Origin of the sequence: Nocardia sp. NBC_01329 (assembly GCF_035956715.1) — a bacterium.
Lineage (GTDB): Bacteria > Actinomycetota > Actinomycetes > Mycobacteriales > Mycobacteriaceae > Nocardia.
In genome coordinates this window covers 3334426-3392096 of the sequence record NZ_CP108381.1, presented here as the reverse complement: position 1 = coordinate 3392096, position 57671 = coordinate 3334426, and the positions used below count along the sequence as shown (strand labels likewise).

The following is a 57671-nucleotide window of genomic DNA, read 5'->3' as shown; positions in this document are numbered from 1 at the left end:
GAAATGGTCGAGATCACCTCGCACACCGGCAGCCCGGCGGGCCGACGCGGCGACGTTGGGTTGTCCGCCGAGCCAGGCGAGGACCGCGGCCGCAGTCGGCTCGTCGCCGGCGAGTAATGCGCTGTGGTAGCCGCGAAGGGCGGCCGCGAACGAGGGCGCGTGCCGCGATACCTCGACCAGCCGGGCGTCCATCAGTTCGTCGACTGCCGCATCGAGACCGTCATCGGTTGCACCGGCAGCCAGCGCGTCCTCTTCGAGCGCGTAGAACCAGGCGTCGATCACCGATCGCAGCGCACTCGGCGGGAAGCTGGTGGTGGTGAGCCGTTCGGTGAGCCGCCGATACACGGTCTCCAGTTTGTGCAGGGGCGTTTCGGTTTCGGAGATCTGCACTTCGGCGACGGCGAGATTGCGCCGTTTCGCCTGTTCGCCGACCCATCGCGCGAAGAACGTTTTACCGGAACCGTATTCGCCGCGGACCGCCTTGAATACCGCGCCCCCGGATTCGATCACATCGAGTTCGGCATCGATGGCCGCCTCGAATCGTCCGAGGCCGGTGGCGAGCAGATCCAGGCCGCTGTCGGGGACAGCTCCGCGCCGGAGCGCATCGATGACGGCGCGCCGGCGGACCGCGCTGACCTCGCCGGTCTTCGGACTACTCACTGTGCCAGTCTCGCATGTCCGGCGACCCGCCCCGGGCTGCAGCGTGGCGGGGCTCCGGCCCGGAGATCGGTTCCGGATACATGGTCACAGCTCGAACTGCTCACGCAAGAGCTTGGTGTTCAACCGCAGGGTACGGCCGTCTTTCAACGGTTCCAGGACCTCGACACTGTCGACATTGAGCACCTGTTTGAGGATCGCCGCGAATCCGGCGGCCCGGGCGACCGGGTACCCGGCGCGTTGTGCGAGGGCAGTGATCGGCTGTGGCCCCTCGAGTAGAGCGCGGATCGCGGCCTCGAGTTTCGCGGCCGGTGGTTTCCGAGCGGGTTGTCCGAGTTGTACCTCGTAGACCTCGGAAGCCAGCAGCCGATCCACCAGGTCATCGGGAGCGGTTCCGGCGCTGACAATGTCGGGGGAGCCGGCCGGAATTTCGAAGCTCATCTGGTCGGTGTTGTTCTGGGCGATCTGGCGGTTCGTGGTGCGTCGTGTCTGCGCGGTCGGGACGGGCGGTGCGGGCAGATCCGGGACTTCGCCGGTCCACCAGTCCGGAGCGCGCTCGGCCAGGATCTGTTTCCCGTTGGGCGGTTTGGTGCCGAACGGGGCGTAGGCCAGGATCGGGATGGTGATCTCGGCGAGCGCGGCCCCGCCGTGGTATCCCGCTTTCTGCGCGGTGTAGCGCGAGTCGGTATCCCACAGGGCGACGATGCTCGCCCCGGATCTGCCGTCCCACACCACGCGGGGCCCGCTCAGCGTGACCTCCATTTCGCCGAGACGGTCCGGCGCGGCCGCGATGCGGTGCCGTGCGGACTCGACACCGGTGCCGTCCACTTTCACACCGTGCCGGTCGATGACGTGGCCGTGGTCGCTGGTGATCAGCACCGTCATCTCCTGGGCGGCGGCGATGGTGAGCAGCGCCTGCAGGTCGCCGATCTCTTCGATGCGCCAGTCTGCGTCGTCCGGTTTGTGTTCTTTGGCGAGCCGGTCGTCGACGGTGTTGAGCACCACCGCAACGTGCATACCGGGATCGCTCAGGGCGGTCAGCAATTCCGGTCCGAACCGGTCGCCGGAATCCACCGCGCGCAGATCATTCTTGTGGAACACCGCCGCCGTACCGGAGCCGCGGAACGGATGTTTCGGGAAGAGCCGCTTCTCGTCGTCCTGGTCACCCTGCATCAGCTTCCCTGCGAACAGTGAGGTCCGCGAGACGGCGGTCAGCGAGGGCAGCGCGGCAGCCATGGCCCTGCGGTGACCCGGCGGTGCGGGGGTGGGGTGCGGGTCGAACTCGCTGAAGTTCGCCGGCATCTGCTGAGCGATCCGGGTGGCGATGGCCGCGCTCATACCGTCGATCACGATGAGCAGCACCCGCCTGTCGGCGGCCACAGGTGCGACCACCCGATCCAGGAAATCTTCCACGGTCAGCAGCTCACCGGGAGCCGCACCCGAGGATGTCCAGCCCGCGAGGGTGCGGGAGAACTCGTAGTCGAATTCGCGCCGGAGTATGCGCACCCGATCGGCGAGCGCGGTGTACGCCATACGCAGGCCGGGATCGTCGTCGCCGCCGGCTTCGAGGTAGTCGAGCGCGCGATCGGCCCAGGCGGTATCGGTAATCTGATGGTGCAGGGCGGAAGCGACGGAATCCGCGGTCGGGTCGGGTTCGGTGGCCAGCCATCGGGTGAGGCGGGCAGCCATCACGACCCGCCGGAAGCGGGTCCGGTGATCCGGCGTGCAGGCATGCGCACGCAGCGCCCGGACCGCGGCGTCGATCTCCTCGGGTGCGTCCCGTACGAGTGCCGCCCCGGCCGCGGTGAACAGTGCGTCCAGGCCGGACCGCAGGGTGGGGCTCGCCGCCGCGGCGGATTGCGCCCCGAACTGGCGGACCAGTGTCTCGGCCTGCCGCAGTGCGGTATCGGTGATCCGGCGCGCCTCCTGCACGACGCGGTCCGGGCCGCCGTCGGGGTCATCGGTGGGGATGCGGGCCCGGGTGAGCTGGATGCGCAGATAGTTCTCGCAGGTGGTGCCGTAACCGGCGAGTACGGCGTCGAGGGCGGCGCCTGCCGTCGGTGGGGGTTCGCCGAGCCAGCGTTCCATGCGTCCGCGGGCCCGGTAGGTATCGTTGTCGGCGGATGCGTGCTGCCACAGCGCCGCGCACAGCAGTCCGTAAGCCAGGGATTCGGCGCCGTGCCCCGCCCGGATCAGCGCGGTGAGCACGCGGCCCGTCGCGCCACCCTGCTCCGCTTCGCCGAGGAACGCACTGAGCCCTTCGCATTCGGCCGGCCGCAGAGTGGTGAGCAGTTCCGGCATCCCCGGGCGCTGTGACCAGGCGAGCAGCGTTTCCGGGTCGATCCGTCCGGTCGTATCCAACCGCAGGCGGCGGATCGCGAGAGCAGCGAGCGCGTGTTCACGGCCGAGTACCGCGGTGGGAGCCGTGGCCCGCCAGCCAGTGGGACCGGCGGCGTCGAGAAGTGCTTCGCACGCCCACTCCTCCCTCTTCAGGCCGGCGTCCACTGTGGTCGCGCCGAATGCCTCTGCGACGATCTCCCACCGGTCCACCGCGTGGATCCGGCCACGGTAGGAGCGGACCAGGATCGCCGGATCGAGTTCCTGTTCCTCTGCATCGGTGAGCACCACCAGCAGGCCGCTCCGGGAGCCACTCGTATGAGTGAGGACCTGCTCGTGAACCGCGAGCGGTGAGGGGGCCACGATGATTCGGGCGCGACCTTCCCCCACAGGTAGTTCGGCATCGCCGTCCCACAAGGGTTCTCCCCGCAGTAAGAGAACCTGGGCGCCCGAGCCGTGCAGGGAGTTGGCGAGTCCGGCCCGCGTGCTCAGGTATTGGGCGATCGTGTTGCCGGCCAATCGCAGGGCGGTACCGCCGGCCGATACCGTCATTCCACCACCCGCCAGCTGATTTCGATCGTGGCACCTGGCTCCAGGGCAGCGAGTTCCGCGCTCAGTTCGGCGGCAGCGGTCCGTGCTGTCCCCCGGTGCGACCCACTGCGTCGCGGGGCTGCGGCGGGTGCGCCGGTATCGGCCGCTGGAACTTGCGGATGACTGGTGTCGGTATCGAGTGCGATATCGGTCGCCCGCGGCACTGGAGGTGCGGGCGCCGCAGCGGGTGGTTCGGCTCGTGCCGCGGCACGAGCGCGCACGGCCGCGAGTTCGGTGATCTGCGTGGTCACCGAACGCAGGGCCGCAACGAGATCGGCGGTGCGCTGATCGGTGCGTGCGGTGTTGCGCAGCGAATCGAGCAGCGCCGCACCTTCCGGACCCAGATACTCGCCCATTTTCAGCGTGTCCCAGCTCGCCTGGGCGAGGGCAGCCGCGACGGCATCGGCGGTGGCGAGGGAGGTGCCGTAACGGTCCACGCTCACCGCGGGCAGCTCTACCGCGGCGAATGTTTCGATGGTCTTCTTCGCCGCGGCCGCACCGCCGGCACCGCCCGCCACTGCCTGGAGCAGTTCTGTGCTGCGGCGGGCCAGTGCGAGCCGGCCGGTGGCGTCGGTATCGTCGAGGCCCAGGAATTCTGCGTGCTTCTCCAGTTGCTCCACCAGGCGCAGCGCCGGATCGCGGTGCCGCCCTGCCGCTTCGGTGATCTGGCGGGCAAGCTGATGTACGAGTCGTCCGCGGCGCAAGGTGGGAGTTTTGGCGCCGAACAGCACCTCGAAACGCTGCCGCGCGGTCTCCCAGACCGATTCCTCGGGGAGCGGCTGAGTACGCAGCGCGTCGGTGGCGGTGCGGATCTGATGGAGTTCGGGGGAATCCGGCAAGGGTGAGCCGCCGCGCACCCAGACCCGGTCGTCCATTTCCGCGAACGCGGCGATCACCAAGTTCTTGACGTGTGGTTCCAGACCGCGCGGGTTCGGCAGGTCGGTCCAATCGCCGAGCGAGATCACCGTCAGATCACCGGTGCTGCCGTGCGTTTGCGCCGATTGCTTGAAATGCTCGACCCATCGCCGAGACAGTTCGAAATACGCTTCCTTCTGCTGTCCGAGCCCCAGCGGCTGGGCCAGGCGCCGCATCAGCGCCCGGTCCTTCGCGGGCACCTCCACGCGCCCGTCCCGCGATTCGGCGGCTGAACGAATGTGAGTGAGAACGGTTTTCGTATCGGCCGCGCGGACCCCGGCACCGGTGCGGTCGGGATCCAGATCCGGGTGGTCGGGGAACTGGTGGGCCATCAGCTTCCCGGCGATATCGCGAATCCCCTCGCGCATGGACTGACCGATAGGCAGTGTCAGGTCGGCTACCTCGGGCAGCGGATGGAAGTGCTGTTCGATTTCGGTGGTGACATCGATCTTCTCGGCCAGTCCGTAGGCCTGTTTGAAGACGGCTTTCAGCTGGCCGCGCAGGGTTTCGCGCTGCGACTGCAGCAGTTGTTTCGCGGCGGCGCGGTTATCGGCGTTGAGATGCTGAGCGTACTGGGTGTCGAACCGGTGCTCGTCGGCCAGCGCTTTGTCGATCACCACGAGCCGGCCGAAGTCGGCGCGGCGTTTCTTGGACAGGTGGGTGGGCAGCCAGGCCACCGCGCGTGCCGGGTTGTCCTGCTGGCGTTCCCGCAGTGCCCGCATCCGGTTGGCGTCTTCGATCGGGGTGCGCGGGCCCTCGTCGTAGGGCAGGTCGATGACGATCCGCCAGCGGCCCTCGATGGTGGGTTGCAGATCGTGATCGGGGAGCGTGTCTTCGTCGGAGACGTTGCCGAAGATCACTTCGGCCACCCGCTCCGAACCGCGCCAGGTGAAGCGCAGTTCGTCACCGGCGTGCCCACCGACCTCGGTGATTCCGAGTTCTTCGATCAGCAGTTGTTTCGCCAGGCTTGCCCGGTTGTTCGCATTATCGTTCACCTGGGCGTTCGCGATCACGGAATCGACATCGACCCCTGAGAGCTCCAGCCGCACGGCCGGATTGGTCTCGGTGCCGACCTTTTTGATCTCCGGGAACCGGCCCGCCCATTCCTCCACCCGGCCCTGGATGATCCCGACCTCGGCGCCCGGGATCGGAGTCACCACGGAACCGTGGTTGAGTGCCGCGAGTCGCCGGATGGTGAGTTCGCGCAGCGCGGGCACGGTGGGGGCGAGTGCGGCGAGCAGGATGGTGCAGATCAGCCGGTTCTGCCCGATGAACTGACGACACCGCCCGGCTGTCTGCGCGTCGGCGTGGGCTCGGCCGGTCCGGTAGGCGCGGATATCGTCTTCCGTGAGTTCCTGCGAGTCGAGTAGATAGGGCCGCAGCCGGGTGCGATACAGCTTGTCGGCGGCATCGAACAGGACCTTCTTATCTGCTGTGAACGGCCGGTCGCCGCCGCGGGCGAGCTGCTCGTACAGGTCGCCCACCGGCACCAGATCGCCGAGGCGCAGATCGTCGCGGTGATCGGCGAGCAGCTGGCCCATGATCTTGAGGCCGGTACGAGACCGCTGCAGGGCCGCCGAGATATGCACCAGTGTGTCGAGGAACGCGGGGGAGAACGGGTAGCTGAGCCGGAACGACGACTCGTCGGCGCCTGTGGTGCCCTTATCCGACCCCAGCAGCGTGTCCCAGACCTGCGGGCCGAGCTTCTTGGTGCGCTCGAACGCGGCGTCGATCTGTGCCGCGGCTTCGTCGCCGCGCGGGCGCAGCAACCGTGTCCGGGCGATCTCGGGCAGGTTGCGGTCTTCGAGCCGGATCACATCGAACCGGCCGGAGGCGAGGTTCAGCGTGTCCTGGATGGAGGTTTCGGCCGCGCCGGACAATTCCTCGCCGACGAGTTCACGCAGGTCACGCTGGCGGGCGATGAAGGAGACGATCGGGATGGCCCGCCGGGTGTCACCGCCCTCTTTCAGATTGGTGATCTTCCCGGCTTCGTTCGAGACGAATTTCTGGTCGTGGATCAGTCCGGCGAGCCAGAGGATCAGTTCGTCGAGAAACAGGATCAACCCGTCGTAGCCGAGGGATTTCGCGTGCTGGGAGATCACCCCCAGCCCGGCGTCGAGCGAGACGAAGCCCTGTTCGTTCTCGGCGGCGTCCCGGATGAAACCGGGGAGCAGGGTAATGGTGGCGTCGTTGACGAGCTTGCCCCGGAAATCCTGGGGAGCGGCGGGCTCCACGAGATTGGGTTTCGGCGCGGACCGGTCTTCCCGGCCGTCGTCGTAGTACTCGGCGGCCGAGAGCGCCAGGTCGAGGTTGTCGGTGGTCCAGAACGCCGGTGAATCGGAATCCCCCCACTCGTCTTCCTCCCCACCTGCCGAATTCCGGTTGAGTGCGGCGAGAAAAGCGCTCTCGCCCATGGTTTCCCGAAGGTGACGCAGACTGGTGAACAGCGCGTCGGTGCGGTACACCAGCGGTACCGAAGCCTCCGGGTGTAGCCGTTGCACGTGGTCGACGTAGCCTCCGAGCACCCGCTGTTCCATCGTTTTGGCGCCGATCATGTGATACGGGACCATCAGGAACTTCTTGTCACCGTCGAGCAGCCAGGAGTGTTTGGTGAGCAGCTGATCGAACTCCGTCCGGCTGCGGGCGGCGGTGTCGCCGTGGACCAACGCGTAGAGCACCGCCATGAAATGCGATTTGCCGGCACCGAAGGAACCGTGCAGGTAGGCGGGTTTGGAGGTGTTCCCGTCGAGCGCCGATTTGATCAGCGAGAGCGCTTCGTCGAAGTTGCCGGCCAGCCGATCGGTCACGACGTAGTCGCGTAATGCCTGCGCCCGGTGGCCCTCGTCGGTGACCGCTTTCGCCAGCTCGAGCACGAAATCGGAGGTGCTGATCGACTCCCTGATATCGATCAACTCCCGCAACAGCGGCTGCTGAGCCATGCACTTCCCTCCCTGATCCGGCGGTACTCGGTGTGCGGAGCCGCCCCTGTGCGCGATCCCGAGCGCGTGGTGACTCGGCCTCCGTACCCGCACTGCATGGTACGTCGCGACCACCGGACGAACGTTACCGATCGTGACCCCGAAGCGTTTCGGCATCACCAACCGCCTCAGCGGGATGGCAGCAGCCGGGATATAACGCGTGATATCTTCGTGCCAGCTGCCAGAAGGGGGATTCATGCCGCTCGAAATCGACCCGGAGTCTCTGCGCGCCACCGCAGGATCTCTCGCGCTTCTTCCACTCGAGATCGACAGAGCACCACGCCTGGATGCGGATCCGGTGTCGAACAGCCTGAGAGCAACATCTGTCGGTGCTGCATTGTCGAAATCGAATGCCGCGAGCACCCGAGCGAAGGAGGTACTGAAGGCGAGGTACAACCAGTTTTCTGCTCTGCTCATGGTCTCTGCTGACACATTCAACGGCGCCGATGAAGATGTGGCCGGCCGGCTCGCGGCGGCGGGGGATATCAATGCGGGGATCCGATAATGCCAACCCCCAGCGAAGTGCGCGCACTCGATCTGTCAGGTCTTGCGGGCATCGCCGGCCGTGCCGAAAGTATCGCTGATGCGATTTTGAAGACATCGGACTCGATGTACAATGCCATTCATAATGATCTGCGGTGGGATGGTGACGCAGCAACGGCGGCCGGCGATCGAGCCGATAGGGATCAGGCGCAGATACGGTCAATCGCAACTGCCTACGACGACCTGGGATCGGCCTGCGCGGGTGCGGTTCGCGATATAGAATACCCGGTATCGGAGATAAAGTCGATCCTCAACAACTACGCTCACCCACCGGTAACCGTGGCCGACGACTGGACCATATCCGGTATCGAAGATCAGGACTCGGAAGCGGGAATTCAACTGTCTCGACTGGCAGGGCTGGTCGACTCGCTGAACTCAGCCGATCAGAAATGGGGTAAGGAGATCTCGGCGGCCAACGATCTTCTCTGTCAACTGGCACCGGAATCAACTCTCGCCGCATCGAACACGGCAATCCAAGACGCGAAGACGGATAATAGTCGCGCCGACCCGGAGCGGGTTCGCACCTCCGCTGCGGCATTTCAGCAGATGTTCGGCAGACCGCCCACGAGCCCTACGGACTGGGCAACAGCCGAAGTCCTGAACCCGAACAGCTATGGCCCGAAGTATCAAGGGGTGGGCCCTGAGATCCAGGTGGTACGGATAAATCCGGTCCCTGGGCAAGGTGTCGTCAGAGTCGGCCAATACATCGAACAGCGGGACGTGAGCAACCCTTTCCATGGGGGCGAATCCACAAACCCGTTTGCTCGGGATTTCGGTGACGATCGGTCCACCGACCCCGACTTCGATCCGGAGCACACCAGGGTTGCCACGTACATCGACTACGAGAACGGGATCGTAGTCATGCGCCAGAACCCCACAGTCGCTCAGGATGATGACGGCGGCTACGGGGACGTGAAGGTGGCCACCCCGGAGGGGCAGGTGTGGCAGAACGAGGACGGCTCGGTGAGAGTCAAGTACTCAGCGTCCAATCCCTTTGCCCCACCGGGCTCCGGAGATCTCGGTGACAATTCGGTGACCGTGAACGGTGATCTCGTTTTCACCCCGACAAATAACGGTGTCGAAGTCAATGGCACTCGGACCGATTACCCATCACTGGAAGCCTATCAGGACTTTCCCAACGGTGACTCCCGGACGGTCGTCACCGACCCTGCGGTGGTAGGAAATTCTCTGGGACCGGCAATGAACTTGCCGTTCCATCATGAGGTCGGTCCGCGCGGCGGTGAAGCATTCAGTGATTTCAACGAACCGGATGGCTGGAATCTTGAATACGATGTTCCTGCACCGGGTGGTGAAATGCCTTCTGTTTCCTTCGGCCCGGTGGAGTCGGCCCCGACCGTCCCCCCTGTGTCCTTGCCTCCGGGGGTAGCGTGAGGGGACCAATAGATCACGGCGGTGATCTCTGGCGTACGGCGACGTTGGCCACAGGTATTCTATTTATTGTGCAAGTTGTTCTGCTGCTGAGCCTGCGCGGTATTCGAGAGCGGGATTACGGGGCAATTCCGACAACCGCCTATTTCATCGTTGCAGCTATAAGCCTGACTGTTGCGGGAATAGTCCGGTGGCGGTGGGGGTCGAACCGCGGCCTGGATTGCGCGACAGCAGGTACTGCTGCACTGTGGGCGATCTCAGCTGTAACGATCTCGGTACTTTCGTGGGCAGCAGGTGGATGAGGTGATCTCACACGAGCAACGAGCTCTTCCGGAACGCTCACAATCCACTTTCGGAAAAGCTACCTGGATTACGGCACTGCTGTTCATGTTCATCAACATCGTGCCGATCACTGTTCTCCCGATCCTGGCTGTATTTTTTGCCGGAATGTACGGTATCGAAATTATTCTCGCAGCGGCGCTGTGCCTGTTTCGGGGAAGGCCCAGGCAGGTTGGGGTCGGTTTGATCGTAGCTATTGCCACGACAGCGGTTCTGTATTCGCTCATGATGGTCGTTACTTGGGCGTCATAGCTGATCAGCGGTCGAACCGCGAAACTGCCGAATGGTACTGGGCCGCAGCGACACTGTCGTTCCCGCGTTCCCGCCGGTATTCACGCTCGATTATTCGTTCGCGTTCGCGCTGGGCGCGCTGCTCTCGTCTGTGGGCGCGCCCGATGGGGTCGAATTCCTCCTGGCTGCTGAAGACCGACGAGTCCCTTGTTCCAGGACTGCTGTGGCCGGGACTCGGGGCACTATCGCTGGCGATGGTCGCGATCGGCAGAACTGCTCGACAGACCGGTATCGGACTCCTGGAGGCGGGCTTGGCGGTGCCCATCCAGCTGTGGATCTATCCGATCATGGCCGTCCTGCTGTTCGTAGCTCCCTTTGCTCTGTTGTGTGCTGTCGCGGGAGGCGCGCCCTATCCGCTGTGGCGACGGAGGCGGGAGGATAAGCGCTGACGGCTGCTGGTGCGGTCTCTCGCACCGTCCGGGCGCACAAGTGCAGCACAGAGAAACGTCAACGCTGAGATGAGATGGAGCAGCATCGTGTACAACGAGGGCGCGGTGGTGGAGTTGCTGCGTGCGTTGTCCCCGGACAGTGGGTCGTTCTGGCCGGAAGTCGGGGGACACGAGATCCTCGCAGGTGCTGTTGGCGCGGTAGTCGCCGTCTACGGAACTGCTCCGCTGGAGGTCTATTACGAGGTCGAATTCGTTGCCGAGGACGGAAGCACGCTCGGGATCCTGACATTGAGCGATTCGGATATAGCACCTTTGTCCGGGGAGGGCCGGGGCTGACGTCCTTCAGCGGGATGCTCTCACCGGAGAAGGCCCGGCGCAATCCCGGACTCGTCGCCGACCGGCTACTGCGTGGTGAATCCACGGTTCTGCTTGGGAAATTCGTGTATCACGGTCACCACAAGTGGTCGGGGCCTTCTTCTGCGCGGCTGATCATACGGGTGAAAGCGAATCCGAAGCGAATTATTCGGGAAAGTATTCGGAAACTGATCGGAGGGTCTCTGCCGCTTCGACGCGGGACGGCGCGGTCAAGCGTGGCGTCGGTGCGGCTGTGCAGGTGCTCCTCGTCGGAGTTTCGGGGCACGAACTGGTTTGTTCATTTAGGGATGCTGGAAGGGATGAGCATCCTACACCTGGTTGGTTCGGTCCGGTCGGCTTCGTGACCGTAGTCGTGATGTTCCCCGTGCTGTTCGTTGTGGTATCTGTGGTGGGCGGTTCCGACAGCCCAGGGTGGCCCTTGCCGGCCCTGGCGGGGATGGTTTTCGGTGCAATCCTGTCCGTGCCCCGTGGTGTCGTTCGGCAGATCGGAGTGGCGCTGGTTGTGGCAATATCGGCGGTTGCAGTGCCGTACTCGGTATATCCGATTCTCGCGGTCCTGTTGGTTACCGTCCCCGTCGTCGCGGTCTGCGCGGTTGCGGCCGGAATCCCCTATTTGATTTCACGTCGTCGACGATGACCGATCGCCCCGCGGGATGCTGCCGGATCGGCACGGCCGGTCGGTGGCGGGCCGGTGAGCCGACTTTCTCGCGCCATATCTGGACCGGCGTACCACGAATCCGATTCCTGGGTTGGGTGATTCGAGGATAATTGCGTAGGCTGTGGAAGCTCAGCGCCGAGTCCTCCTCCGATCTGTAGCCAAACGACGCACTACCGGAGTGCACTGGACAGATCGGAAAGGACAGGTATGAGCGAGAAGAAGCCCGGCGACCGCGAAGACGGTGGACGGGTAAGGCGGGATCTCGTGACAGCGGTTATCACTGCCGCGGCATCGGCAGCCGTTACGGTTGCGGTGACCACGGGGGTGTCCGTACTCGGGAATCTGCTGGTACCGCTGATGGTCGTGCTGGCTCCATGCCATAACGACCAGCAGCCCGTCGACCCGGGTCTCCGAGTCGACGGTTGCCAGGCGGTTCTGACCTAGCGTTCTTTTGCCAGACCAAGGTCAGATACAGCCCCGGCCACTCCCAGTGGCCGGGGCTTTCCTTATTGCGAGGCAACTATACGTGCGAAAGCGAATCAAAAGCGAATCTAATCGGAAAGCCAGCGGAAACGAATCGGAAGGCGACCGGTGGCTTGTGTCCCGGCGATCAGCCGGGAGAAGGAGTGCGCGATGTCGGCTGCCGGGGTTGCTTGATGTAGCCCAGTCCCACAAGCAGCGGTCACGTAAGGTGGCTCATCTCAGCCTGGTACAGGACGAGCGACCGCGTGTGGTCGTAACGAACTGCGATGGTGGCGAAGGGACGGATATGCCTCGTACGACGCAACTGCGGACCTACACGATCCGGGATGGGCTTCTCGACGAGTGGGTCCGCAAGTGGCGGGATCTGGTGGTGCCGCTACGGCTCGAACTCGGTTTCGAGATCGGGGGAGCTTGGCTCGACCACGAACGCAGCCAGTTCATCTGGCTGATCTCCTACGAGGGCGAGGACACGTTCGAGGAAGTGAACGAACGCTACTGGGCCTCGCCGAAACGGGAAGCGCTCGGGCTCGATCCGGCGCAGTACCTCGTCGGCCGTGAGGTGAGGGTCGTCGATCCGGTTCAGTGAGCTGGAAGCAGATGCGCCGAACGTTCTTCCGGCGTCAATGGTCGATATGCTCGCGCCCTGGCTCGGACCCGGAGTTCCTCCAGGTCTACGTCGACCGGCCAGATGCGCGCCGTGCTGTCGAAGGATGCGGTGATCACGTGGTCTGCGGAGGACATCCACTCGACATCGGTGATCCGGTCCCGGTGGAAGCCGATGACTCCGATCTCGTGGTGTGTCCGGGCGTCCCAGAGGCGGACAGTGCGGTCGTAGGAACCCGTCGCGATCCGGGTGCCGTCGGGCGACCACGCGACACCTTTGACCCTTGCGGTGTGTCCGCGTAGGACCGCGGTCGATTCTCCTGTCGCCCTGCTCCACAGCCGAGCGGTGTGATCGGCACTGCCGGTGACCAGGTGCGACTCGTCGGGCGACCAGGCGACGGAATCGAGCCAGTTGCCATGCCCGACGAGGGTTGTCACGAGTTCGGCATGCGGGCCTTCGGGGGTTGACGTCACCCGCCACACGGCGCCGGTGCGGTCGTCCGAGACCGTCGCCAGGTACTGGCTGGTAGGCGACCATGCAAGTGCGGTGATCCAGTCGGTGTGGTGGTTCACCCGGACCGATGCGGGCGAGGGCGTCGAGAAGGCGATGTAGAGGCAACGGTCGTGTCCCGCGTAGGCGATGTATCGGCCGTCGGGGGACAGTTGAGCGGCTTCGCAGATCATCTCGGTGTCGATGGTGGCCAGGCGTGTCCATTCGGTGTCGGCACGCCAGAGGGCGACTGTCGAATCCTTGGCGCAGGTGGTCGCGTATTCCGGTGTCGCCGAAATATCGAGCACCGGCTCGAGGTGATGGGCGACCTCCCGTGACGGTTGTTCCGCCGCCGGATCCGATTCGCGGATCGTCGCGTCGGCACCGACGGTGACGACCGAATCACCCTTGGGCACGGCGCGATACACAGGCCCGCGGTGCCCGGTTACCTGGCGGCTCTCGGCTCCTCGCGGGGAGAACGCCCACACACGTGCGGTCCCGTCGGCTCCACCGGTCACCAGGGCGGATCCGTCCGGAGCCCAGCGGATCGCCCACACATCACCGGTATGTCCGCGCAGGACGAACTTCTCCTCGGCGTTCAGCGGGTTCCAGACACGAGCAGTCCCGTCGGCGCCGCAGGTGGCCAGCATCGAACCGTCCGGTGACCACGCGCAGTTCCACGCTCTGTCCTGGTGACACCGCAGCAGCATCGACTGGGCTCCGGTGACCGCGTCCCAGATTCGCACGGTTGCATCCCCACTTGCCGAGGCGAGTCGTGTGCCGTCGGGGGACCAGGCGACGCCTTCGACGAAGTCCTCATGTCCTTCGAGTACGACGGCGGTGTGGTCCGCCAGGTCCCAGATGCGGACTGTGCGGTCGTGGCAGCCGCTGGCCAGTCGCGTGCCGTCGGGACTGAAGGCCAGCCCGAGTATGTTGTCGGTGTGCCCGGTGAGTTCGGCGTGCAGGGTATAGAACTCGGTGTTCCAGAGCCGGATCACACGGTCCCGGGATCCGGTGGCGATCACTGTGCCGTCGGGAGACCAGGCCACGGCCCGGGATATGTCGTCGCCGGCCGCGAGTTCGGCCAGGACTTCGCCCGTTGTGGTGTCCCATATCCGGGCGGTCCGGTCGCGGGAGACCGTGACCACGCGTGCCGCATCGGGTGACCAGGCGACCATTTCGACCATGCCGCGATGCCCGTCGAGGGTTCGGATGCACTGTCGTGAGTCGGCCGACCACAGGCGTGCGGTGCTGTCACGCGATGCTGTCGCGATGAACCGGCCGTCCGGCGACCAGGCGACATTGCGCACGGCGTCGGTGTGCTGGTCGAGCACACCGAGAAGCCGGTGATGTGCCAGCACAGCCATCAGCGCCCGAGTGGCGACCGGTGTCGGCGGGCATTCGGCCAGCGCGGCAAGGCACAGCAGCACCGACAGATCGGGGTAGTCCTCGACGTGGGTCAGCACGTATTCGCTGATCCCCTCCGACACTCTCCGCAGGAATGCGGCGTCCCGGCGGGCGGATTCTTCGACGAAGGCCGTGACGGCTGCCCCGGCCAGTGCCGGATGGTCGCGGATCCACTGCTGAGCCGATTCCAACCGGTCACCGGTGAGCAGGTAGTCGGGGTTGCGTCCGGCTTGTTCCCAATCACCGGCCCACCGTTCCAATTCGGCTCGGCGGCGGAGTTGTTCGGCGCGGGCTTCCACTTCTTGGCGCAGCGGTACCCACTGGCGGAACAACGCTTCGTGCGCCGCCTGCGCGATCGGCCGGCCGTCGAGAGTTCCGGTGACCAGCAGACGCGCATCGACGAAAGCGTCGATGATCTCGCGCTCCTCGGACCCCGCCGCAGGGAGCGGTACGCGGCGCCGGTACGCCTGCTCACCATCGATGGTGACGAACTCCAGCAGCGTCCGGAGGATCCGCGGCGCCGCGTCCGGTCCTCCGAGTCTGTCGACGGCCTCGGCGGCCTGACGCGACAGCGAACCGGCCACACCCCCGAGGCGCTGATAGTGCTCGAATGTCGCGCGACGGGACGGCCCGGCGGCGAGATACAGCTCCTGGAGCAGATATGCGAGTAGCGGGAGCGCATCGGCGGTGGCGGCGTCGGAGAGGATCCGGTCGACCAGTCCGGGCGCGAATTCGAGACCCACCAGCTCCGCGGGCCCGGTGATGGCGGACCGCAGCTCCACGTCGGTTAGCGCACCCAACGCGAGTGGGCGCCGGAACAGCCCGGCGTACGGGGTATCGAGGAAATCGCCGAGATGCTCGACGCGCACCGTCAGGATCACCCACAGCCGGTGGTCGTCGCGCACGGCGGTATCGACGCAGCGCAGAAATCGTGCGCGTTCCTGCTCGCCGGCCAGCGTGAACAACTCCTCACCCTGGTCCACCACCAGCAGTGTCTTCGACCTCGGGTGCCCGGCGTTCTGCCGGACACGGGCGACCATGCCTGCGAATGCCTCGCTGTCATGGCGCAATTGGGCGGCATCACCACCCGCGGCGCGGGACAAGGCCGCGACCGGGTCGCTACTCGGCGTCACAGCGGGTAGCACCGTCCAGCGGCGTTCGGCCAACCGCGGCACCACCCCTGCCTGCACCAGTGATGATTTTCCGCTGCCGGATGCGCCCACGACGACCACGAACCGGTCCCGGCCCGTGCCGTGCATCCGGGCCACCAGTTCCTCGGTCTCTTCTTCCCGTCCGAAGAACACTGCCGCTTCCTCGGCGGTGTAGGAGTCGAGGCCCGGATAGGGAGCGCGGGAGGGATCCCACCGGCGGGAAAGGCGGCGCGGGTGTTGCGTTCGTACGGTCAGCACGGTGGCAGCGATGAGTACCAGCAGCAGGACGATCATCGCGGGTCCGGCGTATTGCTGGACGAGACGCAGTGCGAACGGGGGCGACGGCTGGTTCGTGGCGTAGTTGGTCGCGATCCCGAGTAACGCCGTCGCCAGCACCAAGAGCACCTGCAGGCTACCTGCGAGCCGTGGCTGCCCCATATCCCACGTTCCTCCCCACCGCGCCGGAGTCGGGGTAACTCTACCGTGGGAGGGTCGAAAAGTATTGGGAGTGAGCGTGTTCAGTGCCGACCAGGGCGGTGGAGACGTTGAGCCGGCCGGCTGGCATTTCGCACGGGCCCGTCATGACAATTCTGGGACACGCAGGTGGCTGTGAGTTCAGTGGTGGAGGTAGAGGCGTTCATTGGGGAGGCGGGGGAGGCCGGTGGGGCGGCCAGGGACGATGGTGGCGGCGTCGGAGTGATGGTGGGAGCGCCATTCGTGGAGGAAGTGGTGGGCGGTGTGGCAAGCGGCGTAGTCGAGGCGCAGGTCGTGCAGGTGGATGCTGAGGTGGAGGTCGGGTTCATGGGGGCGAGGTGAGGTCATGGGCGGGGTCCGGGGGTGGGGGTGCGCAGCCAGCCGGTGCGGGCGGTGCAGGCGCGGAGGGAGTCGAGGACGATATGGCCGGAGGGGCGGAAGGGGTTGTGGGGGAGATGGATCCAGCGGCGGAAGTGTGCGCCGCGGTCGGTGGGTGAGGGGAGGGTGAGGGTGGTGCCGGGGTGGGTGAGGGTGATGTGGAGGCGGAAGAGTTCGGTGAACAGGGCGGTGTCGTCGGGGAGGTCGGGGCGGATGAGGAAGGTCCAGCGGCCGGAGCGGGGGTGCGCGAGGACAGGGGCGAGGTCGGGGATGGCGTCGTGGCGGTGGCAGTGCCGGAGGTCGGTGTGGACGGCGTGGGCGAGGGCCGACGGCATGACGAGGGCGGCGATGTGGTCGGCGCGGACGGTGATGCGGCCGAGTTCGGGTGGGTCCAGGCGGGCGGGGAGATCGCAGACTCGGCGGTAGAAGACGCAGCGGGTGTCCGGGGTGTCGCCGAAAGGGGCGGGGGTTGTCGGGTCGGTCATGGGCGGATTCCGGTCGTGTACTGGGCGGCGGTGGTTTAGCGGGGGCAGTCGTGGCCGGCGTGAGCGGCCATGAGCTGGTGGGCGTAGGCGTGTCCGCGGATGGGTTCTCGGGAACGGCAGTCGTCAGTGGGGTGTTCGTCGGGAAGGGTGCGCAGTCCGTCGGCGAGGCGGCGCAGGATCGCCGGGTCGTCGGTGACCCAGGATTCGCGTGTGTGCCAGAGGCGCAGGGTAGCGGCCATAGCGGGATTGGACGGTTCACGGGTGGGCAGGGGCGGAAGCTCGGGACGCATAGGTACCTCGATGTTTTCGGCTGGGAACAGAGGCGGGCGCTCGATCCGGCGCGAAGCGGGAACGAGGTGGTGACAGCGGGAGCGACTCGTACGTTGTCCTCCCGGCGTAATGCCAGCTCACCACGGTGGCGCAGGCACGCCAATAACCTCGGTGAATACTCGAGGAAACTTGTCCATAGCCGCTGAGCACCGATTACTGTGAATCCCGGGGAAATTCACCGTGATAGAGGGAGGGCGTGTTCGATGTCGGGTTCATCAGCGGGTTCCACGGTTCCGCGACGGCAGTTGGGGCGGCACCTACGCGAGTTGCGCACCGGGGCGGGGTACACGATCGCCACGGCGGCGGATCTTCTCCAGTGGAGCCCGAGCATGTTGCAGCGGGTGGAGAAAGGGCATGTGGACAAGGTCCGCGATGTGGACGTGCGGGAGCTGTGCCGGATCTACGACGCGGAGCCGGAATTGGTGGAGGCGCTGGTCGGGCTTGCACGGCAGGCGAATACGGAGGAATGGTGGCATTCCTACGGGGATCTGATCCCGGAGAACTTCGACGTGTACGTCGGGCTCGAGACGGTTGCTACCGATCTGACTGTGTACCAGTCCGAATTGGTGCCGGGTTTGTTGCAAACGGCTGACTACGCACGAGCGCTGATCCGTACCGGGCACCCGAGCCGTAGCGCTGCCGAGGTCGATCGTCGCGTGCAGATGCGTATCAAACGCCAAGCCCTACTGAAACGTTCGGTTCGGCCGGTTCAGTACAACGTGGTGTTGCACGAAGCGGCATTGCGGCGGGCTGTCGGATCTCGCACGGTCATGAGCGCCCAGCTCAAAGCGATCGCAGACCCGAGCACTCGACCGAACATAAGCATCCGAATGCTGCCGTTCGCGGCGGGCTATCCCACTGGTGACCAGATCGGGTCGTTCATCATATTGGATTTCGGGCCGGGCGGGAAGGGAAATCAGGTCGAGCCCCCGGTGGTCTATGTGGAAGGTTTCACTGGAGACCTATACGCCGATAAACCGCTGACGGTGCGCCGGTACCGTGATGCATACCAGGTCATCCGGGGTGCAGCCCTGGACGGACAGGACAGCCGGAAGAGATTCCGGGATCTTGCGAAGGAGTTTGTATGAACGTGGACATGTCCGGGGCCCGCTGGTTCAAGAGCAGCCGCAGCGGTGCTAGTAAGGAATGTGTCGAGGTAGCCCACCTGCGCGGTGGAGAGGTCGGTGTCCGCGACTCCAAGAACCCTACTGGCCCGGCTCTGGCCTTCGCCGCTGATGAATGGGATGCCTTCACCGGCGCGTTGCGCCGTGGCGATTTTTGACGAACTGTTCCAACGACGGCCCGCGCTCCGCCATGGAGCGCGGGTCGCCTTCCGATACGTACAACAGATGGTCAGGCAGTTTCGGTGGCGGTTTTCTTTCTTCCGCCTCGCGCGTGGCTCGCCGCCGGTGGCCGCCAGGCTCGCAGGTCGTCGTCGGTTAGGCCGTGTTCGCCCTGGATGGTGCGGCGGTGGGAGGCGAGGAAGGCTGCGGGGGAAAGGCCGTAGGCGGGGTCGACCTCCGTGTGCCACTGGTCGAGCCAGGGTTGGAGTTCGAGCAGGGCGGTCAGAAGTGGGGTGATCTCCTCGGTCGGCAGTGCGGTGTTTGTGAGGTGGGTGGCGAGGGCGAAGGCTTGTTCCCGGTGGTCCCAGCCGGCCCACCCGTACAGGTCGGGGGTGGGGGTGTTGGCGGTGGCGTAGGAGATGAAACGTTCCTTGGGGACGTCGAGTTTGCCGCGTGCCTGCCAGTAGGAGGTCCGTATGAAATCGGCGGAGGTGTATTTCGGCGGGACCGCGATGGATTTGCGGATTTCCAACCTCTTGGCGCCGTCGGGTTCGCGATCCTCGGCGCGCTGGAGGTCCCAGACGTGTTCCCAGCCAGCACGCTTCTTCAAGCCGGACGGCTTGTACCGCAGCGCGGCGACCGCTGGAACGTGTTCCGGGGTAATCAAGTCCGAGATTACCTTTTTCAGGGCCGTGTGCGGAGCGTACAGGGTCGCTACCGAGACGAACTTCTCGTCGCGAGAAAGTCGATCGGTGAGCCGTGGCAAAGAGGCAAGTTGAGGTTGGTCGAGCTGGTCGAACCAGACATCGCGGCATGCCATGCGGTTAAGGAGCCAGGACCGAAGGGTCCTATTCTGTCGTGTGTCCCAATTCTCAGAAGTCCAGCGTCGCTTATACTCTGGGCGCTCGATCATGCGTATCGCCAGGTTGGACTCGATGGTGTCGATTCGCCGCTGTACCACCCGCTTGTAGTGCCTCGACCAGTGCGAGGGCAACTCGGTGATGGCAACAGAGTCATGACGCTTAAACCATTCGTCCGATGCTTCGCCTGCGGCAACCTGTCGCGCGAGTACTATCTCGAATGCGCGTTCACCAAGCTTAAGTTCTGGCAAGTCATCTCGCGGGGCCCGCAAGTCTTCGTCGTTCAGGTGGTAAATTGCATATGTATGCCAGTCGAGTTCTTCTTGGAGAGTTATCATTTGGCGTTGGAATGAGTCGAATTTCGTACGTGCTGTCCGCATCGAGTGGGCAGACGGGATGTTGACGCTGAAAAGATTTTCCGGATCTAGATCAGTCATTTTCTGGGCAATCTTGTCCAGCTCGGCAGGTATACTGCCTGGTAAAGTATCGGGGACTGGGAAGTTCTCAATGCTACCACTGGAGAATTCATATCGCTCTGACCAAGGGTGAATACTAACGCGTGCCCCTGAGCTGCCCATTGGATCACCGCCCTTGGGGTATCCGACCATCTTTAACCAGAAGCATGCCGTCGAGCTATTGAGCAGGCCTAGCAATCCTATATGCTCTGCTTCGCTTACTCCTTCATGCAACTTGATTACTGGTGCAGTCTGTTTGAAAACCTTCCCGCCTCGATCGAGAACGAAATGGTTATGGGTAGCCATGAATGCAAAAGCAATAGAAAGTGGAATTTTTAGCTTGCGGCTGGTCAAGCGGCCGTATTCCGACCACATGAGCCCGGTGTCGATCTTGGTCTTACCGCCAAACATTAGACTTCTGGATATTGTGGTTCGAGCTGGCCACATGTATTTGAGGAGTTCAGGGGATGATCTAATATCAACGGCTTTGAATTCTTTATCGTATGGGAACACGGCATCATCATGTGCGCCCTGCGACCAGTCGCGAAGCTGGTCGCCGGTTACCATCGACCTCCGGTATTCTCGGGGTATTCGCCATTGATCGGCACTTTTGATCGACAAGATGTAGAGGTCGTCCTCCAGGGTAAAGCTAGTGATTCCAATCGATTCGCAGTTGTATTTCAGTGAGGTGGATGACGCCTTCTCGATTTGCCTTACCATTTCAAGGCCGTCGGCGAGAAGGATCCAGGGTTGCTTTGCGAAGTATTCTTTGCGGTCAAGGTCTCCGACCGAAATCCATTGACTAACTGATCCTGGGAGGTCGATTTGATTCTTAATTGCCTGCCAGACGACACCATTCTCTGCTTTTTCGGGTGTCGTTGGTTCGCCTTGTACACTCCGGACCGTGCGTATAGTCGGTCTACGTTGCCTGTTGGTACGCCGAGTACCGATTAAAATGATTGTTGGAGTGCCATGTCCGGGAATGTAGGCGCCTGATGTATCGATTACTTCGGTAAGTTCGACGCTGCTTGCGAAGTATCCTTCGATCAACTTTGTGCCGAACTCGCGTTTCATGAATGAGTTCGCGGTAATCTGTCCAACCTGGCCGAATCCGATTCCATCGTCGTCCCCCTTCTTGCTGAGCTCAAAGAATCGAACTGCGAATGGAACAGACAATGCGTACTTTCCCGAGCAGACGTCCTTATAGATTCGACGGTATTCGCTATTGAGATTGCGATCTTTTGGGGTTATGTACGGGGGGTTTCCGACAACGACATGATATCGCCCGTTTTCCAATATCCGCGGATGCTCACTAACGTCTTCGGTGCTGAATGAGAACTCGGCAAACGGGTCACTGTTCTCGCCGATCAAGGTCAGCTCCCGGGATTGAATTAGCGAGTCGCCCACAGCGAGCTGGATCGGCCATTCGTATTGCGCACTCAAGTCCAGAGTGCGAACGTTTGCCGCTGCCATAGCAGCGACTAATAGCCTAAATCTGGCGATAGCGACGGCAAACGGATTGATGTCCACTCCGTGGACCGATTCCAGTGCACGTCGAACGCGCTCGTGCGGATCTTTGGCGGGATGCATTGTGGACCACACATGAACAAGACGCCGAAATGCTCCGAGCACGAAGTGCCCCGACCCGCACGTCGGGTCGATCATCTTCAGTTCCTCGAACCCGAACTCCCGGATAGCCGGCGTCATCGTTCGGTCGAGAATGAACTCCTCCACGAACTCCGGTGTTTGCAGCAGCGCGTAGTTCTTGCGGATGTCTTCGGAGAGATCCTGGTAGAGGTCGCCGAGGAATCGCGTATCCCATCCGTTGACCCCCTGCTCATCCAGCGGATCGGTGAAATCGTGTACCAGCACTCCGTGCTCGTCCCGTTCCCGCCAGAACTCGATGAGATCCCGGGCCCCGTCGTGGGAGAGCGGAACCTGGTAGAGCGCATTGTGGGCCGGGTCGAAGAGCAGTTTCCCCGCCTGCCCCGCCCCGAGTTCGGCGAAGGCGTGTTCCAGCCAGCCGCGGTAGGTGGGGTCGGGGTCGGTTTCCACATAGGCGTCGTAGCGGGCGAGGGCGAGTTCGCGGCGGTCGGGGGTGGGGCCGGTGAGGTAGGGGTCGGCGATGAGATGGTTGTCTTCGCAGAAGCGGACGAAGACCGTGCCCAGGACCCATGCCACTGCTACCTGGGTGCGGCGTTCGTCGAGCCAGGAAGTTTCGGTGGCGGCGGTGCGTTTCAGGTCGCGGGCGCGGGCCCATTCCGCGTGCAGGCGGGCGCGGGTGTCGGCGAGGGCAGGGTGTTTCAGTTGGGCGTCCAGATCTTTTTCGGCTGCCGCTACCTGCTTCTTCAGGTCGGCGAGCAGGGCGGCGCGATCGATCATGGGCTGAACTCCTGTGTACGGGAGACGGTTACGGGACGAGATTACGCAGACGCCTGGCCGGCGTCGGGTGCCGCCGCGGTATCGGTGGCGCGGTGCAGATTGCGGACCCAGCTCGCGGGTAGCGGGATCCATTCGTGCAGCGACGATTGGTACGGCACCGCCACCGTGCCCAGATGCGGGTCGCGCTCGGCATCGGGCTGTGGGCACAGCAGCCATACCGCGCCCCGGCCCCGGCGGGCCTGTTCGACGGTGCGGCTGAGCACGCCGAGCGCGCCGTAGCGGGCGAAGACGTGGGCGTCGGTGAGCAGGAGGGGGCCCTCGCCGGGGAGCTGTTCGGCGATGTGCGGCTCCACGCTGCTCCACGCGGTGCGGGCGTATTCGGAGAACTTCACGGCCGCTTTGGAACCGGGGGCGGCGATATCGGCGCGCAGGATCGTCTCCCAGGTGGGTTTGGTGCTCGGCGGGACAAGGGCATGCAGGGCGGTGAGGAACAGTTCGGTCACCGAGAGCGGGCGGGCCGCGAACCGGCGGGCCAGGGTGTCGGCAGCGGTGCGGACCTGCCGGGATTCGACGGTGAGCACGCGGAACCCGTCGCGCTCGGCGGCGGATTCGAGGCTGTCCTCGGCGCGGGCGGCGGCGGCCACCAGCGGGTCCTGGGCGTAGCGGGAGAGGGTGGGGCGGTCGGTGTCGGTGGTGCGGCGCAGGGAAGTGGCGTGATAGCTGGAAGGGGTGTCGGTGTGGTCGGGGAGGTAGCGATGGCGGTGGGTGTTCGCCCGGGTCGCCAGGTGGACGGCGAAACCGGCATCGCGTAACGCCTTGGTGAGCGCCGGCCCGGTCGGCAGACCTGCCTCGCCGTCGATAGCGAGATCGGGGAAGCGGGCACGGATACGTTCGTGCACGTCCTTGACCTCGAGGCCGGGTTGCAGATCGGGGCGCACACCGGGAATCCAGGTCATCAAACCGGCCTGGGTGAGGCGGATGGCGCGCACCAGCGGCAGCGCCCGCGGATACACCTCGAGGCGTGGAGTTACGGCGGCGGTGCGGGAGGCGGCCACCGCGATTTGGGCGAGACGGCGTTCGTCCCAGGAGAATTCGGCCGGACGGTCCACGGCTGCGAACCGCTCCAGTGCTGTGGCGGCGGTCGGGAGGGTTTCCTCGGCAGCAAGGGTGTCGGCGATACGGCCGAGGCGCTGCGCGTAGTGGACGAGGCCGTGGAAGGAGGGGGCGTCGGGTTCGGTGTCCTGATCCACCTCGAGTGCCAGCAGGACCGTCACATCGGCGCCGTCGGTGCCGGCACCTGCGCGGCGCACCTGGCTCGAAAATGCTTTTTCCTCCGGCACCAGCTGCTCGACCTCGACGACCACTCGCAACACCGCCGATCCCATCGCGCGGCGATCGTGACGGCTGTCGAGACGGGTGCCGCGGCTCGCGGTGAGCGCGTCGGCGAGTTCGGTGGCCGAAGCGATGCGGCCGAATTCGGCGAGCAGGCCGAGAACCTGCGCACGCAGCGCAGGGAAGGCAGGATTGCGTTTCCAGCGTTGCCGCTCCTGCCTCAATAGCTGATTGAGACCGCTCGACGACTGGCCGGGCGATTTTGCCACTGCGGCCTGGGTCGGCCACGTGCCCAGCTCGGGGAGATCGCTGTCACCGGGCACTCGAAGCAGCCGTGCCACCGCGTTCACCTTGTTTGCGTTCGAGCCATCGGGTTTGAGCTCGGGGACGAACCGGGTGATCAGGTTATCCAGCGACAGCGCATCGAGATCGGCGGCCAGGGCGGTGGATTCGGCCTTCGCCGCTTTGCGCGCCTCCGAGGTGAGCGGGGCCGGGGCGAACTTGCCGAGCCGCTGCCCCCACTCCTTCTGCCGTTGCTGGATCTCCCGGCGGGTGAGGTAGCCCAAGCCGCGGGCGGTGACGAGACTACGCTGGCCGTAGTCGAGCAGCTCACCGACCGTGGTCACTTCCAGCCCGTAGAGGAACTGTTCGGCGGTGGGTGACAATCCGGCGGCGGACAGATGGGTTTCACGGGTGACCTGTTCGGCGGCGAGCTCCCGTTCCTCCGCCGGAGTGACCCGTTCGGATACCTGCTCCGGGTGGCGGCTGCGCGACGGTACCGCCTGCATGAGGGCAAGGAAAATCTGACGCCAGCTGTCGCGCATCGGCTTCAGATCCGGGAAGCGCTGGGCGGTATCGCGATGCAGCGCTTTACGGAAGAACGCGACCAGCCCGTCGCGCAGGGCGGGGTCGAAACCGTCCGCGGCGATCTGCGGATACGGCCATTCGTCCGCGTCGAGCTGCTGCGGCAGCGCACTGCCGTCCCCCCACTTCGGCAGCTCACCGGACGCCATCTCGTGCAGGGTGACCGCCAAGGCGTACCGCTCGGCGTGCGAGTCGTAGGAAGAACGGGGGATGATGTGCTTGCCGATGAACGGATCCAGGTAGCCGTCGGTACCGGCCTCCACCTGAGTTGCCGGATACCAGGAGAGCGAGAAATCGATCAGTACCAGCTCGCGAGTACGGTTGGGGCGCACCCTGATCGCAATATTGTCCGGTTTCAGGTCGCGATGCCAGATCCCTTCGCCTTCCAGGAAATCGATCGCGCCGAACAGATAGTCGCTGTAGCGCTCGAGCTGGTCGATCTGCAAACGGCCGGTATCGCGCAGCTGGCGCGCCACCGTCTCCTCGGTGCGCCGCCGTTTACCACCGGACTCCGGTTCGGTCGCGACCTGCTCATCGCCGACATACTCCAGCACCAGCGTGGTCCGGCCGCCGAGTTGCACCACGCCGGGCTCGAGCAGGGTGATCACCCCGGAATGTGGCCGCAACCGGCGCAGCACCTCGGCTTCCTTCACCAAGTAGTCGGTGCGTTCATCCGAGAGCGCCACCTTCAGCACGGCGAGTGGATACGCACCGCGCTTGGTGAGATCTGCCCGCAGATCACGCACCAGCAGCGCCCGGCTCGTCGACCCGGTGCCGAGCCTGCGCACCACCTGCCAGCGGTCGCCCAGCACATCGTCGGGACCGGCCTCGAGGGGATCGGGCTCCGGTTCCGGATGCTCGCTCTCCACCGGCGGCTGCAACGATTCGTCCACATCGTCGAGCAGTTCGAGGAACTCGTCCATCGATGCGAGCCGCAAGGTCGGCTTGAAATCGGTGGCACCGGCCACCAGCAGATCCAGATCGTCGTTCGGGCCCGCCAACAATGCGCTGGGGCGCAGTGACTCACCCGATTCGAACCGGGCCAGCAACTCGGCCTGTGTCGCCGCCGGAGCAGTACCGGTAGCCAGCAGAAAAGTGAGCATGCCCAGGCCGTAGACATCCAGGGCGATCGGATCCGGGCGGGGTGCAGTGAGTTCCGGTGCGAGATACGCCTCGGTGCCGGCGGACAGATGCTGCACCGACAGTGTGGTCGAGGAATGGCGGGGACCGCCGGGATGAGCACTGCCCGCACGTAGCGTCTTCGCCAGCTGCCAATCGGAAATCTGCAGACGCGGGGCGCGCCAGCGTTGCTCCTCGGACTCACCGGGACGCGGGACCACATGGATCGAATGCGCGGTGAGCGCGCGGTGATGGATCCGTGACTTGTGCGCCGACCGCAAGGTCTCCACGAGCTGGCGCACCAGCCCCATCCGGTCGGAGAGAGCGAGGAGCCCGCCATAGCGGGCGAGATACTCCTCCAACGGCAGGGTGTCGGGATGGAACTGGAAGATGAGTGCGGGGCCCGCCGAATGCGCCGACGGATCGAACAGCTTCAACTGGACCACCCCCGGATGCCGGAACCGGTCCAAGGCGGTGGCCTCCCGCTGGGCGGCGTTGCCGACCGAATCGCGCGCCTCCTGGTCGGCTCCGCGTGCCTGCAGGTAGATGCGGATGCGGACCAGCTCACCCAGGGATTCGTGGCGTGCCAGGTAGTCCTGCCAGGTGGGACCGGTGTCGTAGGGTTTGCGCTCCAGGGCGTAAGGGCCCACCGCGAACTCGGCGTCGCTACGGCGGATACCCAGCGCCTTCAGTGCCTTGGCGATTCGTTCCGCCCGCACAGGGTCGATGCGGTGATGCGGCTCCTGCGCCGGCGCCTCGAGCCGCTTCACCAGTCCGGCCACAGTATGGGTGGTAGCCTTCTCGCCGTCCGGCAACCTGAACTTCAGGTCCGAATTGGTGAAGCACACCGCGTGGTGCATCCACACGTTGACGCCGTGCTGGCCGAGCAGGCTCGCCAGCTCCTTCGACTTCTGGTTCACCAGATGCACCGGACTGCGCCGTTTACGCCGGCCGCCGTTCGGTGTCACCTGCACCCAGGCGCCGTCGCGCCACGTGAGCTCGCCGCGCCAATCCTTCAACTCGACCATGTACACGCCGGAGGGCGAGATGACGAGCAGGTCCACCTCCCGCACATGCCCGGTCTGCGCGGTGAAGGTGAAATTCGACCATGCTGCCCACGGGGCGTTATCGGGCAGGCGGGTACGGATCGCCTCGAGGCCCCGGCGCTCATGGTCGAAACTCGACTCGGTGACCGTTGTCCACCGACCCTTCTCCATACAGAATCCCCACCAATCTGCGCCGGTTGCCTAGCTTTTGAACGATCCTATCGGTGCATGCCCGCTCTTCGTTGCAGTCGAGCAGATCACGCAGGCTCCCTCGTCGGAACAGGCTGGGAGCCACAGTTTCTGCGCAGCCGTCGGTTGGGTTCGGCACAATGGTGGTCGTGAATACCGACCAGCCGACTGTGCAGCCGTTCGCTCATCTGAGCGCGCCCAATGCCGAACTCTATCGGGATGTGCTGGTCGTGTTCGTGCAGGCCCGGGATCGGTTCATTGTGCATATGCGGCCGGAGGATGTGGCAGTCGAGCTGGGGCGTTCGGGTGCGCCGGAGACCGTGGCGGCCGCGTTGGAGCAGTTGGTCGGGTGGGGCAACCTGCGGTCGGATCCGGATACCGGCCGGGTGACGACGGTGGCCGATTTCCATCGGGCTCGATACCTGTATCAATTGACTGCCGCCGGGCAGGCTGCCGAGGAGGCGCTCGCCGTCTATGACGAGGCCCTGGGACGCCGGGGTGCACTCCAGTCGGTGGCGCTCGAGGACATCGCGAACCAGTTGCGGGCGTTGGTGGCGCTCGCTCGGGCCGAGGCCGCCGATATCGATCCGGCGAAGGTACATCTGCTGCTCCTCGGGCTGGTGGAACGGTTTTCCGGGTTGGCCGATAACGCTCAGGCTTTTATGGCGTCGCTGCGCCGGGTGATCGATTTCTCCGACGGTGATGTCGAGGCTTTCGTGGCCTACAAGCAGCGGCTGATCGACTACATCAACCGGTTCATCGCCGACCTCGCGAATCGGGGCGCGGAAATCGCGGCGCTGCTGGATGAGCCGGCCCCCGAAGCGGTGGAGCGTCTGCTGCGGCTGGCGGTGGAACGTGAGGCTCGCGATATGGTGCCCGAGGTGGCCGAGATCCCGGACACGAACCGGGACGCCTACGAAGCGGCGCTCTCCGACACACTCACCATATGGCAGAACCGGTGGCGTGGCCTGCGCGAATGGTTCGTCTCGGCCGATTCGCAGCACCCGTCGCAGGCCCGGCTGCTGCGCTCGGCGGCGGTCACCGCCATCACCCAGTTGATCGATACGGTCGCCACGCTGAACGAGCGACGTTCGGGCCGCTCCGACCGGTCCGCCGATTTCCGGGCGCTGGCCCGGTGGTTCGCCGAGGCGCCCGACGATGCTGCGGCGCATCGGCTGTGGCGGTCCGCTTTCGGTCTCACGCCGGCCCGGCATCTGACCGTGACGGCGGAGACGGTGCAGCGGTGGGAGGAAGTGGAGCCGCCGCCCGGCCTGCCGTGGGCCGATGCGCCGGGGGTGGAGATCAGCCCGCAACTGCGCCGCACCGGCACCTATGAGCGGCGTGGGCAACCGGCCCGGGTCGCCGACCGCGCCGAGGCCCGCCGCATGTTGGCGGAGCAGGCCGCGCGTGAACGGCAGCAGGTCGCTGCCGCCCGTGCCCGGCTGGCCACCGGAGGCCCGGTGCTGCTGTCGCAGGTCGATGTCCTGGACACCCGCGTGTTCAGGCTGTTCCTGGGCTTGGTCGGCGATGCGCTGTCGGCGCGACAGCCCGGTGCGGCCGAGGTGGAAACCACCACCGGCGACGGTACTATGCTGATCCGGCTGACCGCGGTCGCCGACGCGCCGGACGTCGAGATTCCCACCGACGACGGTGTGCTGCGCGGCCCGGAACATGTCCTCGAGATCATCGACCTCGTGGGAGCCGCCCTGGTGGGGGCACCTGCCTGATGGATTCGCAGGAAGAGGAGGCGCAGCGCCGCCGGGCGATGCGAGCGCTCCTGGCCAAGCCGCTGCTGACGGTAGTCGCCGACGAGGATGCGCTGCGGCCGGTCCGTCGACATGCCGCCTATCTACGGGACTGGTTCGCCGCGGAGACCGGCTGGCGGCTGCTGGTGGACGCCGAATCGGCGCGCCTGTTCAAGGTATCCGCCACCACGGAGGACGCCACCCATCCGGCGCGGGACGGAAAAGGCAGGGCGCCGTTCGGCCGACGGCGTTATGTGCTGCTGTGCCTGGCTCTGGCGGTGCTGGAGCGAGCTGACGCACAGATCACGCTGGGCCGTTTGGCGGAAGGGGTGCTGGTCGCCGCCGGCGACCCGGAATTCGCCGCTGCGGGTGTCGAATTCACGCTGAGCCGCCGCGACGAGCGCGCAGATCTGGTGGCCGTGGTGCGGTTGTTGCTGGCCTGGGGCGCGCTGGAGCGGGTCGCCGGCGAGGAGGATTCCTACCTCGGCGATACCGGTGATGTCCTGTACGACGTCCGCCGCCGGGTGCTGGCGGCGCTGCTCACCACCGGCCGGGGGCCGTCGACCATTACGGAACCGGGATTCGAGCAGCGGCTGGCGGCGCTGTCGGCGGAATCGGTGCCCGATACCGAGGATTTGCGGCGTCGCACCCTGCGCCACCAGCTGACTCGGCGGCTACTGGACGATCCGGTGCTCTACTACGACGATCTGACCGCCGACGAACGGGCCTATCTGATCAACCAGCGCGCCGCCATCACCCGCCGTATCGAGCAGGCCACCGGTCTGGTTGCCGAGATGCGCGCCGAGGGTATCGCGATGGTCGATCCTGACGACGACCTGACCGATGTGCGAATGCCGGAGCAGCGGACCGACGGCCACGTCACCCTGCTGATAGCGGAGTATCTGTCCGGTCGGGCCGGCGAACCGGTACTGCTGGACACACTGCGAGCTCACGTGCGTGCTCTGGCTCGTCAACACACCTCGTACTGGCGTCGTGGGGTCACCGAGCCCGGCGCAGACACCGAACTGCTCGAGATCGCCCTCACCACATTGCGGGCCCTGCGGCTGGTGGCGGACTCCGCGCCGGACGCAGTCCGGGCGCTGCCCGCGATATCCCGGTATTCCGTGCGGGAAGCGGTGATTCGCGACGGCAGCGAACCCCGGACACGCCGCACGACACGAAAGGGGCGGTCGCGATGAGTCTGCCACCCGTCCCGGCCCGGCAGCGCTGGCAGCCGCTGCGCGCCGGACTGGTCGACCTGTTCTACTACGATGTCGAGGAGTTCCATTTCCACGACGGCCGTCTGTTGTTGCGCGGCAACAACGGCACCGGGAAATCGAAGGTGCTGGCGCTGACGGTGCCGTTCCTGCTCGATGGTGAGCTGGCCGCCCACCGGGTGGAACCCGACGGCGACCGCAACAAGCGGATGGAATGGAATCTGCTGCTGGGCGGTAACCATCCGCATACCGAGCGGCTCGGTTACACCTGGCTGGAGTTCGGCCGGCTGACAGCCGACGGCACCCCGGAATACCGGACCATCGGCTGCGGGCTCAAAGCGGTCGCCGGTCGCGGTATCGCCCGGCACTGGTTCTTCGTGACCGGACAACGTGTCGGTCATCGGGGTGTAGTCGAGGAATTGTCCCTGATCGGCCCGACGAAGGTGGCGCTGACCAGGGAGAAACTCAAGGATGCGCTCGGCGGTATCGGGCTGTACGACACGGCCTCCGACTACCGCCGCGCAGTAGACGAGGCGCTGTTCGGGCTGGGACTGTACCGCTACGAGGCACTGGTCAATCTGCTGATTCAGCTGCGGCAGCCGCAGTTGTCGAAGAAACCGGACGAGAAGCTGCTTTCGCGTGCGCTCACCGAGGCGCTGCCGCCGCTGGACCCGGTGCTGGTCACCACGGTGGCCGAGGCGTTCCGGGGGTTGGACGAGGAACGCGAGGCATTGCGCGGCCTGGCCGAGGCGCGGTCGGCGGGCGAGACTTTTTTGAGCCACTACCGCAGGTATGCGCGGATCGCGGCGAAGCGGCGGGCCGAACCACCCCGCAAGGCGCACAGTCGCTACGAGAAGCTGAACGCCGAACTGGCCGAGGCGCAGACGGCGTTCGAGCGGGCCGAAGTCGCGGTGCTGGAGGCCGTTGCGGAGCGGAACACCGCCGCTGCGCGCCGTTCGACGCTGTCCGCCCGGCGCGACGCCTTGCACGACAGCCCGGAGATGCGCGACGCCAAGGCGTTGACTCGAGCGAAATCGGAGGCCGAGCGACTCGGTGTGCTGGCGACCGATCGGGAACGCGATCTCACCAGAGCTGCGGATACGCTGCGACGCAGGGAAGTCCAGCTCGGGGCCGCGCGCAAGGTGGCAACCGCTGACGCCGACGCCTATGCCCGGGCCACCGGAGCTGCGGCGGAGGCGGCGACCGGGGCCGGGCTGACCGAAGGTCATGCGGCGGTGATCGAGGCACTCGGCACGGACGCCGCGCCCTACCCGGCGGCGCAACCGGCAGGCAGTCGGCTCGTCGATACCACCCGGACCGCGCTGACCACGCTGTCGGGTCTGTTGGACACTGCGGAGGCGGCCGACGGGGCCGCGCGGCGTGCGCGCGACGAAGTGGATCGGATCACCGGCGAACGGCAGCAGGTCGCCGAGCGGATACTGGCGGCCGAACAGGTCGTCACGGCCGCCGGGGCTGCCGTGGTGAAGGAGTTCACCGAATACCTCGGTGGCGTGACCTCTCTGTGGTTCGCGGACCCCGGTACGGTGCGGGCTGCGCTCGAGGTCTGGGTCGACACCCCTGACGGTCCGAATCCGGCGGACGCCGCCGTGAGCGAGGCGGCGCGACTGGCCACCGCGGCACTCGCCCGGGAACAGCAGGCAGTGGAGGCTGCCACCGAGCTGGCCACGGCCGAAGGCGATGCGCTGACCGATGAGATCGAGCGACTGGAGCAGGGCGGCCACGACGCGCCGACCGCGCCACCCACCCGGGACAACGCCTTACGCCGCACGCGGGCTGGTGCACCGTTGTGGAAAGTCATCGATTTCACCGACGTGGTAGCAGTAGAGCAGCGCGCGGGGTTGGAAGCCGCGTTGCAGGCCGCGGGCATTCTGGACGCATGGCTGGACCCGGACGGCAGCCTGCGCGACGGGGTCACCGACGACGTGCTGATCGCAGTGGGTACCGCCGCTGCGGACGGCGGGCTGACCACGGTGCTGGCTCCGGCGATCGATCGCGCCGACCCGCAGGCTGCGGCGCTGGACGAGTCCGCTGTCACCGCCGTGCTGGGTGCTATCGGTTTCGGGCACGACAGTGCTGATACGTGGGTGGACAGCGACGGCAGCTTCCGGATCGGGATCTTGCGGGGATCCTGGCACAAGGCCGCCGCGGCCTACATCGGGGAAGGTGCGCGGGAGACCGCGCGGCGTGCCCGGCTGGAACAGCTGAACGTCGAACTCCGGCAGGTCGAAGCGAGGCGGGAGACGTTGGCCGCCTCCGCACTCGAACTGGCAGACCGCCAGGAGACGGTCCTCGCCGACCAGCGGCGCTGCCCGGACGATACCGCTGTGCGGGAGGCACACGGCCGGCTGGCCGCCGAGCATCGCACTCGGCAACACCTGGACGGTAAACACGCCGAGGCCGTCGCGGAGCATTCGCGCCGGGAACAACGCGTTCGCGAAACATATTCCACCGCAGAAGAATTTGCGCACGATGTGCGGCTTCCGGTGGATCGCGCCGCCCTGACCGGAATCCGGTCCGCGCTGGGTGACTATCGAGTCGCGCTGGCCGGGCTGTGGCCGGCGGCCCGCGCGGACGCGCGAGCACGAGAGGCGGTGCGCGAAGCCGGGCACGAGCTCGAGTTGGCCACCGAACACCGTGACACGGCCGCCGAGATCGCCGGACAGACCCGGATGGAGGCCGCCGCCGCCGCCGAACGGCATCGCACCCTGGTCGAGACCGCGGGCACCGCCGTCGAGGAGCTGTTCCGTGAGCTCGACTCGGTCGAGCAGCAGATCACCGCCTGCGATAACGCCGCCGAGGCCGCATCGGCCGCCGAGCGCCGTGCTCTCGGCGACCGCGGCCACGCCGACGGACAACGCGAAACGCTGTCCGGTCGACTCGACGAGGCAATCGCAGACCGGGAACAGACGATCGCCGACCTCCGCGCGTTCGCCGCCACCGGCCTGCTCACCACCGCGCTGCCCGATCTGGTTGTTCCGGACGTGGCCGCGGACTGGGCTCCGACACCGGCGGTGACGCTGGCCCGCGCCATCGATGCCGAACTCGCCGACCTCGACGCCGGCGAACGGCCGTGGGAGTTGGTGCAGCAGCGGGTTTCCGCCGAGCACAAACTGCTCACCGACACACTGTCCCGGCACGGTCACTCGGTGGGGCTCACCGTCCGCGACGGCATCATCGTGGTGGATGTGCGATTCCAGGGCGTCCAGCAGGACGTGCCGGGTCTGGTACACGCATTGACTGCCGAAACCGAGCACCGCGCCGTGCTGCTGTCCGCCAAGGAACGCGAGATCCTGGAGAACCACCTGATCAACGAGGTGGCCGGACTGCTGCAGGAGCTGATCTCCGGCGCCGAGGACCAGGTGCGCTCGATCAACGCCGACCTGGAGGCACGACCCACCTCGACCGGTATGCGGTTACGCCTGCAATGGCATACGGTGCGCGGGGCGCCGGACGGATTGGATCGGGTGCGCGACCGGCTGCTGCGGCAGACCGCCGACGCGTGGAGCACCGCGGACCGTGCGCTGGTCGGAGCGTTCCTGCAGGAACAGATCAACCGCGAGCACGCCGACGACACCACCGGTGGCGGCTGGACCGAACAGCTCACGCGGGCGCTGGACTACCGGTCCTGGCACGAATTCCGTATCCAGCGCTACCAGGACGGCCAGTGGCGGCCCGCGGCCGGACCGGCGTCCGGAGGCGAACGGGCACTGGTCACCTCGGTGCCGTTGTTCGCCGCCGCGTCCTCGTTCTACAGCTCCGCGGGGAACTCCCAGGCGCCGCGGCTCGTCGCGCTCGACGAGGCGTTCGCGGGTGTGGACGATGACTCGCGGGCAAAATGTCTCGGCCTGCTCGCCGCCTTCGACCTCGATGTCGTGATGACCAGTGAACGCGAATGGGGGTGCTATCCACAGGTTCCGGGGTTGGCCATCGCGCAATTGGCGCGCCGGGATGGTATCGACGCGGTGCTGGTCACGCCGTGGCGCTGGGACGGCCGGGAGCGGGTCGAGGTGAGTCCGCCGGTCTCGCAGCTACAGGCCACCGCATCCGTTGCCCACACCGAAGGCGGACTGTTCTGAGCGGCACTGACAGGTCCGGTGGTATCGGCAAGGGCGATCCCGACCGGGTGCGACGGCTACTCGGCGGCGAAGAGCTGGCGTGGCTGGTGGACCGGGTGCGGCGCAGGCTGGAACGGGGGGATCCGGCCTCCGGTAGCGCCACCTTGGCCGGGGCGAGCCCGGAACAACGTCGCGCCGTGGAGCGGCTACTCGGCAGGCGGGGACGGACCGGCGGATCACTCACGGTCTCGCTGGACGAGGTGGACCAGGTGTTGCGGCGCAGTGGCGCGGCACCGGATGGGCTGGCCGGTGCGGTGCAGTTGCTGGTGGGGGAGATCGTGGACCGGTCCGAGCGGGCGGTGGCCGAGGCACGGCAGTGGGCGCTGGCGCTGACTCCGCTCGACGAACTCACCGCACGCCGCCCCGAACTCCGGGAATGGCGCGAATGGCTGGACAGCACCGGCCTGCTGCGCCGCTGCGCAACCGATGCGACAGCGGCGCAGAAACTGTGCGGTGACCTCGCCCGGGTCGTCGATCGGCTGCCCGCCGGGGATCTCGCGCTCGGCCGCCTCGCCGCCGACGCCACCGGGGACGCGCATGCGCTCGACGACGGCCGGCCGCTGGCGACGCTGGCCCTGTCGGCTGCCCGGGGACTGGCCGGGTCCGCGCCGGCCGGGTCCGGTTCGGTGTGGGAGAAACGGGTTGCCTGGTCTGCGGTAGGCGTGCACCGCGACGAGTTGTCCTCGACCGTGCTGACCTTGGGGCTGCCGGGTGGTCCGGACTCGACCGCAGGCCGGATCCTGGCGCTGGCTCGCGCGGCCGGCGATCCCGTGGTCCTCACCCTGCGCCAGATCGACCGCATCGAACCGGACGCCTTCGGGGTCCGCCAGGCGCTGGTCCGGATCTGTGAGAACCCGATCGTGGTGGCCTCCGCCGCTGACCGATGGGGACCGGACTGCCCGCCGCTGATCTGCCTGTCCGGGCACCCCTCCACCGCGGCCCGGAACCTGCTGGCAATGCTCTCCGGGGTCGGCGTGGAGTTCGCCTACCACGGTGACTTCGATTGGGGTGGCATCCGCATCGCCAACGCGCTCGCACAGCATATCGACTGGCGGCCGTGGCGATTCACCAGTGCGGACTATCTGAACGCGCTGCCCCGGGTCGTCGGCGGCACGTTGTCCGGACGCCCCGGGGAAGCGGTATGGGACAGCGAACTGGCCGGGACCCTGCGCCGACACGGTGTGCGTGTCGAGGAGGAACTCGTACTCGACGAGCTGATCGGAGATCTCGTCCCTCGGCTGGACACGAGACAACCGACTGAGGTCTCCGATGGATAGTCCAAGCGAACCGTGGTTTGCCGACTCAGGACCCGTTGCTGCGACCCCGCCAGGATCCCACGGCGGTCTGGCGATACTCCGCTCTTGCCGCCGCGTCGTCGGGTCCTTGCGATCCACGTAGCCATGCCGCCCAGCGGCGACGACCCACAGCCGGCTCGCCGCGAGTTCGCTGTAATAACGGCCGGGTACGCCCAGATGCAGGTGCGATGCAGCTCGTCGAACCAGGGACCGGATCGGCAGCCACATGCCGTAGAAGCCAACTCGGTGGTGTCGGTCGACAATCTCGACGTTGGTCGGGGAAGAGTCCGGCACCCGAGCGGAATCCGCACGAACTGCGATTTTCTATTCGACCGGCAGACGTATGTGGCTGCCCAAGGCGTGGGCTAACAGGGCGTCTTACGTGGATGTAATTCGTTGTGCGGCATAGTGTGACCCGTGGTCGACAGACTTGCTCAGAGACTGGTCCCGGATGCGTTGTGGGACATCGTGAAACCGTTGCTACCGGAGTTCAGCCCCAGACCGCAGGGCGGCGGGACTGCACCGGTGGACGAACGAGCTGTGTTCACTGCGGTCGTGTTCGTGTTGACCAGCGGTTGCGCATGGCGGCACCTGCCGCCGTCGTTCGGGGTGAGCGTCCCGACCGCGCATCGACGGTTCATGGTGTGGGCTGATGCCGGAGTATTCGACGCGCTGCACCGAGAGATACTCGACCGGCTCGGGGCAGCCGGCGAGCTCGACTGGAGCGCGGCGATCCTGGACGCAGCGTCCATACGGGCAAAAAAGGGGGATCTCTGACCTGCCGCAGTCCGGTCGACCGCGGGAAGAAAGGCTCGAAACTTCACGTCATCTCCGATGCGAACGGAATACCGCTGGTCACCGGGGTTTCCGCCGGGAACACTCACGACTCGGTGATGCTGCAACCGATGGTCCAGAAGATCCCGCGGGTGCGGTCGCGGCGCGGCCCGCGCCGCGGGAACTCGCCAAGTTGCGTGCCGATAAGGGCTACGACTTCGACGTTCACCGCCGCTGGCTCCGCGCTCGCGGGATCGTGCCCCGCATCGCCCGTCGTGGGATCGAGGATCCCACCAGGTTGGGCCGGCACGGGTGGAAGATCGAGCGCACCATCGCGTGGTTGACCGGCTACCGGCGATTGACGATCCGTTACGAACGCCACGGCCATCTCTTCGCGGCATTTCTACAACTCGCTGCCGCTCTCACCTGCTACAAGAAACTCCCCACGTAAGACACCCTCTAAGTGCGGCTGGAGTACTAAGCAAACCAACTCCGGAAAACCGGGGGGAACATCAGTGCCTTCAGTACGGCATTCCGACGCGTGGTCGGGGCTTCTCCTCGACACTTCCGCGACCGGGCACGCCAACAGGCAGGGCTGGGATAGCCGGCATTCGGGTCACACCGCGGCCCTCGTTACATCGAGGTATGGCCGGCGCGCAGGTGTTCCTCCGCGGTGAAGGCCTTGTCCGACGGACAGGGCCTTCACCGCGTGCGGTCGTGCGAGGGGTTGAGGAATCGGCGCAGGGGTGCCGCAGGACGGCACGCGGCGCGCCCGGATGTTACTTGTTTACGGTGTCGGCGCTCGCCTGGTCCATGAAGATGGCGACGTGGGCGGGAGGCATCCCGGCCAGCGTGCCACCGACGGGTGACGGTCGCTGCGCGCTGTCGATCATCGTGCGGGCTGCTTCGGGCGAGACGGGCGGGACCGCGTGTTCGAGGTAGAAGCGCTTCTCCTCGTCCCCGGAGATTCCGTCGGGGATGGCAGGGGCGTACGGCCAGAAGTAGATGGGTGTCTCGGGCTCGATCCGCCAGCTCTCCGCGAGCGGGCCGGCATCGACCACGTCGTAGCCGACCGCTTCCAAGAACCGCGTCACCGCCTGCTTGGCAGCGGGATCGTTGCCCGCGATCGGCAGGGTCGTCCGTTCGGCATCGCCCTTCGGGCGGGCGTTGGAGTACATGTGGTTCCAGTCCAGATTGTGCAGGCCCTTCACGACCAGGGAGTCCTCGAGGTGCCGCTGCACCAGTTCACTCGAGGTGAGCTTCCCGGCATCGAGTTCGGCGTTACGCCAGAACTCGGGGTAGTAGTTCGTCTGGTCCAGGACGACCTTCCCGGCCAGCTTGTCGACCGGCAATGCCTCGAAACTTGCGAGCGGGACAGGAAGGGCAATGATGTCGCCGACCTCGATCGCTTCATCGACCGTGGCGGCGCGCGCCAGCGGACCGAGCTCCCGAACGAGTTCCGCGATCGACTCCGGGCCTCGTGAGTTGCTGAGCACAACGCTGTAGCCGGCATCGACAGCCAGCCGGGCGACGGAGCCGCCGACCAGGCCGGAGCCGATGATTCCGATGGTGGGTGCCATCTTGGGGTATCTCCTTCTGCAAAAGGCGCCGCCGGCGGCCGGTGAAGTGCCGCCGTGTCCGACGCGCTTGGACCGACGAGTCGATACTCGGCCAGGCCGCAGGGGGGCACCAGGCGCTGTCGTCCCTGGTAGCGCCAGTACCACCCAACCCCCCCCTCCCCAGCAGGCTCATACTGAATCCATGACCACCCACACCGAGCTAGGCCCTGCACTGCGCGCGTGGAGAGAGCGCATCGGCCCGGCCGCGGTCGGTCTGCCGATTGCAGGCAACCGACGAGTTCCGGGCCTGCGCCGTGAGGAGCTGGCGGTCTTGGCCGGCATCTCCGTCGACTACCTCGTACAGCTCGAACAGGGCCGCGCGAGAAATCCCTCCCCCCAGGTTCTGGCCGCCTTTGCGAAGACCCTGCGGCTCAACTCCGTGGATCGCGAACTGCTCTACCGGCTGGCAGGAGCGGTCATCCCGCCGTCCGGGACGGTGCCACGCGAGGTGCCACCCGGCGTGCAGCGCATGATCGATCGGATGAGCGACACCCCGCTGGCCGTCTTCACAGCCTCCTGGGACATCGTGCAGAGCAACCCGCTCTGGACCGAGTTGTTCGGCAGCCCGGACAATGCCGATGCCCGGTCGAGCAATCTGGTCTGGGGACATTTCGCCGCCCCGCCTGCACCCGCCGCTTCCCGCATCGAGCGCGGCGCCGCACACGCCGACGCTTTCGAGCGCATGATGGTGTCCGACCTGCGCCGGGCCGCCGACCGGTACCCCGACGACCGCGGTGTCGCCGAGCTGGTCAACGGGCTACGAGAGACCAACCCACGCTTCGCCGACCTCTGGACCCGCTACGAGACCCTGCCGATCGGGCGTTCACACAAGACAGTTGTCCACCCCGAGCTCGGCGAGATCGTCCTCGATTGCGACATCATGACCATCGAACGCGCCGACCTGCACATCGTGCTGAACTGGGCCGCTCCCGACACCGGCGCGGCCCAGAAGCTCGTCCTGCTCCGCGAGCGCGTAGCCGCAGCAGCACACTGAACACCGATACCACGCTGGTGTAGCATCGAACTCAACACGCAGGACTTGAACCTTGGCAGTTCATGTCCCACCAAGGGGTTGCGTGGCACCTACAACGATCTCGACGCCGAGAAGACCACCGCGCTCTCGGTCATCGGTCAACTCGACGCCACCGACGCGCATCGACCCGGCACCGCCGACATCGGTCTGCTGGACGCCCTGACTTACCTGGCGATCAATTTGGCCGATGCGCCAGAAGCATTGCAACGCAAGCTGTTCAAGATCATCCAGCCCGCCGTCCGATTGCCCGATGACGATGCCCGCGCAACCGCCATCGACGATATCCGCGGCTGCGGCCAGCTCGCCATCATGCAAGTGAAGGCCATCTTCCCGGTCCTGTTCCAGAACTACGAGTTCGAGAGTTGCAGCCCCTGCAAAGGTGCCGCAACAACCACTCCAAGGTGGTCGTGCAGCTGTAGCAGCCGTGCCTGTATGGGTATGTACGCCGGGTGAGTGTGAAGGTTTGATCAGATGCTGTGCGGCCAGTATCTCCAAGAAGTCGCGGCAGGGATTGCGAGTCGAGACAATTTGGTGGACAACACATTTCGGTAACCATCGACCAGATAACCATCGACTCGAGCGCGCTCAGGCGGCACCATTGGCCAATGGGGGATGAACGAGAGCGCAGATCCACGGTGTCGATGCCGGAGGCGCGGGGCATCGACACCAACCCACCGGAACGGGTTCGCGCCGAGGATATCCCGACACACCAACATCGGTGGCCACGCGGAAAGCTCCGATGTGTGGACTGCGACGCCGTCGTGCAGGCCGTGTCCTCACCGCCGAAAGAGCAATCGCGCCCGCACGTGCCAGCGGCGGGCGCCGGTGTAGTCAGCCGCAGCACGGCACCGTGACTGAATCGTCGCATACCCGCGGATTCCGCTGCGGGTCTCGTCGTCGATCAACTCGTCTCGACGCCGGCCGGCATGCATCGGAGAGTTGATACGGCCCTACGACTCGGCTTCCAGTCGGTGGCACTCTCCGCAGACGTCCACCTCCGTTGCTGTACGCGCTACTACGCCACCGCCGATGCTGCCTGGATGCCTGCGTCGGCGGCGATAGTTGTCAGTCACGGCAGCCAGTAGCGGGCCCCATAGGACGAGCGGCAGGTAGGCGAAGCCGACCAGGAACGAACCGGTCGCGGTCATCCCGCTGTGCGGCACCGCCCACCAGAACAGGAACGGAGTCCACAGACAGGTGGCTGCGGCCGCGCCGAGCAGTGCGGGGATCACGACCGCTGGCACTGGCACCGGCCGACCACCCACGGCGGGGAACCAGTGAGGGAAGATCTCGCCACATCGACGGACAAGTACGAAACTCAACAGTGCGGCGACCTCCGTCGCGGCACACAGGAGTAGCAGCGAGACCGCACCGGAATGACCGAGGTTCAGAGCCTCCAGCCCGTCGGGGGTGTAGCCGGCACCGAATCCGAGGACGAGCAGTAATCGCCACAGGGTGGAGGGCAGGGGCAGCAATGCGATGGCGTGGACGGTGCGGCGGGCCCACTGCGGGGGTGTGCTGGTCATTTCTCGAAGGCTTTCAGCAATGTCGGCTCGATGGTCCGGATGAGGGCGATGCCCTCCTCCTCGGCGATATCGCGGACCCGGTAGACGCCCTCGCCCGCTGCTGTGGACGCAGTCAGGGTGAGCAGTCCGTGCCGGAGCTGGAACGGGGACTGGGTGCCGCCCCCAGCCGATGACCGCATTCGTGCGCGACGCTACCGTGCGGCGCGGGAAAACGCCAGCGCGTAGGAGCAGCCACTGACCGCTGAGTGCGTGTCCGAGACTGCGGTGACTCTCCCGAGAGATCAGGGCGGTAGCGGTAACGCCGGCAATCGCCGTCACCGCGGCGGCATACAGTGCCGCCCAGCCCGTACCGGCGCCCGCTACCGCCAGAGCGCCACCGACAACGGCCAGGCCGAACCGTCGCCGCCGGACCGCGGCCACCACCGGGTGTGGGCGCAGCGCCGTGCCGGTCACCGCGACCGCGTGCCGGACGACCTCGTCCGCCAGGCCCGCCGCGACCGGCCGTGGCAGGGCCGGGGAGAGACGGCGGCGTTTGCGATTCTCCTCGACAGTTCCCAGCCCGGTCGCGATCACCGCGGTGGCGGCGGCGCCGGCGAACCGGTACAGCAGCGGTTCGATCAGCTCTACCCCGTCGATTTGCGTCCAAGGCACGGTGACCGAGCGGGTGGTCAGCAGGCCGCGCCGCATGCGTAATCCGTCCGCGCCGCGATCGAGCGCGTAGTTCGACCAGTTCTCCACGAACGCGGCCACCGAGAGAAACGTGCCGACCGCGACCGTCGCCACCCCTGCGACGATCAGCCCGAACGACAACTGCTCCGCCGCCGACCGTCCCGCTAGGCCCAGGACGGAGGCGATATCGCCGAAACCGTACCCGAATTCGGACAGCAGCCGATAGGCCGAGCAGGCCGCGGTGACCACCGTGCCCGCGCCCCACAGCGATAACGGCGCGTAGCGAATCCAGGAACGGTCGAGTCGCACCAGGGCGGGGTCGTCGATAGTCGCCGAGCCCGTATGCGCCAGCAACTGGGGCCGGAGCGCGCGTGCGTGATCCAGCCGGAGACCGTCGAGAGTGAGGCGGCGTTCCGTGGCGGCCCGCCCGTCACCAGTCCCGATGCGTAGCGTGGCCAGCCCCGTCATCCGGTGCAGCGGCGTACGGGTGATATCGGCTGAGGCGATCCGCGCCAGCGGTACCCGGTACTCGGTGCGGAACAGCAGACCGGTGCGCACCTCGAACCAATCGCCGGCGATCCGAAACCGGGTGGTCGTGACCCGGGCCGCCGCGAGGATCGCGATCACCACGGCGGTCACCAACACTGAGGCGCCGGCGTTCCTGCGCGCGCTACACGACGCCTACGGTGCGGAGCCGCGCACCGCGCCGTGAGCCACAATGTGTGACAGAAGAATCCGCACGAACTCGCGCACCGCCGGAGTGTCGCGGGCGGTGGACCACAGCGGCCCGTAATCGATGGGCGGCCCGTCGCGCAGTGGAACATAGGTGACATCGGGGTGGGTCTGGTAGTGGCGCACCCGGTCCGCGACGATGGTGACGCCCTTGCCTTCGCTGATGAACAGCAAGGCTTCGGCGTAGCTCATGGTGATCGCGAGATGTGTGAGCCGCGTCCCCTGCGGTGTGGTCAGCGGGTAGTGCAGTTCGCGGAAGGCGGGCGGCAAGCTGGAGAAGGTGAGCAGCGGAGTGTCCGCCAGATCGTCCAGCCCGGCCGATTCCAGCGTGGCCAGGCGGTGTCGCGCCGGGACCAGTAGCGCGGCCGGTTCGGAGAAGAGCACGGGTCCGGTGGTGATACCGGGGACATCGGTCGGCAGCTCGCTGAGCTGCACATCGACGTCCCCGCTCATGAGCAAGCCGTGTGAGTCCGCCAGTGACGTCTCCCTGATGTCGACTTCACAATGCGGATATTCGGTCTGGAAGGCGTCAGCGGCACGGATGGCCAGGCGGGCGGACCAGGGTCCGGAGAACGCGATTCCTAATCGGCCGCCGACCGCGCTGCCGGCCGCTGTCGCGTTGCGCACGGCCTGCTGGATCTGGTCGTAGCCGGGTTTCAGCTCGGCGTAGAAGCGCTGCCCGAACTCGGTCAGCACCACTCGGCGACTGGATCGCTCGAACAGCTCGGCGCCGAAGCGCCGTTCGAGCTTCTTGACCAGTTGGCTGACTCGGCCCGGAGATAGGTGCAGGCGTTCGGCGGTCCGAGCGAAGTGCAGTTCTTCAGCGAGTGTGAGGAACAGTTGTATTTCACTCTGCTCCATTCGTCATCAGTACTTTCCCGCACGCTGCCGCGCGAATGCCACCCGAATCGTTCGTCAACGCCAGGTTAGCGCGCCGATTGCCGAACGTCACCGTCGCGGGCTCGTGTTGATCCGGTGTTCGACAGGTCGGGGTAGGCCATAGACCGACAGCGCCGCCCGCTCACACCCGCGCGGAAATCGGCATTTCCGTGCGTTCGGCCGACCCCCCGGGCGGTCGCGCATCGCGGATCCGGAACATGCTCACGCATCGGAATGGCCACCGTCGATGGTTATCCGGCTGAAAACCAGGACGCGGCGCACGGAGTGCAGGAGCCACCGTGCAGTTGAGATGGCCGGGCAGTGTCGGTGGCCTCTGTAACCTCGCTCCCAAATGCACCATCAAATGATCGGGGGCAATTGTTCGACTACTCAACAGGTTTCGTCTACGTCCTGAGCGCTGGTGGAGAATCCAGCCGAGCGACCCGCGACACCCGAAATCGCCGGAACCCCGATCGCGGCCGGTGAGAAAGTCGTGATGTTCTACAGTTCCGCCAACCGCGACGAGTCGGCGTTCGACAATCCGCACGCTTTCGATATCACCCGGGAACCCAACCACCACGCCGGATTCGGTGGCGGCGGCCCTCACCATGACGGTCCGGCAGGCCACCCCTTGACCCGGTCATCTATCCGACGCCGTGCCCTCCGTCTCGCGACACTGCCTTTGGTCGGTCTGCAACAGGCACGATCGGGTCGGCTCAGATGCGGACCGCGGGTGGGGTTTTGCGCGGGTCAGTGCGCGGCGGCTTCCTTCTTCCGCTTCGGAACGAAGTGCATGATCAGCACGACGAGGGCGCCGACGACGAGCCCGACGAGTGCGGAGGCAACCGTCCCTCCGGTCCAGGACAGGACACTTCCGAACCCGCCGTGGACGAGTTCTCCGGCCCAGTGTTCGAGGTCGTGGAGACGGTCGGCGGGCCAGTGGAATCCGGCTTCGCCGACGTTGACGAGGAGGATATGGCCGCCGACCCACAGCATCGCGGCGATCCCGACGACGGTGAGAACGGACATCACCTTCGGCATCGCGGCGACGAGTCCGCGTCCGACCCGCTGACCGAACGGCGACTCGCGCTCGGCGAGTGCGAGTCCGACGTCGTCCATTTTCACGATCACCGCGACGACGCCGTAGACCAGGGCGGTGATGAGGAACGCGACGACGATCAGTACCAGCAGCCGGGTGACGAACGGTTCGTCCTCGACCGACGAGAGTGCGATCACCATGATCTCGGCGGAGAGGATGAGGTCGGTGCGGATCGCGCCGCTCACCATCGTCTTCTCGTGTTCGGGCCCGCTCGATGCCGTGGTTACCTCGCCGTCGTCGTGATGACCGCCGGTGAGCGCCTCGTACACCTTCTCCGCACCTTCGTAGCAGAGGAACAGGCCGCCGGCGATGAGCAGGTATGGCAGCGCCTGCGGCAGGAACTGGCTCAATATCATCGCCACGGGCAGGATGATCAGGAGCTTGTTGCGGATCGACCCGATTGCGATCTTGCGGATGATCGGGAGTTCGCGCTTGGGGGAGAACCCGTGCACGTAGCGGGGGGTGACCGCGGTGTCGTCGACCACCACACCCGCGGCTTTGATACCTGCCTTGCCTGCCGCGGCACCGATGTCGTCGATGGACGCTGCGGCCACCTTCGCGATCGCCGCTACGTCGTCCAGCAAGGCGACGAGACCACCAGCCACGGGAACCTCCACTTCGATGTATCGAGCAGATGGAACGGTACGCGTACTGCGAGATGCTGATCGCTTGTGGTCGGGCCCGAAGGTTCCCGTCCACCGGGAAACGTTCCCGGGACCTCGCCGGGGCGATCTTACAGGGCGTCTTACGTGGATGTAATTCGTTGTGCGGCATAGTGTGACCCGTGGTCGACAGACTTGCTCAGAGACTGGTCCCGGATACGTTGTGGGACATAGTGAAACCGTTGCTACCGGAGTTCAGCCCCAGACCGCAGGGCGGCGGGACTGCACCGGTGGACGAACGAGCTGTGTTCACCGCGGTCGTGTTCGTGTTGACCAGCGGTTGCGCGTGGCGGCACCTGCCGCCGTCGTTCGGGGTGAGCGTCCCGACCGCGCATCGACGGTTCATGGTGTGGGCTGATGCCGGAGTATTCGACGCGCTGCACCGAGAGATACTCGACCGGCTCGGAGCAGCCGGCGAGCTCGACTGGAGTGCGGCGATCCTGGACGCAGCGTCCATACGGGCAAAAAAGGGGGATCTCTGACCGGCCGCAGTCCGGTCGATCGCGGGAAGAAAGGCTCGAAACTTCACGTCATCTCCGATGCGAACGGAATACCGCTGGCCACCGGGGTTTCCGCCGGGAACACTCACGACTCGGTGATGCTGCAACCGATGGTCCAGAAGATCCCGAGGGTGCGGTCGCGGCGCGGCCCGCGCCGCGGGAAACCCGCCAAGTTGCGTGCCGATAAGGGGTACGACTTCGACGTTCACCGCCGCTGGCTCCTCGCTCGCGGGATCGTGCCCCGCATCGCCCGTCGTGGGATCGAGGATCCCACCAGGTTGGGCCGGCACCGGTGGAAGATCGAGCGCACCATCGCATGGTTGACCGGCTACCGGCGTCTCACCATCCGCTACGAACGCCACGGCCATCTCTTCGCAGCATTTCTCCAACTCGCTGCCGCTCTCACCTGCTACAAGAAACTCCCCACGTAAGACACCCTCTTAATGGACGCTTCATAGTCCAGCCGTTGCGACGATTGCTGGAATCCAAGGTCACAGACTTCTACTACAAGGTGAATCCCGACGGGGCCCGCACCGCCAGCATCGGTGACTGCTTCAACGGTGCCCGCGCCGATGCCGAACGTGTCCTCGAGCCCCTCACCGGAATCTTCCTCGAACATCTCGGCGGCGCTATTGCCACGGTGAGCCCGGATGCGACCTCCTTCCACGGACGCGACCCCCGCTACTAGTTCCTGGCCGTCGCCGGAAGGACCGAGCCCGAACACGATGACACCCAGGAAGTCTGGACTCGAGAACTCAGCAAGATTCTGGGCCCGCCGGCGATGGACGCCTGCTACGCCAACTACCTCGATGACGACGAAGACCACCGCATCGCCAGCGCCTACGGCCCCGGATGCTAACGCCTGACAACGCTCAAGCGGACCTACGACCCCACCAACCTCCTGCGCGGAAGCCGCAATATCGCGCCGGTGATCGAGTGACCGGACCCACTGACCGCTCGGCCGGGATGAGCGTCCCCGTCACAACGCACCTGAATACAGCTACCGAGCAGGACATCTGCTCGGTAGCTGGTGATACCTCAGTTGATCACCCCCGGGCCAATGATGGGCGAAACGTCCGAAAGTCTTTGACCTTCAAAGATCTACGGCCTCGAATGTCGGCCGGCTTCACACGGGGGCCAGCAGCTCGGATGAGCTCGGCGTCGGGTCCCAGCCGACCACGTCGGCGGTGAACGCTTGCTGGTAGGTGGGGTTGGAGATGGGGCGGCCCGCAAAGAACTCCTCCGGCAGGTCGAAAGCATCGACCAACGGAATTCCGTACTCGGCCAACCGCCGGATGGAGCTTTCCTGCATGGCCGAGAGCATGTCGGCCTGGCCCACAGTCAACTTCTGCGCGCCCAACAGCAGGCTGCTGTGGTTGTCGATCCGCTCCACGGTGAACAGCTGGTGCAGGTCGAGCAGCACGGGGCGAGCGGCGTCATCGGCTGCGGCGGCCCAGCCGAGCAGAGCCGCGGCGGCATCGTGCTCAGCTCGCGCGGTGACGGCGACCAGTGCGTCCGGGGCAGCCGCGTTCCATCGCTGTAGGCGGTCACCGTCGGGGATCTCGCGCGCCCGCTCGCGGGCCCGGGCTAGGTGCAGATGTGCTGCCTCGGCCAAAAGGGCTTGGCGGACAACGGGATCGACCAGGTCGCGGCCCGTCGTCTCGTCGTCGCGTATCGCGGGTGCCGGGGTCTCGGCTCCGAGCAACAGCTCGGCCGCAGCCTTACACCAGAGTGCAAGGTTGTCGCCCTCGGCGGTAATGGTGCCTTCGACATCGGAAAGCATCGAAATGATCCCGTTGGGGGGCATCATCCCCTGTGCACCACAGCGTTCCCGACTCTCGACGATCACATTGCGGGCCTGCCAGGTGCTCCATCCCTTGGTGATGGCTGTTTGACGCTCGGCCGCCGCCACGGCCTCCGAGTCGGTCGGGTCCCGGTCGACCCAACGAGCCACGGTGGCGCGGTGCAGCGCCGTCATGGCATAAACCGTCGCAAGTGACTTCAACAGCGGGCCGTGGTGGGTGCGGTGCCCCCAGAGGGGAATGAAGTCATCGGGTCGGGCTCCGCTGATCTTCCGGTGGTGGGCGTAGCGGACCGCGGTGGCCAGCGCAGCTCGGGCACCGCCCAAGGCGCTGGCAGTCATGCAGAGTTTGCCCACGGTCACTCGTCCGATGGCGGCGAGGAACTGTTTTCGTTTACTGCTGTAGGCACTGGTCAGGGTTCCATCACCGGAGAGTCGCCCGTGGACGCCGGTGAGCAGGGATTCGCGGGGCAGAACGACCCGGTCGAAGGAGGTGAGGCAGTGGTCGATCGGGCTGCCGGGGCGCAGCGGCAGTGAACGGACCGTCACCCCGGGGAGGGTGCCGATCTCGTCGGTCAGCGGCACGAGGAACAGGAGGACCCCGCGATCTCGGTCGTCGACGCGGAGCCGCGCCGCCACCACTGCCGACTTGGGGCCGCCGGCGAGGCTGGTGTTGGGCATGAACTTCTGGGCGCCGAGGTGTGGGGTGTGCAGAGTGAAGGTGCCGTTGTCGTGGTCGTAGTCGGCAACCGTCTCCAACGCATGGGCGTTGTTACCGTGGGCGAGCTCGGTACACAGGAATGTGCCGATCCGATCCATCCGGTGGAACTCGTCCAGTGGGCGCTCCTCCAGCGGATCGTGGTCGTGGAGGGTGCCCAGGAAGAGGTTGTAGTGGATGCCCGCCAGCACAGTGAGCGCACCGTCGAGCGGGGCCGTCCACTCGTGCATTGCGGCCAACAGCTGTGGATCGGTGGCCAGGCGGGCGGGGTCGACGACATCGTTGAGTCGGCGCAGCCGCCGGTAGGACGCTGCCAGCTGCTCGGCCGCGGTGGTCTCGGTCCGACGGTGCATCTCGGGGTTTGCTGTCAACGCTCGCCAGGGACCGTGGATCTGTTCACGATCCTGTCCGAAGAGCAGACGAGTCAGTTCAGCGGTAGTTGCGGCTGAGTTTGCTGGAGCTCGATCAAGGGGGGGCACATCGGCACATCCTATGAACATATCCCTGCTGGTGAAAAACCCTTGTGATCAACATCATTGACGAAATAGTGTCAGAAGCACCAGGTCAAGCCGGGAAGGTCCGGTGCCCCAGTTCACGTGGACGACTCCAAATTGCCCGTGCGCTTTGCTGGTTGCTGACGAATCGACAGAGTTCTATTCCTGCTCAGCCGCTTTCGTGGCCGTAGGATCCCGTTCCGCAGTGGGCGGGAGGTAGCGGTGGCTACGCAGGCGTGGTGGCGCCGGCCGAACCGTGACGGGCGATGCGGGGCACGATTCCGCGGGCGCATAACCAGCGGCGGTGCACGTCGAACTCGTGAACGCGATATTCGACTACATCGAGCAGGTCGCCGCCGATCGTCACACCTGTCCCGTCATGAGTTCGCGCAGATGCTCGGCGAACAGACCGACATCGGGCAACGCGGCAGGGTCGGTCATCGTCCCGATGGTGACCCGATCGCGCAATGTCAGGGCGGTCACCGCAAGCTCACGCCCGAGCATCGGATGGAAGCCGACGACATTCGTCACCTCTCGACCCAGCAGCCGGTCCGCCGGACTGAAACCAGGATTGACGCCTACCGCCAGATCCCAGCTGTCGGCTGCCATCAATTGGGTCATCAGCACCTGGGTGGGCCATGGCAGATAGCTCAATCCGTGTGAGGTCTTGGGGGCGTCCATAGCTTGGCGCAACGGATCCGATTCGTGCAGCGCAGCCTGGACGTCGTGGACTCGCTTCGGCAATGAGTCCGCCGCGTCGGGTAGTTCGACGATCGCCAGCGACGCGGCATTCCCCGTATGAGCCAGCGTATGGTCCAGCGATACCGGAAACATTATGCGTAGCGGACGATCGGCGTGCTCCGGAAAGGTCCGCGCGAAGGCGAGGCCGGCCACCGCATACAGATATTCTTGTGTCGAGGCGCCCAGCTTCAGTCGGTTCTGCCGCACCGTCTCTGTGGAGACCGTGATCTCGGCTACCCGACGCACGGCCCGATCCCCGACCGGGCGCACGTGTCCCCGGCGCCGGCCTTTACGCCTGAGCAGTCGAGAACTCCGAGTCCCGGCCGCGAGGGCCGTGGCCGGACCGACCGGATCGACCTTGAATCGCGGTGTGCCGACAAAACGCCGGTACGCGGCAGTGCTTCCGGAGACGGTATCGGTGAGCATTGCGATGAAGCCGGCTGCGCCGAAGCCGTCCGACAGCGCGTGATGCACGCGCAACAGCAAGGTCTGAGCTTTGGTGTCCTGCTGGTGGACCAGAGTGAAGTCCCACGGCGGAGTATCGCGCCGCATCGGACTGCCCAGGAGTTCTTCCACCTCTAGTGCGCCAGGTTGGAAGTCCTGAGAGTTTCCACAACTGGCAACGCCGACACTCCGGCCTCGGCCGGCTCGCTCGCAGAGCTCGGAAAGCCACCGGCACCGGCAAACTCTGAACCGCCCCGGGTTTGGTGCTCACCTTCTTTCTTGGGAAGGATGGGCAGATCATGCCTGCAAAGTACGACGAAGCGACCAAGGCCAAGGCTGTCCGGCTGGTCATCGACCATCGCGGCGACTACGACAGCGAGTGGGCCGCGATGAAAGCGGTCTCGGCCCGGCTGGGATGACCACCGAAACCCTGCGCACGTGGGTCCGCCAAGCCGAGATCGATCGTGGTGACGCCGAGGGGACGACGACGGAGGCGGCGCGAACGACCCGCGACAGAAGTGATCTGCAGGTTCATCGCCGGGCATCGGGCTCGGTTCGGGGTCGTTCCGATCTGCCGTGCGCTGACCGCGCACGGATGCACGATCGCCCGGAGAACGTTCCACGCCTGGGCGCGGCGGGCGCCGTCGAAACGGGCCCTGTGGGACACCACCCGCACCGAGGTCCTGGCAGGCCACTACGAACCCGACGCCCGCGGCCGGCGAGCGCCGGAGTCGTTGTATGGGGCCGCCAAGATGTGGGCTCACCTGCAACGTCAGGGCATCTCCGTCGCCCGGTGCACGGTGGAGCGGTTGATGCGCGCCAACGGCTGGAAAGGTGGTTCGGCGCAAGAAGGTCCGTACCACCGAACCGGACCCGGCCGCATCGAGGGGGCCCGATCTGGTCGACCGGCAGTTCCGGGTGCCGGCGCCGAACATGCTGCTCGTCGCTGACTTCACCTACGTCCGGCTGGCGACCGGCGTGTTCGTCTACACTGCGTTCGTCATCGACGCCTACGCCGGACGGATCTTGGGCTGGGAATGCTCGACCAGCAAACACGCCACGTTCGTCGATTCAGCGATCCGGCAAGCAGTAGCGTTGCGGGCCCGGGAAGGCCATCCGATCGGTGGAGCGATACATCATTCCGATGCAGGCTCTCAATACACGGCAGTGAAACTTGTTGAAACACTGACACTTACTGGCCTGCGGCCGTCGATCGGGTCCGTCGGTGACGCTTACGACAACGCACTGGCCGAGACCACGATCGGACTCTACAAAACCGAAGCGGTCCGGGACGATTCCCCGTTCCGGCGCGGCCCGCTGGCCCGGCTCGCCGACGTCGAACTCCTCACCGCGGACTGGGCCGGCTGGTACAACCCGCCCCGGATCATGCATCGACTCGGCCGCCGACCACCGGCAGAGTACGAAGCCGACTACTATGCACTTCACGCCGAGCAACCGGCTGGAGACAGGTAAACCGGTGCGCATCGAACCCGGGGCGGTTCATCCTGCAGCGCTCATCGGCCTGGAGCCGCAACGAACAGACCGACACAAGCTGATATCTTCGACCAGCATGTTCGCAGTCCATCTCTATGAATGGCCGCTGTACCCGACGAGGAGCTGACCGTGACGGCATCACATCCCGACGAACGCCCTCGGGTCACCGCCGAAGAATTTCTCAATGCCGAACCGGATTCTCTCGGAGATGTCGAGATCGTCGATGGCCTCGTCGTGCGGTTGATGGCGCAGAGCGAAGCACACAGCCGCGTAGTACGGCGCTTGGCCGCCGCCCTGGAAGACGCTCGCGACCCCGTCGGCCCATGCCTACGCATCGGGTCCGATGTCGCTGTCCGATTCCTTGACGCCGACGACCGCCGAGACGACCACCAAGTCAACATCCGCTACCCGGATATCTTCATCCGCGACTGCGAACCCTACGACGTGAACACCGTCCGAGACCATATCGCTCTAATCGTCGAGGTCGTCTCGAAGAGCACCGTCGATGCAGACACTTCCGAAAAGCACAAAATGTATGCACGGGCCGGCATCCCGGGCTACTTGATCGTCCACTTCGACAAGAGCTGGGAAACCATAGACCGCATCGAGGAATACCGACTCGACTGGTCCGGACTGCGATACATGCCGCACAAGGTCCACCACACCGCCCTGGTCCTCGACACACCGGTCACCCTCGCCATCACCTTCGACGCCCTCCACCGCCCCTGACCAGTAGTCCAGGATCAGTGTTTCCGCAGGTCGATCTCTGTGGATAGCCGCTGTATCCCCCTCCGGACACAGTAAAACAGCAGGCCAGGGGCGTAATCGCAGGATTATGCCCCTTCTTCGTCCACGCTGCGGTCCACACATAGGGAATCTGAGGGGATTCGGCCTGACGCAAGGACCTATGCCATGGCTACAACTCCCCGCGTGCGTGTGCGCAAAGACGGCACTACCTACAGCCAGGTGCGCTACCGCGTGACCCGCGGCGGCAAGACCGTCCAATCCTCGCAATCCTTCGACGACCACAACGCCGCGATTCGATGGGCGAAACTGCTCGATCGTGTCGGCGCGATCGAGGCTGAGCGTGTGCTCGCCGCCCAGCTCGCTTCAGCGCCTGACGTGATCATGCTGACGCCCTGGCTTCGCCGTCACGTCGACCTGCTCGGCGAGAGCGTCGAGGAGGAGACCAAGCCCAAATACCGGCGCATGATCGACCTTGACATCACCCCGTTCTTCAACGGGAACCACTTGCCGGTCGACGCGGTCACCCCCGACATGGATGTTGCATGGGTCGAATGGCTCGCCAATGAGCTCGGCAATGCCCCGAAGACCCTCGCCAACCAAGCTCCCGAAGCGTATTGCGCGCGAGGTCGACCACCTGAGCGAAGACGAGTTCGAGTTGGTCGACGCTCTACTCGCGCCGTTCTGGCGCGCCTGGTGGGAGTTCGGCGTGATGTCGATATGCAGGCCCGGCGAGCAAGGGGCGCTCACGGTCGGCGACATTAACCGCCATACTGGCGCGGTCAGTGTCACGAAGGCGTGGAAGTGGGCGAACGGGCGGCTCAAGCTCGGCGACCCGAAATCGGCTCGCGGCATACGCACGTCGTTCGTTCCGCTGGAAACTGTGGCTCTGCTCGACCTCGATCGCGACGCCGACGCGCCGCTGTTCTTATCGCACACCGGTCGCCCCGTGACGAGTATTCGGTTCTGGGACGAGGGCTGGGCGCCGATGATGATCCGATTGCGTGCGCTCGCCGCGGGCGACCCGATCCCGTTCACGGGCCGAGCCGGTTGGGCGGGGCTGTCTTTCGACGTCCTGCGACACCGATACGGGCACCTTGCCAAGCGCATGGTCGGCAAGAAGCTCACGGCACCTCCTCGCGACTGCATTCGACAACCCGCGGCTGATATTCGACGTTGTGCCGCACACTGCCCCGTTCACCTACATCACGACGTCGATCGACCTCATCGACAACCGCCTGGCCCTCATCGAGACCATCAGTGCGGAACTGACCGTAGTCACGGTGTCAGAGCTGGCGTTGTATGAGCAGGCGTGGAAGGCATTCAGTAAACAGGCGCTTTACGGCGAAGCGGCACGCGAGCTCATTCGGTCGGCGCTCGCGACTCGCCAGGCTCATCGGTGAGCCGGTTGATCGCCCGCCCATCGAAGGTTCCGTCCTGACAGTCCGGTCCCGGCGCGGGCCACTGCACTACGTCCCCACACTCGCGGCAGGTGTCGGTGCGATGCCCTCCACACATGCAGGCTGAGTGTCCGACGGCTACTCGATACGGTCCGAAATGGTGGCCGCGATGGCAGGTGGTCGGCACAGGTTCCGCCATCCCGCCGCGGCTCGGATACAGGCGACCGGGCTGAACACGGCGCCCTCCGTGCACCCATTCAATCGAACACATGTTCCCCAGGGTCTCACTCATGGTTGAGGTAGGCGATACGGTGCAGATCGGCGAGGGTGGCACATCTCGGTTCCGTGTGGTCGAGGTGGGCCAGGTGGAGGGCCGCGCCACTATCGAGGCTGTGGACGAGTCCGCGCCCGGCCGGTACCCCTTCTCTCTTCCCTTTGATGCCCTGGTCCCGGTCGAACCCGGAAGCTGAGAGGAGTACGGGACAGAGGGCGGAGATCACGATCGCTGACGGATCCGCGCTATGCGCCTCGCGTTACAGGCTCAGCTTCCTGGGGGAACGAAACCTGGAGGCCACCGCGTGCCTTCGTTGTACGAGACGTCCTCAAATTCTGCGGGGATGACCGTATCCCGGACTTCACCGGGGACAGTCCTTGCCAGCTTCACCGTCGACAAATCGACATTGTTGAAATTAGTGAGCGAGAGGCGCGCACCACTGAGGTCTGCACGATCGAGGATTGCGGGCTTAAATTCTTCAAAGTCGTCGTCGGTGCCAAACATGGCAGTAGTGAGATCTGCGTTTTGAAGGTTGGCGCCGGTGAGATTCGCTTGGTGAAGGAACGCGCTCATGAGCGTCGCTCCACCGAGGTACGTGTTGATGAGGTTCGCTCCGGTGAGATCCGCGCCGCTGAGCATTGCCCCGCCGAAGGAAACCCCGGTGAAGTTACCGTAACTCAAGTCCAGGCCGCCCAGACATGTCCAGCTAAGGTCGAGGTATTTCCCGTCCTCATCGTTACTGGCGTTGCGGTGCCCGATCGCGTCGATGATGGCTTGAACGACAACTGGCGCTCGATACAGCGCGTTGTCCATCGCGCCGACCAGGTCGCATTGATTTCTCTTTGCGGGATCAGATCTATCTGTGTGGCGACGAACGAATGCGGCGAGCACCTCGAATACCGGCGAGTGGATGTCTGGCGAGTCACTGGCTAACTGCTCCAGCAAGTAGACACCGGATAATTGGATATCGACTTCATCGGACGACAGCTGTTCCACCGCCTTCTGAAAGCGGTCGGTAACGGCCACTTGTCGATCCAGTGAATATTGTTGGCTCCCAGTGACGATCGACTGATTGGTAAACCACAAGGCGCCGAGTGCGGCGATCGTCGTCGCCACCGAAGCTAACATGGCCCAGCCTGACCAGCCAACCAGTAGCTGCAGGACCCGTCGGGGTCGAGATATGGGAGTCGGTGTTTCCGGTTGTCGCAATGATCTTCCGCTACCGGCGACCGTTCGGGGCCTTCGTCGCGGTCGTTCGTCTGTGGGCATCGCGTCGCCTCCCAAAGTGCTTGTCCCACTAAGGTAGACGCCCACCGATACGTGGCCGAGCCCCGATGACCGTATGCGGCTGTTAGGAGGGTGTCTTACGTGGATAGTTTCTTGCAGCAGTTCAGAGCTGCGGCGAGTTGTAGAAATGCTGCGAAGAGGCGGCCGTGGCGTTCGTAGCGGATTGTCAATCGCCGGTATCCGGTCAACCGCGCGATGGTGCGTTCGATCTTCCAGCGATGACGACCCAACCTTGTGGGGTCCTCGATCCCACGACGGGCGATACGAGGAACGATCCCGCGAGCACGCAGCCAGCGGCGATGCACGTCGTAGTCGTAGCCCTTATCGGCACGTAGTTTGGCGGGTTTGCCACGGCGCGGGCCACGGACCGACCGAATCCGCGGGATCGATTCGACCATCGGTTGCCGCATCACCGAATCGTGGATGTTCGCGGCGGAAACGCCGGTGACCAGCGGTATTCCGTTCGCATCGGACATGATGTGGATCTTGGAGCCTTTCTTGCCGCGGTCGACCGGGCTGCGGCCGGTCAGTGAGCCCCTTTTTTCGCCCGCACGCTCGCCGCGTCCAGGATTGCCGCGCTCCAGTCGAGGTCGCCTGCGGCGCCGAGCCGGTCGAGGATCTCCCGGTGCAGTGCGTCGAAGACCTCGGAATCAGCCCACACCATGAACCGTCGATGCGCGGTCGGGACGCTCACCCCGAATGACGCGGCAGATGCCGCCACGCGCATCCGCTGGTCAACACGAACACCACCGCCGTGAAGACCGCACGTTCATCGACGGGAGCGGTGCCTCCGCCCTGCGGTCTGGGTATGAACTCGGGTAGCAGCGGTTTCACAATGTCCCACAACGCATCCGGGACAGGTCTCTGAGCAAGCCTGTCGACCACGGGTCACATCATGCCGGACAACGAATTACACCCACGTAAGACACCCTCTAAACCTGAGCGCGCCCAGCTCGGCCAGTCGATGCACGGCCTCGGCCGCGTTATCGGGCGTTCGACACCGGCTACTGACGGCGCGCTGGAACGAGTTCGTACGGTGAAGTGTTGTCGGGCAATTGATCGAGGGATCAGGCGGTGGCACCGAGAAATTCTACGACCAGCCTGTTGTACACCGCCGGCTGTTCCATATTCGGAAAGTGGCCCGCGCCCTCGATTCGCACCCGACGACCGTTGGGGACCGTGGCCAGGAGGCGATCTACGGTCGCCGTGACGTCGGGTGAGTCGAGCGCACCGTCGACGGCGAGCACCGGGACGCGGATATCGTGTGCGCGCGCTGCCAGATCGACGACCGGCCGGCTGTAATCGGGTTCGGGGGCAGTGTGTTTGGACAGTGTGCGACCCGCCATCCATCGAAGTTTGCCGATGACGGCCGAGTCGACTTCCGCCAGTGAACGATCCGGGCCGGCTGCCCATGACAGAAATGCTTCCATCCAGGTCGCGATATCTCCGCGCGCCAGGGCCGCGGTCTGGGCGTCGGCGACTTGCTTCGCCCACTGATCGCGATACTCCGGTTCGCCGATGCCGCGGCCGCTGACGATCAGCCCGCCGACCAGCTCCGGGTGCTCTACCGCGGTGTCGATCGCGATCATGGCCCCCATCGAGACGCCCGCCAACACCACGGATTCCACTCCGAGATGGCGCAGGAGGGCGACCAGATCGTCGACCTGCCGAAAAGGTTTCGTCGCATTGGCGGACGCCCCGTGACCCCGGGCGTCGGGTGCGATCACCCGGTGGTGCTCGCTCAGTGTCGGCAACTGCAGATCGAACATGGAGGAGTCCAGGAAGCTCGCGTGCAGCAGTACCACGGGCCGGCCCGCGCCTCCGGTGTCGCGGTACGCCAGAGCTCCATCGGTGGTGTCGAATCGGAACAGATCGGTGGCACTCATCATGACAACCAAGGTGTCATAATGAGCCATTCTTGACAACTGAGGTGTCATAATCGCCTGATGGATGAGCCCCTCGCGCCCGATGACCTCGCCGACCGGCTGATGGAGGTGTTCTCCCGGATCGGCATCCTGTACCGCCACGTCTACCGCAAAATCGAGCAGGAGACAGTGCCGGCAGGACTCTCGGTCGGCGTCCGCGCCATCTGCGACCTGCTCGATACCCAAGAACCCATGACCGTCCCGCAGATGGGCCGAGCTCTGGCATTGAGCCGCCAGTTCGTCCAGCGCATGGTCAACGATGCGCTCGCGGCAGAACTCGTCGAAACTTTCGACAACCCACGGCATCAACGCTCGCCGCTGGTCGGCCTGACCACGAAGGGGAGTGCGGCAATAGCAACGACTACCGCCCGTGAACATGCCGTGTTACGCGAGGTCGGCGGAAACCTCACCGGCTCCGACATCGACACCTGCCTCGAAGTCCTGCACCACCTGGGCCAACCCTTCGCCGATGTCGACTTCGACGGGCGCACCGGATAATCGCTGTTCAGCGATGTGGGACTGTCGATTTATCGGTGTTTCCGGCCTGATTCGCTGACCGAATGGTCAGCGGGAAGGTGCCGCAATGACGGCACTTGATGCCGTGGCGAAGAAGAAAGCTGAGGCCTCGGCCGAGCAGCTGGCGGCGGTCGCGGATGGCCAATGAACAAGGATTGCCCCTGACCGGGCCGGACGGGCTGCTCGAACAATTCACCGAAACACTGGACCGGCCTGCTCGAAGCCCGGGTGGTGATCGCGGGTTTCAAGCGGGTGCTCGATCGAAGGGCCGTCGTCAGCGCGGCGAGTACCCCGTCCCACCGCCACCGATCCCGCGCTCGCTCCGTCCGGCCGTGGCCATCGACCGTTCCACGAGAGCTGGGCCGCGGCACCGAGCCACACCCGGTCGGGATGCCGGCAGAGCACACTGCCGCCGTCTGCCTCCGGCCTTCGCTCGATACACCTCTACGTCGAGTGCGTTGCTGAATTGAAACGCGACCAAATGGTCGGTTCGTAGAAGCCGGTGACGCGCTCGATGAGGTTTCGTCCGGGCGCGAAGACTCGATTGTTGCCGCCGTAGAGGCGGAGCGCAGCGTGCAGACCGACGAGCATGGAGGAGCGCGGCGAGTCCGAACCGCTATAGACAAGATCGTGACATCTGCAACCGATCGATACGCGCGGGCGCGGCGTCTCGGCCGGCGTATTCTCGGTCCGCAGAACGAGCGCATGGGCAGCGGCAGGTTTGCTCCGGAGACTCTCGAAACGTGGCCAGGGAAATCTACTGCACGACTACCTTCGATATATATGGACCGCAGGTGGAAAGGAATCGAGATGAAAAAGATACTGAACTCGTTGTCCGAGGACGAGTACGTGCTGGTCCGGGAAACCAAGAAAGCTCAGATGGCTGAACTCGACGAAGCCGAATTGATCAACCTGCATACGCGAATCCGGCGTGCCCGAAACAAATATGCCAAGCTGTATCGGCGGACGGGCGCCACCAAAGTCGAATCCAAAGGTGCACGGGGATCGGGAAAAGCAGCGAACAAACGCAACGCAGGCAGAGCAGAGGTTTTCGAAGGTGCACTGAGCCGGGTCAGTCGGAAGTTGGCCGCGGTCTCGAGGCAAAGTGCTCGCGATTTGAAAGAAGAGCGGTTGGCACGCGCCCGCAAGGATGC

Annotated in this window: 41 protein-coding genes and 5 pseudogenes (2 of these 46 only partly in view); 27 read left to right on the top strand and 19 right to left on the bottom strand. The window is 65.4% G+C overall.

All coding sequences use genetic code 11. The features are described 5' to 3' along the window. The 3 genes from brxD to pglY all read right to left on the bottom strand — a co-directional run. Positions 1-660, bottom strand: partial view of a BREX system ATP-binding protein BrxD gene (gene brxD, locus OG405_RS15255; protein WP_327147163.1) — the 5' portion only. It extends 657 nt beyond the left edge of the window; only the first 660 of its 1317 coding nucleotides appear in the window; its start codon is at positions 658-660; its stop codon lies beyond the left edge, outside the window. An 84-nt stretch (positions 661-744) separates the two neighbouring features. Continuing rightward, positions 745-3546: a BREX-2 system phosphatase PglZ gene (pglZ, locus tag OG405_RS15250; RefSeq protein ID WP_327147162.1), complete on the bottom strand. Its 2802-nt coding sequence runs from the start codon at positions 3544-3546 to the stop codon at positions 745-747. Further along, entirely contained in the window at positions 3543-7439 is a 3897-nt protein-coding gene (pglY, locus tag OG405_RS15245; RefSeq protein WP_327147161.1) for a BREX-2 system ATPase PglY, read from the bottom strand. The genes pglZ and pglY overlap by 4 nt, the downstream gene beginning before the upstream one ends. Positions 7440-7674: 235 nt before the next feature. Here pglY and OG405_RS15240 point away from each other — a divergent pair, with 235 nt between their 5' ends. The 8 genes from OG405_RS15240 (at position 7675) to OG405_RS15205 (ending at position 12531) form a co-directional block, all read left to right on the top strand. Continuing rightward, entirely contained in the window at positions 7675-7983 is a 309-nt protein-coding gene (locus tag OG405_RS15240) for a hypothetical protein (protein WP_327147160.1), read from the top strand. Further along, positions 7983-9413, top strand: coding sequence for a hypothetical protein (locus OG405_RS15235; protein ID WP_327147159.1), 1431 nt, complete (start codon positions 7983-7985; stop codon positions 9411-9413). Before OG405_RS15240 ends, OG405_RS15235 begins: the two co-directional genes overlap by 1 nt. A 300-nt stretch (positions 9414-9713) precedes the next feature. Then, positions 9714-10001 (top strand): hypothetical protein, encoded by a 288-nt coding sequence (locus OG405_RS15230; protein ID WP_327147158.1) that lies wholly within the window; start codon positions 9714-9716, stop codon positions 9999-10001. 143 nt (positions 10002-10144) lie between these two features. Continuing rightward, positions 10145-10429 carry a hypothetical protein gene (locus OG405_RS15225; protein WP_327147157.1) on the top strand — a complete coding sequence of 95 codons (285 nt, stop codon included), beginning with the start codon at positions 10145-10147 and terminating at the stop codon, positions 10427-10429. A gap of 69 nt (positions 10430-10498) precedes the next feature. Next, positions 10499-10765 carry a DUF4926 domain-containing protein gene (locus tag OG405_RS15220; protein ID WP_327147156.1) on the top strand — a complete coding sequence of 89 codons (267 nt, stop codon included), beginning with the start codon at positions 10499-10501 and terminating at the stop codon, positions 10763-10765. Positions 10766-10889: 124 nt separating this feature from the next. Further along, positions 10890-11441 carry a hypothetical protein gene (locus OG405_RS15215; RefSeq protein ID WP_327147155.1) on the top strand — a complete coding sequence of 184 codons (552 nt, stop codon included), beginning with the start codon at positions 10890-10892 and terminating at the stop codon, positions 11439-11441. Between the two features lie 228 nt (positions 11442-11669). Beyond that, positions 11670-11906, top strand: coding sequence for a hypothetical protein (locus tag OG405_RS15210; protein ID WP_327147154.1), 237 nt, complete (start codon positions 11670-11672; stop codon positions 11904-11906). 325 nt (positions 11907-12231) lie between these two features. Beyond that, on the top strand, positions 12232-12531 hold the full coding sequence (locus tag OG405_RS15205; RefSeq protein ID WP_327147153.1) for an NIPSNAP family protein: 300 nt from the start codon (positions 12232-12234) through the stop codon (positions 12529-12531). Here OG405_RS15205 and OG405_RS15200 read toward each other — a convergent pair. From OG405_RS15200 to OG405_RS15185, 4 genes are all read right to left on the bottom strand, one after another. Continuing rightward, complete coding sequence (locus OG405_RS15200; protein WP_327147152.1) at positions 12525-16034, bottom strand: nSTAND1 domain-containing NTPase; 3510 nt, start codon at positions 16032-16034, stop codon at positions 12525-12527. The genes OG405_RS15205 and OG405_RS15200 overlap by 7 nt on opposite strands. A 177-nt stretch (positions 16035-16211) precedes the next feature. Continuing rightward, positions 16212-16418, bottom strand: a complete 207-nt coding sequence (locus OG405_RS15195; protein WP_327147151.1) for a hypothetical protein — start codon at positions 16416-16418, stop codon at positions 16212-16214. Then, the gene (locus OG405_RS15190) at positions 16415-16933 is read right to left on the bottom strand and encodes a DNA-directed RNA polymerase subunit beta (RefSeq protein WP_327147150.1); all 519 of its coding nucleotides are present in this window, start codon (positions 16931-16933) and stop codon (positions 16415-16417) included. The genes OG405_RS15195 and OG405_RS15190 overlap by 4 nt, the downstream gene beginning before the upstream one ends. 35 nt (positions 16934-16968) lie before the next feature. Then, complete coding sequence (locus tag OG405_RS15185) at positions 16969-17172, bottom strand: hypothetical protein (protein WP_327147149.1); 204 nt, start codon at positions 17170-17172, stop codon at positions 16969-16971. Positions 17173-17466: 294 nt separating this feature from the next. On the opposite strand from OG405_RS15185, the gene OG405_RS15180 reads away from it, so the two are divergent. Together OG405_RS15180 and OG405_RS15175 are read left to right on the top strand one after the other, a co-directional pair. Beyond that, positions 17467-18351 (top strand): helix-turn-helix domain-containing protein, encoded by an 885-nt coding sequence (locus OG405_RS15180; RefSeq protein ID WP_327147148.1) that lies wholly within the window; start codon positions 17467-17469, stop codon positions 18349-18351. Further along, positions 18348-18545 carry a DUF397 domain-containing protein gene (locus tag OG405_RS15175; RefSeq protein ID WP_327147147.1) on the top strand — a complete coding sequence of 66 codons (198 nt, stop codon included), beginning with the start codon at positions 18348-18350 and terminating at the stop codon, positions 18543-18545. The genes OG405_RS15180 and OG405_RS15175 overlap by 4 nt, the downstream gene beginning before the upstream one ends. A 71-nt stretch (positions 18546-18616) precedes the next feature. Here the strand turns inward: OG405_RS15175 and pglX are convergent, their stop codons facing one another. Then, complete coding sequence (pglX, locus tag OG405_RS15170) at positions 18617-22243, bottom strand: BREX-2 system adenine-specific DNA-methyltransferase PglX (protein WP_327147146.1); 3627 nt, start codon at positions 22241-22243, stop codon at positions 18617-18619. Between the two features lie 41 nt (positions 22244-22284). Next, entirely contained in the window at positions 22285-26775 is a 4491-nt protein-coding gene (gene pglW, locus OG405_RS15165; protein ID WP_327147145.1) for a BREX system serine/threonine kinase PglW, read from the bottom strand. A gap of 167 nt (positions 26776-26942) precedes the next feature. Between pglW and OG405_RS15160 the strand changes: the two genes are divergently transcribed. Genes OG405_RS15160 through OG405_RS15145 form a run of 4 tightly spaced genes read left to right on the top strand, consistent with a single transcriptional unit; the run spans position 26943 to position 35168 of the window. Continuing rightward, positions 26943-28520 carry a TIGR02677 family protein gene (locus tag OG405_RS15160; RefSeq protein ID WP_327147144.1) on the top strand — a complete coding sequence of 526 codons (1578 nt, stop codon included), beginning with the start codon at positions 26943-26945 and terminating at the stop codon, positions 28518-28520. Beyond that, the gene (locus tag OG405_RS15155) at positions 28520-29737 is read left to right on the top strand and encodes a TIGR02678 family protein (RefSeq protein WP_327147143.1); all 1218 of its coding nucleotides are present in this window, start codon (positions 28520-28522) and stop codon (positions 29735-29737) included. Before OG405_RS15160 ends, OG405_RS15155 begins: the two co-directional genes overlap by 1 nt. After that, on the top strand, positions 29734-33852 hold the full coding sequence (locus OG405_RS15150; RefSeq protein ID WP_327147142.1) for a TIGR02680 family protein: 4119 nt from the start codon (positions 29734-29736) through the stop codon (positions 33850-33852). Before OG405_RS15155 ends, OG405_RS15150 begins: the two co-directional genes overlap by 4 nt. 47 nt (positions 33853-33899) lie before the next feature. Next, the gene (locus OG405_RS15145; RefSeq protein WP_327147141.1) at positions 33900-35168 is read left to right on the top strand and encodes a TIGR02679 family protein; all 1269 of its coding nucleotides are present in this window, start codon (positions 33900-33902) and stop codon (positions 35166-35168) included. Between the two features lie 62 nt (positions 35169-35230). On the opposite strand, the pseudogene OG405_RS15140 reads toward OG405_RS15145, so the two are convergent. Continuing rightward, positions 35231-35420 (bottom strand): annotated as a pseudogene (locus tag OG405_RS15140) (PepSY domain-containing protein); the annotation flags it as partial. Positions 35421-35627: 207 nt separating this feature from the next. Here OG405_RS15140 and OG405_RS15135 point away from each other — a divergent pair. Next, positions 35628-36411: pseudogene (locus OG405_RS15135) on the top strand (IS5 family transposase). 328 nt (positions 36412-36739) lie between these two features. On the opposite strand, the gene OG405_RS15130 reads toward OG405_RS15135, so the two are convergent. Next, positions 36740-37540, bottom strand: a complete 801-nt coding sequence (locus OG405_RS15130) for an NADPH-dependent F420 reductase (protein WP_327147140.1) — start codon at positions 37538-37540, stop codon at positions 36740-36742. Positions 37541-37721: 181 nt separating this feature from the next. Here OG405_RS15130 and OG405_RS15125 point away from each other — a divergent pair, with 181 nt between their 5' ends. Together OG405_RS15125 and OG405_RS15120 are read left to right on the top strand one after the other, a co-directional pair. Further along, entirely contained in the window at positions 37722-38573 is an 852-nt protein-coding gene (locus OG405_RS15125) for a helix-turn-helix transcriptional regulator (protein ID WP_327147139.1), read from the top strand. 45 nt (positions 38574-38618) lie between these two features. Beyond that, complete coding sequence (locus tag OG405_RS15120; RefSeq protein ID WP_327152628.1) at positions 38619-39065, top strand: hypothetical protein; 447 nt, start codon at positions 38619-38621, stop codon at positions 39063-39065. A 497-nt stretch (positions 39066-39562) separates the two neighbouring features. Here OG405_RS15120 and OG405_RS15115 read toward each other — a convergent pair whose 3' ends face one another. The 3 genes from OG405_RS15115 to OG405_RS15100 all read right to left on the bottom strand — a co-directional run bounded on the left by OG405_RS15115 (position 39563) and on the right by OG405_RS15100 (position 44122). After that, positions 39563-41452: a PH domain-containing protein gene (locus OG405_RS15115; RefSeq protein ID WP_327147138.1), complete on the bottom strand. Its 1890-nt coding sequence runs from the start codon at positions 41450-41452 to the stop codon at positions 39563-39565. 36 nt (positions 41453-41488) lie between these two features. Beyond that, the gene (locus OG405_RS15110; protein WP_327147137.1) at positions 41489-42400 is read right to left on the bottom strand and encodes a LysR family transcriptional regulator; all 912 of its coding nucleotides are present in this window, start codon (positions 42398-42400) and stop codon (positions 41489-41491) included. A gap of 768 nt (positions 42401-43168) precedes the next feature. Then, positions 43169-44122, bottom strand: coding sequence for a DUF808 domain-containing protein (locus OG405_RS15100; protein ID WP_327147136.1), 954 nt, complete (start codon positions 44120-44122; stop codon positions 43169-43171). A 179-nt stretch (positions 44123-44301) separates the two neighbouring features. Here OG405_RS15100 and OG405_RS15095 point away from each other — a divergent pair. Continuing rightward, positions 44302-45110, top strand: a protein-coding gene (locus OG405_RS15095; RefSeq protein ID WP_327147135.1) for an IS5 family transposase whose coding sequence is annotated in 2 segments (ribosomal slippage) — positions 44302-44649 and positions 44652-45110 — 807 coding nt in all. Because the reading frame shifts where the segments join, the coding sequence is not laid out codon by codon here. Positions 45111-45145: 35 nt separating this feature from the next. Continuing rightward, positions 45146-45367, top strand: coding sequence for a hypothetical protein (locus OG405_RS15090; RefSeq protein ID WP_327147134.1), 222 nt, complete (start codon positions 45146-45148; stop codon positions 45365-45367). 438 nt (positions 45368-45805) lie between these two features. Here OG405_RS15090 and OG405_RS15085 read toward each other — a convergent pair whose 3' ends face one another. Beyond that, positions 45806-47551 (bottom strand): acyl-CoA dehydrogenase family protein, encoded by a 1746-nt coding sequence (locus OG405_RS15085; protein WP_327147133.1) that lies wholly within the window; start codon positions 47549-47551, stop codon positions 45806-45808. 504 nt (positions 47552-48055) lie between these two features. After that, positions 48056-49009 (bottom strand): wax ester/triacylglycerol synthase domain-containing protein, encoded by a 954-nt coding sequence (locus OG405_RS15080; protein ID WP_327147132.1) that lies wholly within the window; start codon positions 49007-49009, stop codon positions 48056-48058. Between the two features lie 167 nt (positions 49010-49176). On the opposite strand from OG405_RS15080, the pseudogene OG405_RS15075 reads away from it, so the two are divergent. The 5 genes and pseudogenes from OG405_RS15075 (at position 49177) to OG405_RS15055 (ending at position 52985) form a co-directional block, all read left to right on the top strand. Next, positions 49177-50350, top strand: a pseudogene (locus OG405_RS15075) (IS3 family transposase). Positions 50351-50500: 150 nt separating this feature from the next. After that, positions 50501-51100, top strand: a complete 600-nt coding sequence (locus OG405_RS15070) for a Uma2 family endonuclease (RefSeq protein ID WP_327147131.1) — start codon at positions 50501-50503, stop codon at positions 51098-51100. Positions 51101-51301: 201 nt separating this feature from the next. Beyond that, the gene (locus tag OG405_RS15065; RefSeq protein ID WP_327147130.1) at positions 51302-51880 is read left to right on the top strand and encodes a hypothetical protein; all 579 of its coding nucleotides are present in this window, start codon (positions 51302-51304) and stop codon (positions 51878-51880) included. 413 nt (positions 51881-52293) lie between these two features. Beyond that, a complete protein-coding gene (locus OG405_RS15060) occupies positions 52294-52518 on the top strand; it encodes a hypothetical protein (protein WP_327147129.1) in 225 nt (74 codons plus the stop codon). Between the two features lie 287 nt (positions 52519-52805). Beyond that, on the top strand, positions 52806-52985 hold the full coding sequence (locus tag OG405_RS15055; protein WP_327147128.1) for a hypothetical protein: 180 nt from the start codon (positions 52806-52808) through the stop codon (positions 52983-52985). Positions 52986-53056: 71 nt separating this feature from the next. On the opposite strand, the gene OG405_RS15050 is transcribed toward OG405_RS15055, so the two are convergent. The 3 genes and pseudogenes from OG405_RS15050 to OG405_RS15040 form a co-directional block, all read right to left on the bottom strand. Then, positions 53057-53905, bottom strand: coding sequence for a pentapeptide repeat-containing protein (locus OG405_RS15050; protein WP_327147127.1), 849 nt, complete (start codon positions 53903-53905; stop codon positions 53057-53059). Positions 53906-54153: 248 nt separating this feature from the next. After that, positions 54154-54961 (bottom strand): annotated as a pseudogene (locus OG405_RS15045) (IS5 family transposase). A 182-nt stretch (positions 54962-55143) separates the two neighbouring features. Beyond that, positions 55144-55965, bottom strand: coding sequence for an alpha/beta fold hydrolase (locus tag OG405_RS15040; RefSeq protein ID WP_327147126.1), 822 nt, complete (start codon positions 55963-55965; stop codon positions 55144-55146). A gap of 57 nt (positions 55966-56022) precedes the next feature. Between OG405_RS15040 and OG405_RS15035 the strand changes: the two genes are divergently transcribed. The 3 genes and pseudogenes from OG405_RS15035 to OG405_RS15030 form a co-directional block, all read left to right on the top strand. Further along, positions 56023-56499, top strand: a complete 477-nt coding sequence (locus OG405_RS15035; RefSeq protein ID WP_327147125.1) for a MarR family winged helix-turn-helix transcriptional regulator — start codon at positions 56023-56025, stop codon at positions 56497-56499. An 85-nt stretch (positions 56500-56584) separates the two neighbouring features. Continuing rightward, positions 56585-56723: pseudogene (locus OG405_RS29245) on the top strand (IS256 family transposase); the annotation flags it as partial. Between the two features lie 604 nt (positions 56724-57327). Next, positions 57328-57671: the 5' portion of a hypothetical protein gene (locus tag OG405_RS15030; RefSeq protein ID WP_327147124.1), read on the top strand. Its footprint extends 157 nt past the window's final position; the window shows 344 of its 501 coding nt (coding positions 1-344); the start codon lies at positions 57328-57330; its stop codon lies off the right edge, out of view.

What these genes read in the sequence shown, in the direction of transcription:
- OG405_RS15035 (WP_327147125.1), top strand. Translation starts at nt 56,023, where the DNA reads ATGGATGAGCCCCTCGCGCCCGATGACCTCGCCGACCGGCTGATGGAG.
- OG405_RS15225 (WP_327147157.1), top strand. Translation starts at nt 10,145, where the DNA reads ATGGGGTCGAATTCCTCCTGGCTGCTGAAGACCGACGAGTCCCTTGTT.
- OG405_RS15155 (WP_327147143.1), top strand. Translation starts at nt 28,520, where the DNA reads ATGGATTCGCAGGAAGAGGAGGCGCAGCGCCGCCGGGCGATGCGAGCG.
- OG405_RS15130 (WP_327147140.1), bottom strand. Translation starts at nt 37,540, where the DNA reads ATGGCACCCACCATCGGAATCATCGGCTCCGGCCTGGTCGGCGGCTCC.
- pglY (WP_327147161.1), bottom strand. Translation starts at nt 7,439, where the DNA reads ATGGCTCAGCAGCCGCTGTTGCGGGAGTTGATCGATATCAGGGAGTCG.
- OG405_RS15235 (WP_327147159.1), top strand. Translation starts at nt 7,983, where the DNA reads ATGCCAACCCCCAGCGAAGTGCGCGCACTCGATCTGTCAGGTCTTGCG.
- OG405_RS15150 (WP_327147142.1), top strand. Translation starts at nt 29,734, where the DNA reads ATGAGTCTGCCACCCGTCCCGGCCCGGCAGCGCTGGCAGCCGCTGCGC.
- OG405_RS15085 (WP_327147133.1), bottom strand. Translation starts at nt 47,551, where the DNA reads ATGCACCGTCGGACCGAGACCACCGCGGCCGAGCAGCTGGCAGCGTCC.
- pglW (WP_327147145.1), bottom strand. Translation starts at nt 26,775, where the DNA reads ATGGAGAAGGGTCGGTGGACAACGGTCACCGAGTCGAGTTTCGACCAT.
- OG405_RS15185 (WP_327147149.1), bottom strand. Translation starts at nt 17,172, where the DNA reads ATGGCCGCTACCCTGCGCCTCTGGCACACACGCGAATCCTGGGTCACC.
- OG405_RS15180 (WP_327147148.1), top strand. Translation starts at nt 17,467, where the DNA reads ATGTCGGGTTCATCAGCGGGTTCCACGGTTCCGCGACGGCAGTTGGGG.
- OG405_RS15240 (WP_327147160.1), top strand. Translation starts at nt 7,675, where the DNA reads ATGCCGCTCGAAATCGACCCGGAGTCTCTGCGCGCCACCGCAGGATCT.
- OG405_RS15190 (WP_327147150.1), bottom strand. Translation starts at nt 16,933, where the DNA reads ATGACCGACCCGACAACCCCCGCCCCTTTCGGCGACACCCCGGACACC.
- OG405_RS15125 (WP_327147139.1), top strand. Translation starts at nt 37,722, where the DNA reads ATGACCACCCACACCGAGCTAGGCCCTGCACTGCGCGCGTGGAGAGAG.
- pglX (WP_327147146.1), bottom strand. Translation starts at nt 22,243, where the DNA reads ATGATCGATCGCGCCGCCCTGCTCGCCGACCTGAAGAAGCAGGTAGCG.
- OG405_RS15175 (WP_327147147.1), top strand. Translation starts at nt 18,348, where the DNA reads ATGAACGTGGACATGTCCGGGGCCCGCTGGTTCAAGAGCAGCCGCAGC.
- pglZ (WP_327147162.1), bottom strand. Translation starts at nt 3,546, where the DNA reads ATGACGGTATCGGCCGGCGGTACCGCCCTGCGATTGGCCGGCAACACG.
- OG405_RS15110 (WP_327147137.1), bottom strand. Translation starts at nt 42,400, where the DNA reads ATGGAGCAGAGTGAAATACAACTGTTCCTCACACTCGCTGAAGAACTG.
- OG405_RS15055 (WP_327147128.1), top strand. Translation starts at nt 52,806, where the DNA reads ATGGTTGAGGTAGGCGATACGGTGCAGATCGGCGAGGGTGGCACATCT.
- OG405_RS15195 (WP_327147151.1), bottom strand. Translation starts at nt 16,418, where the DNA reads ATGACCTCACCTCGCCCCCATGAACCCGACCTCCACCTCAGCATCCAC.
- OG405_RS15040 (WP_327147126.1), bottom strand. Translation starts at nt 55,965, where the DNA reads ATGATGAGTGCCACCGATCTGTTCCGATTCGACACCACCGATGGAGCT.
- OG405_RS15205 (WP_327147153.1), top strand. Translation starts at nt 12,232, where the DNA reads ATGCCTCGTACGACGCAACTGCGGACCTACACGATCCGGGATGGGCTT.
- OG405_RS15220 (WP_327147156.1), top strand. Translation starts at nt 10,499, where the DNA reads ATGAGATGGAGCAGCATCGTGTACAACGAGGGCGCGGTGGTGGAGTTG.
- OG405_RS15210 (WP_327147154.1), top strand. Translation starts at nt 11,670, where the DNA reads ATGAGCGAGAAGAAGCCCGGCGACCGCGAAGACGGTGGACGGGTAAGG.
- OG405_RS15200 (WP_327147152.1), bottom strand. Translation starts at nt 16,034, where the DNA reads ATGGGGCAGCCACGGCTCGCAGGTAGCCTGCAGGTGCTCTTGGTGCTG.